56 protein-coding genes and 1 tRNA gene (1 of these 57 running past the window's edge) are annotated in these 57,671 nt (G+C 40.0%); 7 read left to right on the top strand and 50 right to left on the bottom strand.

Annotated elements, in window-relative coordinates; genetic code table 11:
• The 4 genes from sppA to MTBBW1_RS10395 all read right to left on the bottom strand — a co-directional run.
• A protein-coding gene (sppA, locus tag MTBBW1_RS10410; protein ID WP_080803012.1) for a signal peptide peptidase SppA crosses the window boundary here: on the bottom strand, positions 1 to 637 show its 5' portion. 269 nt of this gene lie to the left of the window's left edge; 637 of the gene's 906 nt are visible here — the first part of the coding sequence; it begins with the start codon at positions 635 to 637; its stop codon lies off the left edge, out of view.
• 223 nt (positions 638 to 860) lie between these two features.
• On the bottom strand, positions 861 to 2,693 hold the full coding sequence (locus tag MTBBW1_RS10405) for a 30S ribosomal protein S1 (RefSeq protein WP_080803009.1): 1,833 nt from the start codon (positions 2,691 to 2,693) through the stop codon (positions 861 to 863).
• 138 nt (positions 2,694 to 2,831) lie between these two features.
• Positions 2,832 to 3,782, bottom strand: coding sequence for an OmpA/MotB family protein (locus MTBBW1_RS10400; RefSeq protein ID WP_186441203.1), 951 nt, complete (start codon positions 3,780 to 3,782; stop codon positions 2,832 to 2,834).
• A gap of 16 nt (positions 3,783 to 3,798) precedes the next feature.
• On the bottom strand, positions 3,799 to 4,437 hold the full coding sequence (locus tag MTBBW1_RS10395; protein ID WP_186441202.1) for an LPP20 family lipoprotein: 639 nt from the start codon (positions 4,435 to 4,437) through the stop codon (positions 3,799 to 3,801).
• A 385-nt stretch (positions 4,438 to 4,822) separates the two neighbouring features.
• Here MTBBW1_RS10395 and MTBBW1_RS10390 point away from each other — a divergent pair, with 385 nt between their 5' ends.
• A complete protein-coding gene (locus MTBBW1_RS10390; protein WP_139786732.1) occupies positions 4,823 to 5,359 on the top strand; it encodes a hypothetical protein in 537 nt (178 codons plus the stop codon).
• Positions 5,360 to 5,810: 451 nt separating this feature from the next.
• On the opposite strand, the gene MTBBW1_RS10385 is transcribed toward MTBBW1_RS10390, so the two are convergent.
• The 14 genes from MTBBW1_RS10385 to MTBBW1_RS10315 form a co-directional block, all read right to left on the bottom strand.
• A complete protein-coding gene (locus MTBBW1_RS10385) occupies positions 5,811 to 6,179 on the bottom strand; it encodes a YdbL family probable chaperone protein (RefSeq protein WP_186441201.1) in 369 nt (122 codons plus the stop codon).
• A 96-nt stretch (positions 6,180 to 6,275) separates the two neighbouring features.
• Positions 6,276 to 6,455 (bottom strand): YnbE family lipoprotein, encoded by a 180-nt coding sequence (locus MTBBW1_RS10380; RefSeq protein ID WP_245809338.1) that lies wholly within the window; start codon positions 6,453 to 6,455, stop codon positions 6,276 to 6,278.
• An 84-nt stretch (positions 6,456 to 6,539) separates the two neighbouring features.
• On the bottom strand, positions 6,540 to 9,323 hold the full coding sequence (locus MTBBW1_RS10375) for an intermembrane phospholipid transport protein YdbH family protein (protein WP_080802997.1): 2,784 nt from the start codon (positions 9,321 to 9,323) through the stop codon (positions 6,540 to 6,542).
• Between the two features lie 125 nt (positions 9,324 to 9,448).
• Positions 9,449 to 9,838 (bottom strand): hypothetical protein, encoded by a 390-nt coding sequence (locus MTBBW1_RS10370; protein WP_080802994.1) that lies wholly within the window; start codon positions 9,836 to 9,838, stop codon positions 9,449 to 9,451.
• Positions 9,839 to 9,958: 120 nt separating this feature from the next.
• Entirely contained in the window at positions 9,959 to 10,411 is a 453-nt protein-coding gene (locus MTBBW1_RS10365; protein WP_080802991.1) for a type II toxin-antitoxin system VapC family toxin, read from the bottom strand.
• On the bottom strand, positions 10,401 to 10,700 hold the full coding sequence (locus MTBBW1_RS10360; RefSeq protein WP_080802989.1) for a type II toxin-antitoxin system Phd/YefM family antitoxin: 300 nt from the start codon (positions 10,698 to 10,700) through the stop codon (positions 10,401 to 10,403). The genes MTBBW1_RS10365 and MTBBW1_RS10360 overlap by 11 nt, the downstream gene beginning before the upstream one ends.
• A 323-nt stretch (positions 10,701 to 11,023) precedes the next feature.
• On the bottom strand, positions 11,024 to 11,545 hold the full coding sequence (locus tag MTBBW1_RS10355; RefSeq protein WP_222424034.1) for a GNAT family N-acetyltransferase: 522 nt from the start codon (positions 11,543 to 11,545) through the stop codon (positions 11,024 to 11,026).
• 95 nt (positions 11,546 to 11,640) lie between these two features.
• The gene (locus tag MTBBW1_RS10350) at positions 11,641 to 12,021 is read right to left on the bottom strand and encodes a hypothetical protein (RefSeq protein WP_080802983.1); all 381 of its coding nucleotides are present in this window, start codon (positions 12,019 to 12,021) and stop codon (positions 11,641 to 11,643) included.
• A gap of 242 nt (positions 12,022 to 12,263) precedes the next feature.
• The gene (locus MTBBW1_RS10340; protein ID WP_080802977.1) at positions 12,264 to 13,379 is read right to left on the bottom strand and encodes a hypothetical protein; all 1,116 of its coding nucleotides are present in this window, start codon (positions 13,377 to 13,379) and stop codon (positions 12,264 to 12,266) included.
• Positions 13,380 to 13,419: 40 nt separating this feature from the next.
• Positions 13,420 to 14,412 carry a rhomboid family intramembrane serine protease gene (locus tag MTBBW1_RS10335; RefSeq protein ID WP_080802975.1) on the bottom strand — a complete coding sequence of 331 codons (993 nt, stop codon included), beginning with the start codon at positions 14,410 to 14,412 and terminating at the stop codon, positions 13,420 to 13,422.
• Positions 14,409 to 15,236, bottom strand: a complete 828-nt coding sequence (locus tag MTBBW1_RS10330) for a putative molybdenum carrier protein (protein WP_080802972.1) — start codon at positions 15,234 to 15,236, stop codon at positions 14,409 to 14,411. Before MTBBW1_RS10330 ends, MTBBW1_RS10335 begins: the two co-directional genes overlap by 4 nt.
• A gap of 17 nt (positions 15,237 to 15,253) precedes the next feature.
• Positions 15,254 to 17,584 (bottom strand): dynamin family protein, encoded by a 2,331-nt coding sequence (locus tag MTBBW1_RS10325; RefSeq protein WP_080802969.1) that lies wholly within the window; start codon positions 17,582 to 17,584, stop codon positions 15,254 to 15,256.
• A complete protein-coding gene (locus MTBBW1_RS10320; RefSeq protein WP_080802967.1) occupies positions 17,577 to 18,113 on the bottom strand; it encodes a YqgE/AlgH family protein in 537 nt (178 codons plus the stop codon). Before MTBBW1_RS10320 ends, MTBBW1_RS10325 begins: the two co-directional genes overlap by 8 nt.
• Before the next feature lie 13 nt (positions 18,114 to 18,126).
• The gene (locus MTBBW1_RS10315) at positions 18,127 to 19,563 is read right to left on the bottom strand and encodes a mannose-1-phosphate guanylyltransferase/mannose-6-phosphate isomerase (protein WP_080802964.1); all 1,437 of its coding nucleotides are present in this window, start codon (positions 19,561 to 19,563) and stop codon (positions 18,127 to 18,129) included.
• A gap of 190 nt (positions 19,564 to 19,753) precedes the next feature.
• Between MTBBW1_RS10315 and gspF the strand changes: the two genes are divergently transcribed.
• Together gspF and MTBBW1_RS10305 are read left to right on the top strand one after the other, a co-directional pair.
• Positions 19,754 to 20,983, top strand: coding sequence for a type II secretion system inner membrane protein GspF (gspF, locus tag MTBBW1_RS10310; protein WP_080802961.1), 1,230 nt, complete (start codon positions 19,754 to 19,756; stop codon positions 20,981 to 20,983).
• Positions 20,984 to 21,050: 67 nt separating this feature from the next.
• Positions 21,051 to 22,496, top strand: a complete 1,446-nt coding sequence (locus MTBBW1_RS10305) for a D-alanyl-D-alanine carboxypeptidase/D-alanyl-D-alanine-endopeptidase (RefSeq protein ID WP_080802958.1) — start codon at positions 21,051 to 21,053, stop codon at positions 22,494 to 22,496.
• Positions 22,497 to 22,735: 239 nt separating this feature from the next.
• Here MTBBW1_RS10305 and folE2 read toward each other — a convergent pair whose 3' ends face one another.
• The 8 genes from folE2 to lon form a co-directional block, all read right to left on the bottom strand.
• Positions 22,736 to 23,524, bottom strand: a complete 789-nt coding sequence (gene folE2, locus MTBBW1_RS10300) for a GTP cyclohydrolase FolE2 (RefSeq protein WP_080802955.1) — start codon at positions 23,522 to 23,524, stop codon at positions 22,736 to 22,738.
• Positions 23,521 to 24,258 (bottom strand): PP-loop family protein, encoded by a 738-nt coding sequence (locus MTBBW1_RS10295; protein ID WP_245809337.1) that lies wholly within the window; start codon positions 24,256 to 24,258, stop codon positions 23,521 to 23,523. Before MTBBW1_RS10295 ends, folE2 begins: the two co-directional genes overlap by 4 nt.
• A gap of 32 nt (positions 24,259 to 24,290) precedes the next feature.
• Complete coding sequence (rpoZ, locus tag MTBBW1_RS10290; protein WP_080802952.1) at positions 24,291 to 24,488, bottom strand: DNA-directed RNA polymerase subunit omega; 198 nt, start codon at positions 24,486 to 24,488, stop codon at positions 24,291 to 24,293.
• Positions 24,489 to 24,575: 87 nt separating this feature from the next.
• Positions 24,576 to 25,043, bottom strand: a complete 468-nt coding sequence (gene greA / locus MTBBW1_RS10285) for a transcription elongation factor GreA (RefSeq protein WP_080802948.1) — start codon at positions 25,041 to 25,043, stop codon at positions 24,576 to 24,578.
• A gap of 237 nt (positions 25,044 to 25,280) precedes the next feature.
• Entirely contained in the window at positions 25,281 to 26,078 is a 798-nt protein-coding gene (pssA, locus tag MTBBW1_RS10280) for a CDP-diacylglycerol--serine O-phosphatidyltransferase (protein ID WP_080802945.1), read from the bottom strand.
• Positions 26,079 to 26,185: 107 nt separating this feature from the next.
• Positions 26,186 to 26,719 carry a phosphatidylserine decarboxylase family protein gene (locus MTBBW1_RS10275; RefSeq protein ID WP_245809336.1) on the bottom strand — a complete coding sequence of 178 codons (534 nt, stop codon included), beginning with the start codon at positions 26,717 to 26,719 and terminating at the stop codon, positions 26,186 to 26,188.
• Between the two features lie 207 nt (positions 26,720 to 26,926).
• Positions 26,927 to 27,874, bottom strand: coding sequence for a tRNA (adenosine(37)-N6)-threonylcarbamoyltransferase complex dimerization subunit type 1 TsaB (tsaB, locus tag MTBBW1_RS10270; protein WP_080802942.1), 948 nt, complete (start codon positions 27,872 to 27,874; stop codon positions 26,927 to 26,929).
• A 19-nt stretch (positions 27,875 to 27,893) separates the two neighbouring features.
• Positions 27,894 to 30,452 carry an endopeptidase La gene (gene lon, locus MTBBW1_RS10265; protein WP_080802939.1) on the bottom strand — a complete coding sequence of 853 codons (2,559 nt, stop codon included), beginning with the start codon at positions 30,450 to 30,452 and terminating at the stop codon, positions 27,894 to 27,896.
• A 380-nt stretch (positions 30,453 to 30,832) separates the two neighbouring features.
• On the opposite strand from lon, the gene MTBBW1_RS10260 reads away from it, so the two are divergent.
• Positions 30,833 to 31,636, top strand: coding sequence for a prepilin peptidase (locus MTBBW1_RS10260; RefSeq protein WP_080802936.1), 804 nt, complete (start codon positions 30,833 to 30,835; stop codon positions 31,634 to 31,636).
• A gap of 28 nt (positions 31,637 to 31,664) precedes the next feature.
• Here the strand turns inward: MTBBW1_RS10260 and MTBBW1_RS10255 are convergent, their stop codons facing one another.
• Positions 31,665 to 32,120, bottom strand: a complete 456-nt coding sequence (locus tag MTBBW1_RS10255; RefSeq protein ID WP_080802933.1) for a chemotaxis protein CheX — start codon at positions 32,118 to 32,120, stop codon at positions 31,665 to 31,667.
• 478 nt (positions 32,121 to 32,598) lie between these two features.
• Here MTBBW1_RS10255 and MTBBW1_RS10250 point away from each other — a divergent pair, with 478 nt between their 5' ends.
• Entirely contained in the window at positions 32,599 to 32,868 is a 270-nt protein-coding gene (locus tag MTBBW1_RS10250) for an HU family DNA-binding protein (protein WP_080802930.1), read from the top strand.
• A 340-nt stretch (positions 32,869 to 33,208) separates the two neighbouring features.
• Here the strand turns inward: MTBBW1_RS10250 and MTBBW1_RS10245 are convergent, their stop codons facing one another.
• From MTBBW1_RS10245 to MTBBW1_RS10160, 18 genes are all read right to left on the bottom strand, one after another.
• Complete coding sequence (locus MTBBW1_RS10245; protein ID WP_080802927.1) at positions 33,209 to 34,792, bottom strand: exonuclease domain-containing protein; 1,584 nt, start codon at positions 34,790 to 34,792, stop codon at positions 33,209 to 33,211.
• Positions 34,793 to 35,061: 269 nt separating this feature from the next.
• Entirely contained in the window at positions 35,062 to 35,457 is a 396-nt protein-coding gene (gene rpsI, locus MTBBW1_RS10240; RefSeq protein WP_080802924.1) for a 30S ribosomal protein S9, read from the bottom strand.
• A 30-nt stretch (positions 35,458 to 35,487) separates the two neighbouring features.
• Positions 35,488 to 35,922, bottom strand: coding sequence for a 50S ribosomal protein L13 (gene rplM, locus MTBBW1_RS10235; protein ID WP_080802922.1), 435 nt, complete (start codon positions 35,920 to 35,922; stop codon positions 35,488 to 35,490).
• Positions 35,923 to 36,009: 87 nt separating this feature from the next.
• On the bottom strand, positions 36,010 to 37,452 hold the full coding sequence (locus tag MTBBW1_RS10230) for a L,D-transpeptidase family protein (RefSeq protein WP_186441200.1): 1,443 nt from the start codon (positions 37,450 to 37,452) through the stop codon (positions 36,010 to 36,012).
• Positions 37,453 to 37,456: 4 nt separating this feature from the next.
• The gene (gene ruvB / locus MTBBW1_RS10225; RefSeq protein WP_080802917.1) at positions 37,457 to 38,659 is read right to left on the bottom strand and encodes a Holliday junction branch migration DNA helicase RuvB; all 1,203 of its coding nucleotides are present in this window, start codon (positions 38,657 to 38,659) and stop codon (positions 37,457 to 37,459) included.
• Between the two features lie 61 nt (positions 38,660 to 38,720).
• A complete protein-coding gene (ruvA, locus tag MTBBW1_RS10220; RefSeq protein WP_080802914.1) occupies positions 38,721 to 39,506 on the bottom strand; it encodes a Holliday junction branch migration protein RuvA in 786 nt (261 codons plus the stop codon).
• Positions 39,507 to 39,768: 262 nt separating this feature from the next.
• Complete coding sequence (locus tag MTBBW1_RS10215) at positions 39,769 to 40,293, bottom strand: crossover junction endodeoxyribonuclease RuvC (RefSeq protein ID WP_245809335.1); 525 nt, start codon at positions 40,291 to 40,293, stop codon at positions 39,769 to 39,771.
• Complete coding sequence (gene ybgF / locus MTBBW1_RS10210; protein WP_245809334.1) at positions 40,265 to 41,203, bottom strand: tol-pal system protein YbgF; 939 nt, start codon at positions 41,201 to 41,203, stop codon at positions 40,265 to 40,267. The genes MTBBW1_RS10215 and ybgF overlap by 29 nt, the downstream gene beginning before the upstream one ends.
• Before the next feature lie 195 nt (positions 41,204 to 41,398).
• Positions 41,399 to 41,992: a peptidoglycan-associated lipoprotein Pal gene (gene pal / locus MTBBW1_RS10205; protein ID WP_080802910.1), complete on the bottom strand. Its 594-nt coding sequence runs from the start codon at positions 41,990 to 41,992 to the stop codon at positions 41,399 to 41,401.
• A gap of 302 nt (positions 41,993 to 42,294) precedes the next feature.
• On the bottom strand, positions 42,295 to 43,713 hold the full coding sequence (gene tolB / locus MTBBW1_RS10200; protein ID WP_245809333.1) for a Tol-Pal system beta propeller repeat protein TolB: 1,419 nt from the start codon (positions 43,711 to 43,713) through the stop codon (positions 42,295 to 42,297).
• A 367-nt stretch (positions 43,714 to 44,080) separates the two neighbouring features.
• On the bottom strand, positions 44,081 to 44,533 hold the full coding sequence (gene tolA / locus MTBBW1_RS10195; protein ID WP_080802908.1) for a cell envelope integrity protein TolA: 453 nt from the start codon (positions 44,531 to 44,533) through the stop codon (positions 44,081 to 44,083).
• Positions 44,534 to 44,610: 77 nt separating this feature from the next.
• Positions 44,611 to 45,174 carry a hypothetical protein gene (locus MTBBW1_RS10190; RefSeq protein WP_139786731.1) on the bottom strand — a complete coding sequence of 188 codons (564 nt, stop codon included), beginning with the start codon at positions 45,172 to 45,174 and terminating at the stop codon, positions 44,611 to 44,613.
• Between the two features lie 24 nt (positions 45,175 to 45,198).
• Entirely contained in the window at positions 45,199 to 45,609 is a 411-nt protein-coding gene (tolR, locus tag MTBBW1_RS10185) for a protein TolR (RefSeq protein WP_080802902.1), read from the bottom strand.
• Positions 45,610 to 45,624: 15 nt separating this feature from the next.
• Positions 45,625 to 46,494 (bottom strand): protein TolQ, encoded by an 870-nt coding sequence (gene tolQ, locus MTBBW1_RS10180; protein ID WP_080802899.1) that lies wholly within the window; start codon positions 46,492 to 46,494, stop codon positions 45,625 to 45,627.
• Positions 46,495 to 46,783: 289 nt separating this feature from the next.
• Positions 46,784 to 48,433, bottom strand: a complete 1,650-nt coding sequence (gene groL / locus MTBBW1_RS10175) for a chaperonin GroEL (protein WP_080802896.1) — start codon at positions 48,431 to 48,433, stop codon at positions 46,784 to 46,786.
• A gap of 214 nt (positions 48,434 to 48,647) precedes the next feature.
• Positions 48,648 to 48,935 carry a co-chaperone GroES gene (groES, locus tag MTBBW1_RS10170; protein ID WP_080802892.1) on the bottom strand — a complete coding sequence of 96 codons (288 nt, stop codon included), beginning with the start codon at positions 48,933 to 48,935 and terminating at the stop codon, positions 48,648 to 48,650.
• Positions 48,936 to 49,100: 165 nt separating this feature from the next.
• Positions 49,101 to 49,397, bottom strand: coding sequence for an FmdB family zinc ribbon protein (locus MTBBW1_RS10165; protein ID WP_080802889.1), 297 nt, complete (start codon positions 49,395 to 49,397; stop codon positions 49,101 to 49,103).
• 128 nt (positions 49,398 to 49,525) lie between these two features.
• Positions 49,526 to 50,314: a hypothetical protein gene (locus MTBBW1_RS10160; RefSeq protein WP_245809332.1), complete on the bottom strand. Its 789-nt coding sequence runs from the start codon at positions 50,312 to 50,314 to the stop codon at positions 49,526 to 49,528.
• A 209-nt stretch (positions 50,315 to 50,523) separates the two neighbouring features.
• On the opposite strand from MTBBW1_RS10160, the gene MTBBW1_RS10155 reads away from it, so the two are divergent.
• Positions 50,524 to 50,622, top strand: coding sequence for a 30S ribosomal protein bS22 (locus MTBBW1_RS10155; RefSeq protein WP_080802886.1), 99 nt, complete (start codon positions 50,524 to 50,526; stop codon positions 50,620 to 50,622).
• A 195-nt stretch (positions 50,623 to 50,817) separates the two neighbouring features.
• On the opposite strand, the gene hflC is transcribed toward MTBBW1_RS10155, so the two are convergent.
• The 4 genes from hflC to mfd form a co-directional block, all read right to left on the bottom strand.
• On the bottom strand, positions 50,818 to 51,771 hold the full coding sequence (gene hflC / locus MTBBW1_RS10150; RefSeq protein ID WP_080802883.1) for a protease modulator HflC: 954 nt from the start codon (positions 51,769 to 51,771) through the stop codon (positions 50,818 to 50,820).
• Between the two features lie 181 nt (positions 51,772 to 51,952).
• On the bottom strand, positions 51,953 to 52,843 hold the full coding sequence (gene hflK, locus MTBBW1_RS10145) for an FtsH protease activity modulator HflK (RefSeq protein WP_245809331.1): 891 nt from the start codon (positions 52,841 to 52,843) through the stop codon (positions 51,953 to 51,955).
• 4 nt (positions 52,844 to 52,847) lie between these two features.
• A complete protein-coding gene (locus MTBBW1_RS10140) occupies positions 52,848 to 53,051 on the bottom strand; it encodes a hypothetical protein (protein ID WP_080802880.1) in 204 nt (67 codons plus the stop codon).
• Positions 53,052 to 53,349: 298 nt separating this feature from the next.
• Positions 53,350 to 57,006, bottom strand: a complete 3,657-nt coding sequence (gene mfd / locus MTBBW1_RS10135; protein WP_245809330.1) for a transcription-repair coupling factor — start codon at positions 57,004 to 57,006, stop codon at positions 53,350 to 53,352.
• Positions 57,007 to 57,061: 55 nt separating this feature from the next.
• Here mfd and MTBBW1_RS10130 point away from each other — a divergent pair.
• Positions 57,062 to 57,137: transfer RNA gene (locus MTBBW1_RS10130), tRNA-Thr, on the top strand.
• A 162-nt stretch (positions 57,138 to 57,299) separates the two neighbouring features.
• Here the strand turns inward: MTBBW1_RS10130 and MTBBW1_RS28295 are convergent.
• The coding region (locus tag MTBBW1_RS28295) for a hypothetical protein (protein ID WP_186441199.1) at positions 57,300 to 57,671 on the bottom strand (372 nt) is incomplete at its 5' end.

Below are 57,671 nucleotides of genomic sequence, written 5' to 3'. Positions count from 1 at the left end.
TTCTGCCCAGGGCAGCGTCCCTTACAAACTGCATGTGAATCTCGTCAACAACTCCTTGAAGTATGCTGCGCTCATTTTCACTTATCTCCCTCATGGGAGATCCAATATCTTTGAACTCTCCGCTTTTTATTACAACCGGAGAAAGTCCGATTTTTTCTGCAAGTTCCTGGAAATTTGCATATTCCATAATTACACCGATGCTGCCGGTGATGGTTCCTGGATTGGCCATTATTCCATCACATGATGAAGCAGCATAATATCCGCCTGATGCTGCAACTGATCCAAGAGACGCAATAACTGTCTTAAATTTGCGTGTTTTAATTATCTCCCTGTATATCTCCTGAGAAGGCCCGACGCTACCACCTGGTGAGTTAATTCTCACTACAATTGCCTTGATGGAACTTTTCTCCCTGAAATCTTTTATCTGATCTATGATCTCCTTGGATGAAATAATTGCGCCATTGATTTCAACTATACCAACATTGCCTTCCCCTTTTTTTTCAATTCCTGCAAAACCGGAATTAACAAGTGCCGCACCTCCTCCCACAATTATCCCCATGGCTGATATCATAAAGATGGAGCCGATGGCGCAGCTTACCATAATAAAATAAAGATATGGGTGCCTTCTTGAAAACATAATTATATCTCCTCTTCTGCTTCACAGCAGTCTATCTTTGCCTGGGACATCTGCCTGAAACAAAAACCGGATACAGAAGGTTGCTCTGTATCCGGTCATTTATTACATGTATCTATCAGATATCAAATTCATCTGCTTTTAATCATGGGATTACTCTGAATCCGGTAAACGGCATGATCTCCATGAAAGAGTAAAGCGGGGAATAAAGGATATCCAGTTGCATTTACTCTTTATCTTCAGTTTTTGCAGCCTCTTCAAGGTTATCCCTTAAAAGCTCGCCAAAAGAAGATGTGGCAGGCTTGGCATTTTTAACAAAATCCTGAATGACCTCTTGCTCTGTCTCTTCTTCAAGACGTTTGATGGAGAGTCCTATGCGCCTTTCATCACTGTTGATATTCATGACCCTTGCTGTAATTGCCTCGCCGGTCTTGAACTGATCCGAAGGACTTTTGATCTTCTCTTTGCTGATCTCAGAGACATGAACAAGACCTTCTATACCCTCTTCAAGTTCAACAAAAACACCAAAATCTGTAATATTGGTTATTACACCAGAAATTTCAGTACCTACTTCATACCTTTGCTCAACAGTTTCCCATGGATCGGGCTGGGTCTGCTTGATACCAAGTGAGAATCTCTCACTGGATTTATCAATATCAAGAACAACTGCCTGAATAACATCGTTCTTTTTATAGACTTCCGAAGGATGCTTAATGCGTTTTGTCCAAGATATATCAGAAATATGGACAAGGCCGTCAATATCATCATCAATGCCGATGAAAAGGCCGAAATCTGTAATATTTTTAATCCTGCCCTCAATTACTGTACCTACAGGATATTTTTCACTGATGACTTCCCATGGATTTTCCATGGTCTGTTTGATACCAAGAGATATTCTGCGATTATCCGGTTTAAGATCAAGGACAACGGCAACAACCTCTTCTCCAACTGAAACCATTTTGGATGGATGGCGGATTTTGCGTGTCCAGGACATCTCGGAGACATGAATAAGACCTTCAACACCCTCTTCAAGTTCAACAAAAGCACCATAATCAGTGAGGCTGACAACCTTACCTGAAACCTTTGAGCCAACAGGATATTTTTCCTTTGCAGTTGTCCAGGGATCTGGAGTCAACTGTTTCATGCCCAAAGATACACGCTCCTTCTCAAAATCAAAGGAGAGGATTTTGACATTAATCTTGTCTCCAACAGAGAAAAGTTCGGAAGGATGTTTGACCCTACCCCAGGAAATATCTGTAATATGAAGAAGACCATCAACGCCTCCAAGGTCAACAAAAACACCATATTCGGTGATATTCTTGACAACACCAACCATGACCTTGTCGTTCTCAATGGAATCAAGAGTCTCTGCCCTTGCCTGTTCACGGGCATTTTCGAGAATAATGCGTCTTGACAGAACAATGTTGCTTCTCTTGCGATTGTATTTAAGTACCTTAAAAGTATATGTCTCTCCAACCATTTCATCCATGTTACGGATGGGTCTTAAATCTGCCTGTGAACCTGGCAGGAAGGCTGGAAGACCAATATCAACAGAAAATCCACCCTTGACACGGCTTGTAATCACACCTTCAATAGTACCATCTGACTCATAGATATCTTTTATGGCATCCCATACTTTGACCTTAGCAGCTTTTTCTTTTGAGAGAATAACTGTCTCTTCTTCTTCATCCCAAACTTCGACCATCACCTCAACCCTGTCGTTCAGGTTGACGTTTACATTGCCTTCTTCATCCCTGAATTCATGAATCGCGATCTGCCCTTCAGATTTATATCCAACATCCACAAGGACATGATCCCTGTCCACGGCAATAATAGTACCGGTGACCACTTGTCCTTCTTCAAAACGTTTAAAGCTCTCCTCATAAATTCCCATAAGTTCTTCCATGGTCTCTTCACCTGTAAAAGCAGGCTCTGATTCCATGGCTTCTTCATCTGTAACTACAGGCTGGGATTCCTGTTTGTTGTCCATCTCTTCGGCAGCATCAAATTGTTCAGTATTCATGTTGTTGTTCTCGTTTGTTTCAGCAATGTTATTCATTAAATTATGTTTCCCCCTTGACATTTTTTTTATACCCTTCAGACAAAAGCCTTAAAGGAGTATAATTTATTACGTATATCAGAAGAAAAAAAGGAAAACAATAAAAAATATGTGATTTTTTAAAAAACTAAAAATGGGTTAGCCTGTCTCGGTTCCTGAAATAAAGACAATTTTGAGATCTGCTCTCCGCTCCAGAAGCTTTTTATCAGACATGCCCTTTGCCTGATGGCGGTATTTTCCTGTGGTTCCAATCTGGAATACAGAAGGTTTAACCCCATGTTTCACAAGTTCATGGACAATGTTTGCAGCACGGGTTGCGCCAAGCTCAAAATTTGAAGGATACTTTTTATTATTGATATTGTCAGAATCAGCATAACCATTAATGAGAATCCTGACATCGTAGTTTTTGACAAGAAGAGCGAGACGCTTAAGAAAATCTTTGTACTCCTTTGGAATATCGGCACTTCCGGAAGCAAAAAGAATAGGAAGTACATTTTCAATGGTGCAGCTTCTCTGCTCCGACGAGAAATGAATCCATTCGGCCAGCTCGGAATCCCTTATTTTACCAGCAAGTGTCCTCTTGAAGGCATTTATATCTCCTGAGAAATATCCATTGCCATATAGTGAGCTGCTGCCTGATCCCATTGAGCCAGAACTGTTAAAAAGATCATTGGCACTACTGTCCAGATTCCACTCTTCCAGGGCACGATATTTATCCTGTTGAAGCAGAAAGTGCAATCTTTCATTCTCTTTAAGTGATGTTTCAATTTTCTGTTGTTTCAGACCAACCGATTGATGCATCTCCCAGGGAACTGGCCTTCCAAGGTCTGAAAGGCGCTTTATTCTGTTTTCCAGGGACTCTTTTTCATTGATAAGGGTTTTGATGGTGTTTTCATTTGCCTGAATACGCTGCCTGAACTGGGTTGCAAGGTAGAGAAGCTGCTGCTTCTCGGCAGCTTCAAGAGATTGGGCAGAAAAAGCATTATGATCACCTGCCACTATTCCTGATTTGCAAAAAAACAGAATCAGACACGCCAGCAAACTTGACAACAGTACTCCTGTCTTGTTGAATCGGTATCTACAATTCATGGGAAACATCCTTATTCTATCTTGAAGTGTAATAGTATTCCCCGCACCAGGGATATGATTCACAACGGAACATGTTAAGTATTGAAGGTCTGGCAAAATAGTATTTAACAGGCTTTGTAGGTGCTGGAACTATATGGCTTCCAAGCCCTGTGGGCCACCATATCATATCATTCTGGGTAAAATAGATTCTTAACTGCATATCTGCATTGAAAATTCCGTAACCGCTCTCCTTGATGGCAATAATCTCAACCCCCCGGAGCCATGACTGGGTTTTGGTTCTAATCACGTCATAATCCACAATACCGTTTGTTGTCTGGGAAAAGGCATCAATATATACACCTCTGATTTTCTCCACAAGCTGACGATAACCATCATTTATGGCGGCTCTTTCTGCCATAAGTCGCCCCTGCCCTGTGTTGATGGCTGTTTCCGGCATAAGTCCCTTGCCGGTAACAGTAAAAGTGACAATTCTTTCCTGGGAAAGATTTCCATCCTGGGCTGAATCAAGTGCTCCTCCAGTAGCGGTGGCATTGCTTGCGCCTGCCCCACGAAGTGCAGGATAAATGCAGCCTGATGTAAGGAAAACAAGCAAAATTGGTATCAGTACAAAAGCTGCCCTGACGGTGCCATATCCCATTTCTATCTTTTTTTTCATCTTTTCATCCTCGCTTTTTATTATGTTGGGTGTTATTAAAAACAATACTCTAACTTAAGGAATGAGTTGGAAATAACATTCCCGTTTAAAAAACAATTACCAGTAAACGGGTATGATTGCGTATCAATCACCCCCAAGTATAAAAATGTTAGTCATTTTCATGGTAAACGGGCATGATTGTTACGTATCAATCTCCCCCAAATATAAAAATGATAGTCATTTCCACGGTAAACGGTCATGGCCGGCATCCAGCCACCCCCGAATATGGAAATTTGTATCTATTTCCACGGTAAAAACAGTTGATATACAACCAGTAAAACTTTAAGCGATTATGAATGCAATAAAAATACCATATATGATCAGTTTCTTTGGATATCTCTTTTTTTTGATTATAACTATAATGAATTTGAACAACCCTCCTTACATTTTATGCAGAGAAACAAATCCTCCCAACAATATCTATTATGTAAGATTTGATATAAAATCTGCTAACAACCGCATTGTACGCTCCAATCTTCTTATGGTTCCCGCAGAAGATGAGTTCCGTATGGAAAAATTTACCCTTTTTGTGATTTCTGGGGATGCAGATGAGTCAGCACACGGAAAAACGGGAATGGATATCCAGACAAGGGCAGAACACAATGCCATAAAGAATCTGCTTGAAAGACATGGCCTTGAATCCGTCAAAACACAGTCAGGCAGCGTTAATGGATTGGCGCACAGTGAGACAGTGGTAAGTTTTGAAGGAGCTGTAAAGTTGCCATACAAAAGGACAAAAAGCTATTTTGATAAAGAAAAGAGAGTAAACACGGTAACCATTGAGATTCTGTTTGCCCCGCTGGTTTTTCCGGATAAATGGGAAGATATGAAGGTCAGACACAGAATAAAAACCATATTTAAAAACTTTATGGGATGGTTTTAATTTCGTATAGAGGAACATATTTCAGAGAACATATTTCAGGGAACAGGTTTAAGGGAACAGGTTTAAGGGAACAGGTTTAAGAGAACAGGTTTAAGAGAACAGGTTTCATATTTTGGGAACAGATTTCATAGAACGTATTTCAAAGGATTGATTTCAGGGGACAGATTTAAAATCTGTCCCCCAGCAGAGTAATTTTTCAATATGAAAAATTTTTAGACCAGTAAGTTACTCAAAATCGACACATATGATCTTGTAAGCCTTGTCAAAACTGTCTAAATCTGGATTCCAAAGATTAACAAAGATAAGGCAGGATTATCTATCCTGAGTATCCTATCCATCCTGGTTATCCTGGTTATCCTGGTTATCCTGGTTCAGACAACTGCAATAACTTATGAAAAAGCAATAAGATGTCAATTTTGAGTAGTTATAAGCATCATTTCATTTATCAGCATCATTTCTGATACCAGGTACCATCTGCTTTTTGCAGGAATTCACCCTTTGCAGCCTTTTGGACAATCTGAAGTGCCCTTAACTGTTCAACCTTGTCAATGGTTGCTCCCTGCTGTTTTGCAATAATGGAATAGACCTTTTTTCTGTCACTGTTTTCAGCATCAACAATCTGTGGATTGGGTCTGGCACTGGTTACATATTCAAGATAACCCTTTGAGTTCTCTCCGACAAGCCCCTGCTGTTTCATCTGAACAATAACAGGGAGGCGCTCCTTCATCCTTTGCTTTATATCATCTGCCATGGAAAGTGAAACAACTGCAAAGAGAAAAAGCACAAACACACCCAATGACAACATATTTTTTTTTGACATATCCAAATCTCCTTTTACCGTGAAAATACCCCTCATCATTTTCATAATTGGGGGTGGCGAAGACAAGGCATGCCTTGTCTCTACTGCCATGATGGTTTAATCCTGAATTATCTGCTCTTCAGCCTGATCAATATCATCAAAAAAGTTATCAAGCGCCCTGTCCACCTTGACATTTACATCAATTGTTATATGAATGGGCTTGACTTCAACAGGCTTCATCTCAAGCTCATGCTTTGTGCTGCATCCTGACGGCAACATACAGAAAAGTGCCGCCACAATAATCGTAATCCCTCTTATTTTTTTGCATAAAATCTCCTTTTGGTGTTATTTTTCAAAATGCCTGAAAATGCAGTCTTTGTACTAATCACCGGTTTTAAACAAAGTGTTAAGCCTGTTGCCAAACTTCAGAACTTTGTTAAAAGGTAGTCTCAGATTGACACTTAAATTGATTCCCTGAAAGTTGGAGCCTGGGTTTGATGAGTCAACTCTTACAAAACCACCGACTTCCTTTTTATATACAAAGGGTAGCAGATCCTTTGGTTTGCCGTCAAACTCCATCTTTACAACCAGCTCATCACTCTCTGTATTAAACCCAAGCCTTGCCCAGTCATACTGATAATTTTTAAGGGCTTCCCTGGCAAGATCAATCTGGGCAAACTGTGGCGTATCCATTGGAATACCTGCTGTGAGAATATCTGTTTTGGATATTCTTATGATTCCCCCCTTGCCGGGTGTGGAATATAAAAAACCATTATCAAAGGAAATATTGCCATCAACATATGAAATAGGAATGCGACCATTGAGACTACCCTCTCCCTCTGCCCGAAATGCCCCAAGCTCATGAAGAATTGATGAGAGGCTCAACCTATCGCAAAAAAGATTTAGATGATACTCCTTTTTTTCAGTGGAGATGCGCATTGATTCTGTTGTCACTTTTCCACTGCACCATTGGAACTCAAGATTCTCAAGAAGCAAAGCACTCATGGATTCAAGAGTATATCTTAATTTCAAATCGGAAATCAGGATATCATTCAAGCTGATCCGGTCAATGGTCAGTATTTGCCCGGGCACACTTCTGACAATCGGTAGATCCTCAAATGAAATACTTGAACGAATGCCATTAATTTTTATATTTTTTTCATTAATGGCAAAATTGCCGTCATCAAGCTTAACCTCAAGGCTGTTTACAAGGCGATTATCTTTAAATGTTATTTTGCCAAGGGAGGAAAAGCTGAGGCCAAAATCAAAATCCTCTATGCTGCCTGCCCAGGTTGAAAGGGAGCTTTTTCCAACAATTTCATCTGTGAGATGGAGGTCATCAATGGTGTACAGAGCATCTATTTCAAGGCCTGTTTCATGCATCAGTTCCATTTTTGATTCAAACAGTATGGTATTTCCAGATTTTCCCTTTTTTCCGGAGCTTTTTAACCCTTTGACCCCAAGCCCCCCTTTCAACTCAAATGATCTCTGTCCGGTCTGTTCAACTATTATTCCAAGGCTTCCGAGATCATGATACTTTTTATCAACTCCCTTACTGTTTTCAAGGTTAATACCCTTTACATTTAAAAAACCTTTTCCACCCTTTCCGGTTCCATAGTTAAAAGGCAGATCAAAATCCAAACCTTTTAGTTTAAACCCAAAGGCACGGGAAGCAACTGTTCCATCAGAAGCTTTTACATTAAGTTTTATTGCAGGTACAAATTTTTTATCAAGTGTTATTTTACCAGGTACCCTGACAGCAGGCAATTTGAGCTCAACCTTGTCATCAGCTTCGGCAGAAAGCTTGCCAAGATCAACTTCAAAGCCCAGGGAAGCAACTGTCTCTTTTTGGGATAAATCAAAGCTTCCCTCACCTTTGACTTTTACTTTTTCAATGCTCAAAGCCTGTGAACCATCCTTAAAAAAGGCACCTTTGAGGTCACATGAAAGAGAAGCCCTTCCGGTGGTCTCTTTTCCACTGCAATCCAGACTGAAAACTGGAGATTCCAATGAAGTTAAGTGAAAAGGGGAAGGCAGGCTGAATTTACCTGAAATGTCTGACATTACTTTTAAACCTGCATGCCACATCTTTTTCCTGTCAGCTTTAAAATCAAAGGCTGTTTTAAAAGGTGGCATAGAATCAGGATGAGAGAGAGAATGGTTATAATAAAGATTAAATTCTCCATTAACATCAAGATTTTGAAAATTCGTAAGGGAATCTACCTTGATATGGCTGACAAAGTTATTAAGATCAAGCTTTAGTGGCCTGTCAAGGGAGAGTCTGGAAAGAGTCATATGCCATAACCTGCTGTTATCATTCTCCATATTGACTGCAACATCTGATCTTCCGATAAGTTTAACATCAGGGACAACCAAGGATAAAAGAGTATTAAATTGAGAGATATCAATGTTATGGGCAACCATTGATATATTTCTCAAGCCACGCTCCAAATCTGCTTCAATATCTATTTTTATGGGTTGTGCAAATGGAAAAATGGTGAGGGTCAAAAGGATTGTGCCGGCATGTTTCTGCTGAATTCTGCATACAATATCAAATGGAATTTCAAGTGTTTGCCCAGGGCTTTTCAAGGAAAAAACAGAGTGTTTTATAAAAATGGAGGGAGGTAAAAATTTTAGAATACGTGAAAATCGTTGCAAATCTTCGGGAGTCTTAAAAAGAGTTAAAAGAAGATTATCATAACTATCATCAGAATTTTGTGATGCATCATTGGTGATATCAGGATCTATATTCTTGTATTTTTCATGGTTACTTTTTTTTTCTCTTTCCTGAAACCGACTATCTGCCGGCGGCAATGGAAAATCCTGAAACACAATAGCTGAATTCTGCAAAATCCCACGAATATGAAGCCCTGAAACCGTTATTGAATCAACATGTTTATTTTTAATTGATGCCGGAGAGTAATTGCAGAAAACTGAATCAGCGGAAACCGACCGGCCAGTTGTTATATTGCCAATACCTGCACCGAAAAGAGAAATAGTTTCAACCTTAAGATTAAATTCTTCAAGGCCAGTTAGTTTTCTTGCATTTTCAATTATTTTCTTTTGGGCAAAAGGTGCGAGAAAATGTGGTACAACAGAAAAAAACAGCAATACCGTTATGGTTAAAAAAAAGAGACCCCAAAAAGCCAGCTTTTTGATCTGCATACCATTTATTCCTGTTCTTGAAGCGAGCCAAAAAAAAGGTACTTTACACTTTTTTGTGAGAGATTCCCGCTACCCAGAGTTTTCTCTCCGGAAAGTGTAAACTGGGAAATGAAGCATGCCAATAATCAAACCTGATTTTTCAAAAAATAGGAAATAACATGATCCAAATGGAAAGCAAAAGTTCTTGATTTACAAAAAACCATAAAAAGCCCCTGATCAGCTTTCCATTCACAGTTGATCACCTCTGAAATTGAGATGGTCTCTTCAACACCTTTCCCAACAGATGTTAAACGTACTTCACATGATTGAAATCTTACATCAACACCCTGCTGTACAGGAAGCCCCACCTCAAAGTATCTCAGCCCATCAAACATAAAAACAAAACTGCCATCATCAAGGTGCAAATCAAGCAAACCATTTTCCACATTTACCTTCAGGTCTTTTATATTATCAAACTTATGATTATCACCTGACGAGCCAGTTATTATTATATATGTAAATTTTCTACCACTCATAACCAACGCTCCATTCACATGTTATTTCATATTAAAAAGTGAGATTATTTCCAACGATAAGATGAGAGACGCCACTAACAGCCTTCGCTGTAAGGTACAAACGTTCTCGATGGAGAGTGTTTAGTTTCCATAATCAGATAGTTTTGCAATATGTCCAAAACGCTTTACTTTTGCAATATGTCTTTTGTCATTCGTTACAAATATAGCATCATTTATAATAGCCAAGGCATGATAAAGGCAATCTGTCAGTTCTGGATAACCGCTCTTTTTATTTCCAGTTCTTGCGAGTTCCACAGCTTTCATGCGAATTTTGGTATTTGGAACAATAATATTCAATACTTCTGACTTTGCTATTTTTTCAATATATTGCAAATGCAACGCAACATATTCAATGTTGTCCATATTGCCGCACAGAACTTCCGTAATCTCATCCAAAAGAAGACTTGGAACCATTAATTGGATTTTTTCCAGAATTGCATCTTGAATTATCTGCTTTGCTTTGTCTTGTAATGAGCGATTGAAAATATATTCCAAAAAAACATTTGCATCTAATACGTAACATTTATTTGTCATGTTGATTGGCTGCCTTAATTCGCTTCTGCTCACGCATGGCTCTTAAAATTTCAACAGGATCTTTGTCTATCCCAATGTTTGGAAGACTATTCAGCTCTTTCAGCAGTGCTTTTTGCTGTAAAGAAACTAATTTATTCTCTTCGCGACGCATAGATTTATCGATAGGAACAATCCTCGCCAACGCTTTACCTTTTCTTTCTATAGTAAAAATATCACCTTTGTGAAAGACTTCATCAAGAAGAGTCCCGAATTGCCTACGTGCGGCAGTAACATCAACGATCTTTTCCATAATTCATCTCCGTTGAAAAACACTTTTAGGTCAACTAACCATATCAACTATAATAGTTGAGCAGTGAAAAAGTCAATATTTCTCGGTTAGCTCAAACCTTTCTTGATCGGCAGCAATATTGTCCCAAAGTCCCTCAACTATAAGTATTTTTTCAGCAACGCTGAAACTTTTTATTTTTTATGCACTTTGTTGTAGCAATACTTCGGGCAAATTTAAGGCCATGAAAACCCCATAAGCTTCACATAGCCGACAGCAAAAAAAAGAGCCGAGGAAAGATCGGCGCTTTTTGCTGTCAGAATGCAGTGATTGTTATGTTCTTTTGTTTACCGATAAACGGGGTCATTGAATTCCTTAACGCACACGGGACGTTCAATAATAGTTGGAATTGGCTCTCCCGTTAAAGATTGGCCAAGCCAGCCAAAAGGCATTGAAAGCTTTAGCGGAGCCTGAATTACATTTTCTGAAAGTGCCTCAAATCCCACCTTTGAATAAAAGGATGGATCTCCATATGTGACAGCAACATTAACAGAGCGCTTTTTGAGTTCACTAAGACCGTGATTGATTAGTAACTGTCCGATGCCTTTTCTCTGATGTTCAGGGCTTACTGCAACCGGAGCAAGCATGAAAACCTTAATAGGCCTACTAAACTGAAGGCGAGTGAAGAAAATAGAACCGGTGAGCGTTTCCTTTTCATATACGCCGAAACAGATTATTTCATTATTATCGATTCTTGATGCCAACTGTGAAGAAAGGGTACCAATCAGTTTTCCTTCCTTTTCACCCTCTGATGAGCTGAATACATAAGTGAATAGCTCTTCTACCTCTTTTTGTTTTGATTTGTCCAAAATTCGGTAAATCATGCCTTACCTTTCATGACGGATAAGTCTATAAGTGTTGACCTAAAATTTTAATTTTAAAAACAGCACTTACTGAGTCTTTATTATAAATGTCTATTGTAAATACGATACCATTTCAGGAAGTCACAGTTAATAAATGCCGAATGTGTGCTTCCCTTTATTAAAACAAGATTGCTTGAAGGGTTCAGTTCTACGGCCTTGAAACCTGAAACTGTCATTAATTTTTCCTGCCCTCCTTTAAAGCCCAACATGGCTTCACATTTTGCTTCATGACCCTGCAAAGATGCAGAACCATCACTTAGATGTTGAAAAAGGGCAGCAAAACCATCCCAGTGCCATCCTGCTATCTCATTTTGTGAACGAACAGTAACAAGAAGCTGATCGCGATCAAAATTTATATTTCCAATAGAATCAAAAATAGTTTCCATTCCGTTACAGTCAATAACAATATGTCCGTTATACATTACATTCTCCCCGAATTATCAACTCTATCATTGACTCATCAGCCATAAATTCCCTTAAAAAGTGGGCATCCTTCATATGACACCAAAAGTACTTTACACTTTTTTGTGAAGGATTACCGCCATTCAGTGTTTTTTCTTCGGAAAGTGTAAACTGAAAAATGAAGCATGCCAAAAAGTGCTTTGTTAGCTTCTCATTTTTTGCTGTCTGAATCAGACAATTTACAGAAGTTAACAAAGTAGAATTAAAGAATTGTCTTTTCATTGCGCCATCTTTTATCCACAAACCATGTTCTGTCAGGAAGTTTTCTTTGGGCACGACGCGCAAGGCGCTTCTGTTTATAACTGAATCTCTTTATCTGCCGCATCTTGTCAAAGCAGAGCAGACAGCCCCTCTCTTTGCAATCCATACGGCAATTCTCCAGTGTATCAAAAAAAGAATCATCAAAAATATGAGACGGAATATTCCCGACATCCCTTGCAAGATACATCTGATATCCTGCTCCGATAAAATCCACAATATTGTATGAAGTATTATTATTGAAAGAATCAATGAGTGTAGAGAGTGCAAAGGAGATGGAGCTTCTGCAACGCGGCAGTTTCACAACCTTTATAAAGGGCATCAACTTTTTGAAACGGTTTACCGTGATCCAGTTGGCCTTGAAAAAATACCGTGGATCAGATGCAATCCGTTTTTTTGTACAAAAAGAACTTTCCTGGGTAAGGCTTCTTGCAAGATACCAGCGATGACCGTATGGAGTACTCTCATCAGGACAGTGATTGAGACACCCTTCAAATGCAATAACCTTTGAAGAGTATCCGGCTTCAGCATTGCGCTTCAATTGAGCAGGGTCTCTTATGATGTTTACAGAAGGATTATGGAGGGTTACCCCTTCCTTTCTCTCCTCCTCAAGCTCCTCTACAGTCATACGGTTGGAGAGACATGAACCCTGTATCTCAAGGTCAGGCATTCTATCCTTCAGGCGTTTAACAAGTTCAAGATCAGCAGCAACAACGCTTCTTATCCCCCTTGGATAGAACTCTTTTGCAACATTTTCAACAACAACCTTATAATTATCATGCAGAAGATAATTGAGCAGCAAGGTAAGTTTGAATTTTGTATTTTCCTGATTCCATGAAATCATATGAAATGTAAGATTTCGGGCATCATCAAGTGACATGGCACTGTTAACAGGCCGGCCACTTGCACATATCTGAGGATTGTAATGGGGAAAATGGAGATCATAAACAAAGGGTCTGTAATTTAAAAGCTCGGTCAGGTTTTTCTGAATGGTTTCTGCCTGATTGGTTTTTGATATATTCTGTGGTGAAAAGCCTATTGTAACTTTAAGGTCGTTCATTTACTGTCTCCAGGTACACTGTCTCCAGATACGGATAATTTCAGAAACTTCTGTTTTTAATATCAACGGTAAGATATAAGTCCCCCCTTATGGGGCTTGAACTCATTTGCCCGGTTTGCCCTCTTCCCATACCGGCGAGACGAAGACGCGTGCCATTTTCAACACCAGAAGGGACATTAACCCTGTATAGACGTTTATAAAAACCCCAGGGAATATTGACAAGCTTTCTGGTACCGGAGATTGCTTCAAGTGGAGTTATTTCAATATTTCCTGAAAGATCAAGGGTATCTGCAACCGGCCTGGGGTTGATGATCTGAAGTTTGGGGCTTTTCTTTCTGGCAATTATGGGTCTTAATCTTTCATCAGCCCCTGCACTTGGAATCCTTCTTTCAAGTTTTACCATAACAATGCCGGCTATAAATCCACCCACATGTGCCCACCAGGCAATACCAGAGGCACCACTGTCTCCTGTGGCATTGTAAAACTGCATGATAAACCAGAAGCCCAGAAAAATAAAAGCAGGTATCTCAATAAACCAGGGAATTATGATGATGGGGATCAGTGTAAGAATTCTGGATCTTGGGTAAAGTACAAAATATGCCCCCATAACACCGGCAATGGCACCGCTTGCACCAATGGTGGGAATGGCAGAAACAGGATTTAAAAGAAAATGAAGCATGGCAGATGCCATGCCGCTCAAAATGTAAAACATGGCAAAACGGACAGAACCAAGGTGCTCCTCAACATTATCTCCAAAAATATAAAGAAACCACATGTTCCCGATAAAATGCCAGAAACCACCATGAAGGAACATATAGGAAAAGATTGAGATAATAATATCAGAAAATGAAAAATAGGCTGAAATCTCGGGAACAGTAAATTTTGCAGGTACAAATCCATATACGTAAATAAAAGGCTCAAGCTCACTGCCCATTGTCACTTGTGAAAGATAAACAAGCAGATTTACACCGATTAACATATAGGTAACAACAGGAATTGTTCTTGAGGTAATGGTATCTCTTATTGGTATCATGGAACAATCCTTAATACGTGATCCTGCCTCAGATAATCAGCAAAAGATTTTAAAATTATCATAACAGCATCATCAATATCTATCTTCCCAACCATATTTTCGTACCTTTTCTGACACGCTTCAATAAGGGCACGATTTCCCATACTCAGGCCAAGAGCTGAATCAATTGCATCCCCCATTGAAAAGTAGTAGTAGGCAATGTCATTTTCATGTGAATTGGCAAGCATGGAACGACTCTTCAATGAAAATATGTCAGCAAGAAAAAAAAGAGCCTCCTCAATTGTAGAACACTTTTTTTCAGGTATATTTTTATCAGGAAACATATCATCAAGAGATATAAGTTCAGGAGTTCTTTCCATTACATCCATATACAAAAGGACCTCAAAAAGAGCCTTTACAGAACTGTATATGTATGGATCATGGCTTGCCCTTGACCCTGCTACATTCAAACAATCAATATAGAAATCTTTTATAAATGCATCAAGCACCACTGCTGACTCAAATTCATCCATTAACAAAAGATCAATATGACACCAAGGCTTACCTTGTTTCTCTGCAACTTTACGGGTTAAAAGAGAACCACCTGAAAGCTTTCCATTGGAAACAATAACAGTGCCATCTGAATCCTGGACATTACGGGAAGTTCTATGGGAATAATTGGCTGTATCCATCTCTTTAAGATTATACCACAAAGGAACCTTACCATTTTCAGCCCTTCTTCCCAGCGGAACAGAGCCTCCATGTTCTATATTGAATTTTATGGCAATATCAAGTGCAGCTCTGTCTGCACCTGTCTGCCCCCCTGAAATGATCTTGTTCAACATCCCCGATTATCCATTTGTCAATTTTTCTCATGAGCTCTTATATTTACATCTTCAAGTTCAGGCACAATGTTCTCAATTTCCAATATTATAGTTTCAATAACCTTACCAAGTACCTCAAGACGTTCTAGTTGCTCTTTTCTGCCTGATCTGCTCTCATTAATAATGGTTTCAAGCTGCTCCCCCTCAAACTTGCTCATCTGAAACATCTCCATGAGCTTGTCACGAAAATCCCTTGCAACAGCAAGTATTAAAGGAGCAAAATATTCATTCTCAACTTTATCACCATAAACTTTAAAATAGTTATTTATGGAACCAAGCAGCTCTTTTCTGATCTTTTTTGAGGTCTCTTTCAAAGTACTTGCTCTGGCGGGCCTTGCCAGCATATTCAATATTTTTCCAAATGCCTCCATGAGAGTGTAAAACCCAAACCTTGCAACAGCATCTGCCTTTATTTTGGCGCTGTATCCAGCATTAAAGGATACTTTTGGAAACTGAAGACCTAAAATGCGTCTCGCAGCATTTAAATCAACATAAGGTACGGCTTTTGCTGATTTCGGTTCTGTCACAACTGCTTCTGCCGATGGATTGTCACACCTTGTTGCCACATCATCTGCAATATGGGAGTCATATACGTTTGAAATATCAACATTACAGGAGCTATAGACTTTTCTGAACTCTTCTTTTATAAGGCTCTCCTGTTCATTTATAAAATCAGCAACAGCAGGAGTAAAATGGGTTGCAATAAAAAGATCCAGCGCTACTCTGAAATCATGAAACATGCAGTAAAGTGAATGGTGAAATCCGGATTCTGCAACCATCTGCTCATACTTTTCACTATAAATCATATAATCCATGACAAAACGCATCACCTTACCTGCTTCATGACCCCTCCCTGGATCAAAAAAAGTACGTACAGCAGAAAAAGCATCACGCCTTATTATCTCAAGGGCACTTTCAATGGACTCATCCATAAATGCCTCAAATTGTTTTGAACGGGTCTGAACACCTTTAATGCGGGCAATTGCAGCAGATTCCCGCTCAAGATCATCTGATAACAACTCCATGAACATGGCATTGCGCTTTGCAGCACTTCCGGCAACTGTTCTCAGGCGTTCAAGGTGATTACCCATAAAAATGGTATTATATCTGTTTTTCACAAGCTCATTTAAGGCCTGCCTGAATGCCCTGCTTTGTAAATCAGAGTATTGAACAAGTTCATCATCAAGCTGCCACTGCTTAAGACGCTCCTCATTTTTCAAGGTTAATGAACAATTATCAGCCTTAAAAAGATTGAGCAGGGTTGAAAAAGTATAAATTACCGGATTATCAATAAAATAGCCAAGCCCCTGGCGGATGGTCTTCTCCACATTTTTTAAATCATCAAGGGTATCATGTTCAGATAAATCAACGTTCAATACAAACTGAATATTATTAAGAATCCCCATTGTCTGAATCAGTTTGATGAATTTCAGATCAGCCTCCCGCAAACCGGTTCTGCTGCTTATAATATAAATAAGCAAATTTGCGGAAATCAGGTATTCCTGGATACGAATCATATGAGAAGGATCTGTGGAGTCACTTCCCTGACAATCTGCAATTTCAACCATGGAATCAAGAAATCCCTGATTTTCCCTCCCAGGTATTTCAAGCAGGACATCCCTTACAAAAAAAGCATTGGCTCCGACTCCTGTAAAATCCCTGTGACGACCAAACTGATCTCCCCTGAAAATTACAGTTGAAGGATCAGCCTGGACAAAGGATTTAACAGCGTCATAACCTTCAATTGCATTGGATATCAATGCAGCCTCTGGCCGGATTCCTGTCTCTGTCACCGAAAAATCCGAATATAGTCTAAGCTTTGCAGCCCGAAGAAACTGCCTGTCACTCTTTCGTCGCAGATCAAAACCGCTTTTCTGTTTTCCATTGTCATTTTCATGACAAAAGGCTCCCTGCACCATATCGGGCAGAAACAAAAGGGCATTTTCAATCTGCTGATTTACGTCATCCCACGATTTGAACATCACATGTGCCTGAAGCTCTTTTCCCCTTTTCACACGGGTGACTGTGGAAGTAACAAGTCCTGCACCTCTTTTAAGCAGATCTTCCTGAAGCAGTGAATTTACAAATGTTGTTTTACCGGATTTTATGGCCCCCACCACCCCGATCCTTACAACACCTTCGTCTATCTGCTCAGGAATCTCACGGCAGACCCTGTAATTTTGCTCCATAAATGAATCATACATACCAGGAACGGCTTTCATATTCCCGAATACTGTAGCAAGCTCCTTTGATATTGATCCTATAATCTCAATGGTATTTCTTTTTTTCATAATGGATGAATCAGTCATTCTCTCCTATTAGCATCATGGATTGCTCCCACATCATATCCGGTGGAGTGTGATAAACAATATTTTCCACAACAGGGGATACAAGCCATGCATTATCTTCAATCTCATGCTCAACCTGCAGCGGCCCCCAGCCTGCACACCCCAGAACTATTAAAAACTCCTCAGGGCCATGTCCCTGACCAATGGCTTCAATAATATCCCTGGTATTGCTCAAGCCAAGCTTTGGAGTTACCTGTAAACATCCCTGCCAGTGAAATGGAGCACCATGAAGCACAAAAACTCCACTTGACTGCACAGGTCCTCCAAGGTGAATCCTGATGCTGTCAATATTGCCTGTGTATTCAATCTTGAGATCATCAAACAGCTCACGGCTTGTAAGAAGAGGATGAATTTTATTAATAATAAACCCAAGTGCGCCAAGTTCATTATGCTCACACATGCATATGACAGTCTGGGCAAAATTGGGATCCGGCAGTCCCGGAATGGCTATTAGAAAATGACCTTTTAAAAAAGCAGACAGTTCAGACATAGCGTTCACTCCCTCATTTATCCTGACAAAATTCCTGACGCCCGTACACGTCATCATACCGGACGATATCATCCTCTCCAAGATAACTTCCGGACTGCACCTCAATCAGTTCAAGGGGAATCCTGCCCGGATTTTCAAGTCGATGCACCGTTCCAAGAGGAATATAGGTTGACTCATTTTCACTTAGAAGAATCTCTTCATCTCCTCTTGTCACAATTGCAGTTCCAGACACAACTGTCCAGTGTTCAGCCCTGTGAAAGTGTTTCTGAAGGGAAAGTTTGGCTCCAGGCTTTACGGTTATACGTTTAACCTGAAAACGATTCTCAACATCAATGGTTTCATAGGCGCCCCAGGGTCTCAGTACCCTGCTGTGGGAGATGGCCTCCTCCCTGCCCCTTTTCCTGAGTTGTTCAACAATCTTTTTTACATCCTGAACCCGATCCCTTGATGCCACAAGAAGCGCATCCTTGGTCTCAACTATTACATGATCCTCAATGCCAACGGCTGCAATAAGACGATGCTGTGAGTAGATACATGAATTTTTAACATCTGAAAGAAGAACATCACCTAAGATTACATTATTGCCTTCATCCTTTTGACCTGTCTGCCACAGCGCATCCCATGAACCAAGATCATTCCATCCTGCATCAAAGGGCATAATGGCTCCTTTGTCCGTCTTTTCCATGACAGCGTAGTCTATGGACTCGGAACGCGCCTTTGAAAATCCCCCGCTGTCCAGCCTGAAAAAATCAAGATCAGAACAGCCGTTTTCAATGGCGCTTCTGCAAGCTTTAAGCATTTCCGGCTCATACTGCTCAAGTTCATTTATTATGCCTGAAGCCCTGAACATGAACATGCCGCTGTTCCATAGATATTCACCTGATTCAAGATAGCCTCTTGCTGTATCATAATCAGGTTTTTCAACAAATCTGTCAATGACACAGGCTCCGTATGACCCATTTTTTAACAGATCACCCTTTTTAATATAACCATATCCGGTCTCCGGACTATCTGGAACAATACCAAAAGTGATAAGATATCCAAGGGATGCAAGAGCAACACTTTTCTGTACAAGATCATGAAAACGGGGCACATTGTAAATAACATGATCCGCAGGTAGCACAAGAAGTGTGGGATCCTCTTCAAGGTCAAGGGCTTTTAAAGCTGCCACAGCTATTGCCGGAGCTGTGTTTCTTCCCACAGGTTCGAGCATTATGGAAAGGGGAGTTACATCAATACGCCTCAACTGTTCGGCCACCATGAACCTATGGGTTTCATTACATACAATAATGGGAGCTGACACAGAATCAAGACCATTGAGTCGTAACAGGGTGTTTTCAAGCATGGAATGGTCATCTGTTATGTTCAAAAGCTGCTTGGGGAAAAGCTCCCTGGACAGTGGCCAAAGACGTGTTCCCGAACCACCGGCAAGCACTAAAGGGATAATCATAAATTACTCCTTAACAATTTAAAATCAATATGATATTTTAGCATCCTTCACTGGCTGGCTGACAGGTCTTAATGAGGATTGACAGGGAACATGCTTAGTATATATCAGTTTTTTATGCAAGATAAAACAATGGGAACATCCCTCTTCTGTCACAGTGTTGCCATGAAAAAAATAAAAGGAAACATAACAAATGACTGTATTTGAATACAGCGCATTTAATGAGTCAGGAAAAAAAACATCCGGCATAATTGATGCAGAAAGCGTTTTTTCCGCCCGTTCCAGATTAAGACAAAAACAGATATTTCCTGTCTCAATTAAAGAGATAGGGACAGAGGCCTCCAGACAGAAAAAAAGTGACAAAGCCAAAGCATTCATCCCTTTTTTCAGAATAAGCCCATCTGAAATTGCTGTAACAACAAGACAGCTTGCAACTCTTTTGTCAGCAGGGTTTCCTCTGGTAACAGCCCTGGCCTCACTGATTCCCCAGACAGACTCAAAAGCATTGAAACGGGTATTGTCAAAAGTCAAGGCATACATTGAGGAGGGAAAAAGTCTATCCTTTGCCTTTGCCCAGTACCCTTCAGTATTCTCAAAGGTTTATGTCAATATGATAACCGCAGGTGAATCATCAGGAACCCTTGATCTGGTACTTGAACGACTTGCTGACATTACTGAAAAGCAGGAAGATACGCGAAAAAAAATCAGGGCATCCCTTGCATATCCCTTACTGATGGGTATTACAGGATCTGCTGTGCTTGTATTCCTTATAACCTATATTGTACCAGGAATAGTAGATATTTTCACAGAGATGAATCAGGCACTGCCGACCCCCACTATCCTACTTATCTCACTGAGCAGATTTTTTCAATCCTTCTGGTGGATAGCTATTGTAATGCCGGCAGCCATATTTTTTACAATACATCTTGTGCGTAAAACCGAAACAGGGCTTTATACAACAGATAGATGGATTCTTGGGATCCCCCTGGCAGGCGACTTCATAAAAAAAGGGGGTGCTTCACGGTTTGCAAGAATCCTTGGGGCACTTCTTGGAAACGGTGTTCCCATGCTGACAGCCCTTGAGATTGCCAGAAATACCACAGGAAACTCTGTTATTCAAAAAAAGATTGCCCTTGCTGCCGAGATTGTTAAGGAGGGCGGAGAGCTTGGAGATACACTTGAAGGAAGCAGTGAATTCCCTGCCCTTGCAGTCCAGATGATAAAAATCGGGGAAAAGAGCGGAGAGCTGGAAAAAATGCTTGAAAAAACAGCAGAACTCTTTGAAAAGGAGACCCAGTCCACCCTTACAGCCATTACATCACTTCTTGAACCTGCAATAATACTTATCATGGGTGCAGTGGTGGGGTTTATTGTCCTGTCAATTTGCCTGCCAATATTTGAAATGAATCAACTTGCAAGGTAATAACTGATTTTAAGAAATGAACACGAAACAGTATTACATTTGAAAATCGAAAGAGAAAATAAAAAACATGATCACAAATATCGTTTTAAAAATGAGCCGTATAATAATGCTTCTAATGATATTCGGCACTATTACAATTTACCCGCAATGGTATTACAAATACGCAAACTATCTTGCACATTCAGCATCATCAATTAAAAGTAAGCTCAATACCCACAGCAAAAATCCAAACATAGGCATAATGCTATGCGATCCCAATGGTACAATCCTATTTTCAGGAAATGCGGCAAAAACATACATTCCTGCATCTACCATCAAAGTTTTGACAAGTTTAGCAGCCATCCACTTTCTTGGGGAAAACTACCGCTTTCAGACACGATTTTATCTTGGCAACAACGATATCCTTATAATAAAAGGGTATGGGGATCCTATGCTTGTTTCAGAAAGACTTGTATCTTTATGCCATGAAGTTGCCTTAAAGCTTAAATCAATGAATATTTTACAAATTAATGGAATCCTTTTAGATGATGGCTATTTTGCTTCTGATATTATAATTGACGGAAATGGAAACTCAAACAACCCATATGATGCATTTACAGGCGCATTGTGTGCCAACTTTAACTCTGTGGCATTCAATTTTGACAAATCAACAAATCGCTACGTTACAGCAGAAGCACAGACACCACTACTTCCCTTTGCACTTGAGAGAGTAAAAGCCTCTGGAATGAAAAAGGGACGGGTTATTTTTTCAAGAGAAGAGAGCAGACTCTATGCAGGAAGGCTTATCAGACATTTTCTTTTGAAAGAGGGGATTGAAGTAAAAGATAATATTTCATATAATGAAAATATTTTAAAAACAGTAAACAAGAGTGAAACAGATCAAAAAAACATTAAAAATGATAAGGAGATTAAAAACAAAAAGGAGATCAAAAGCAACATTGAACACAACAGCAAAAACAACAATTTCATACAAAATGAAGTTTATAATTACATATCTGAACTGACCCTTCTGGAAATAATAAAAAATCTTCTTAAATACTCCAACAATTTCATTGCAAACCAGATTTTGCTAACGTCAGGAGCCGCACAATATTCACCACCTGCAACAATTGAAAAAGGGGTGGCAGCCATTACAGCCTATGCATCGGAAGTTGTTGGCCTTAAGAATTTCAAGGCATATGAAGGCTCGGGACTCTCAAGAAAGAACAGTATCTCGCCTGCTGACATGGTTAAAGTACTGGAAAAATTCAAGCCCTATTATACCTTGATGCCTTTTGAAAAAAGGGAACACTCCTATACCGCAAAATCTAACACCAGAAAATTTGAATACAGAGAATATTATAAAACAGGTACACTTTACAAAGTAAGAACCCGTTGCGGATATTTTGAAACACCTAATGGGCTTTACCCTTTTGTCATAATGATAAATCAGAAAGGAACAGGATATGAGGCTATTAAAGAGATGCTCTGGGAAACTATAATGGAATATGAAGATCAAAAATTTTTTGATTAACTAATTGGGTTTAATTAATTTAATAGTATAGGAATTTCTATTTTTATATGCAAAAGCAGATAGTTATGGAAAAGCCCGCCCGAAGGGCGCTAAGTGCTCTAAACTCCCCCTCGCAAGTCTTTAAAATGTGGCTGGGGGCGAGGTGAATGGTCTAAAAAGCAATTCATAAGGATAGTCCTGAGCGTCCCACATGATAGATTTTAGGCATCCCCTGATAGATGGGGATGCATGGAATCGTATCAGCTATCTTGGCTGCTTTCAATATAGGCGTATGCACTATGGTTATGTATTGACTCAAAATTTTCAGCACTAACTGAAAACCATGTGATATTCTCATCCTCTATTAACACCTTTGCAACATCCCGAACAACATCTTCCACAAATTTGGGATTCTGATATGCATGTTCGGTGACATGTTTTTCATCTTCTCTCTTTAAGACAGAAAAAACATCACATGAAGCAGCATTTTCAACAAGATTAATGATATCCTCAATCCATATAAATTTCTTAAAACGGGTACTTACAAGAACTTCACCCCTCTGATTATGGGCACCAAAATCACTTATCTCCCTGGAACAGGGGCAGACAGATGTTATGGGCACTCCCACCTTTACCATAAGATCACTGTTTTGTTCCGATCCCTTAGAACTTGAGGTACCCATAATAGAGCAGGTATAATCCATAAGACCCCTTGAGCCAGTTACAGGAGAACGTTTTTCCACAAAATATGGAAAGGTGATTTCAATGTGGGATGACTGGGCTTCAAGGGTTTTTTTCATATCTTCAAGGATATGTGTAATTGATTCAAGGGAAACCTGGGAACGAAAGGTATGAAGCATCTGAACAAAACGGCTCATGTGGGTACCTTTGGCCTGGTGAGGAAGGTTCACATACATATTGATCATTGCAACTGTTGATTGCATTCCATTCTGTTTGTCCAGAACCTTGATGGGATAACGAAGCTCCTTGATTCCGACTTTGTCTATGGGAATATTTCGATAATCCCTCTGTTTCTGAATATCTATCATAATGTATTCTTTAAAAGATAATCCATTTCAACATTTGCCATGGCTCTGAAAAGATTCCCCTTTATATTCCTGTTCTCTTTATATAAGTTATTTAAAAATATTCTTATATTGCTCCGCTTTGTCACTCCATCACTTGGGCACGGGTTTACAAAATCCGGAAAATCAAATATGGCTGCAAGCTTTAATATTTCTGATTTTTCAAGGTAGGCAAGGGGACGTATAATGGTCAGCTCACCACCAAAAAAATCCTGACAAGGCTTCATGGTTCCGATTCTGCCGGAATAACACATATTTATAAAAAGTGTCTCAATGATATCATCTTTATGATGCCCCAGAGCAATTTTTGCACATCCTTCATCTGATGCAATTTCAAAAAGCCTTTTCCTTCTGAGACGGGAGCAGAGAAAACATGGATTCTCTCTGTTGGAATCTGAATGGGCAAGCAGTCCATAATCGGTATAATCAACCCTTAATCTGCCATGGATATGATTAACTGAAGATTCAAGGTCTTTTGCTATGCTTCCCCTGAATCCCGGGTCAATATAAACTGGAAAAAGATCAAATTTTACTGGTGCCCGTTCCCTGATATCCGACAGCAACCGAAGAAGCGCCAGGCTGTCTTTGCCGCCGGAAACCCCAACCATGATTCTGTCACCATCCTGTATCATGTCATAATCACAGATGGCTTTTCCAACGGCTCTATTAATTTTTTTTAATTTAACAACAGATTTCAAAAGAAAATAAATTATATCCTTTCAGGCCATAGCTATTCAGAATTCATTCTGATAGCGATTTTATTAGCTGCAATTTCCCTTAAAGCAGTTACAACATCTTCGTTTTTGGATGATTTTATCAACAGATCGGATCCTTCCCTTATCTGTCGAACACGTAATGCAGCCATATGCACAAGCGCAAACCTGCTTGGAACATTTTTCAAACAGTCTTCAATGGTTACTCTTGCCAAGTTACTTATCTCCCCAAATATTTTTTAAACATTTTAAGTTTGATGAACCTTTGAAAAAACACAAAACAACCAAACCTTTAAGGCAAACTATAAAATATCAATGATTTCATATGAACGTTTGCCGCCAGGAGCCTGCAAAATCACCTCATCTCCTGGCTTTTTTCCAATAAGCGCCATTCCAAGGGGAGAGGATACAGATATTTTACCCTTTGATATATCAGACTCCTCCTGCCCTACCAGCATGTATCTTACCTCTTCGCCAGAGTCAAGGTTCTCAAGCAGAACCCGTGATGCAAATCGGATACAGTCCTTTGGTACAGAGTCAGGATCAATAATCTTTGCACTTGCAAGTTTATAGCCTAATTCACCAATTCTACCCTCAATAAAAGACTGTTTCTCCTTTGCTGCATCAAATTCAGCGTTCTCTGAAAGATCACCATGGGCCCTTGCAATTTCAATTGCCCTGATATTTTCAGGTCTGTCAACAGTTTTCAACTTTTCAAGCTCTTTTTTAAGAGCATTATACCCTTCTACAGTAATTGGTATCTGATCCAACTCTTTTATTCTCCGTCACAAATATAATGATAGATATCATGCCTCCCATGCTACAACTGGCAGCACAACGAAGAATGACTCCCTTGCGGTAATTTCCAGCCAAAAAAATAAACGGAAATCCCACTGCTGTAAAAAAATAAATTCACCTGATTATTGGAGTTCCTGAACATAACCTAACAGGAGCAAACTCCAACAACCAAGTGAATCTTCTATTCCCAAAAAACAAAATGTACCTTGTTATATCAGCAGATTCTCCTCTGCCTCATCCGGCATATCTGCTTCATCTTCATGCTCATCATCATCAATTACACTTCTTGTGCTATGGGACATCAAGAAGAGTGAATAAACAGGACCAGAGCAAACATATATAAGCATTCCCACAAAAAGAGCAACTCCTGGCTCATAGGCTATCAAAACCAGCATAAGAACAATGGCAACAAGCTTATTGAACTTCATGCTTTTAAAAAGACCGGTCTTCTTAAAACTATAGTATTTTATAGAACTGACCATAAGAAAGGAGAGAAGATAAAGCATAAGAAGGATAAAAACCTTGGACGAAGCAGGGTCAATATTTATCCTTGAAAAGAAAAGTACTACCGAGACATTCATACCCGCAGCCGCTGGAATGGGCAATCCCTGAAAATAACTGCTGCTGCTGCCGGAAGCCGCTGCGGTATTGAATCTTGCAAGCCTCAAAGCACCACATGCCATAAAAAGAAATCCGGCAAGCCACCCAAGGCGTCCAAGGGGTTTGAGTGCCCAAAGATACATAACAAGAGCTGGTGCCAGGCCAAATGTTATTAGATCGGCAAGTGAGTCATACTCAACTCCAAACTGACTGGATGTGTTGGTTGCCCTTGCAATCTTTCCATCAAGAAGATCAAATACAGCTCCAATAATTATGGCAACTGCAGCGTCTGTAAAACGACCATCTACGGCGGACAGAACTGCATAAAATCCACAAAATATATTCATGGATGTAAAAAGATTTGGGAGTACATATATACTCTTTTTAAAATTTTCTCTCTTCTGCATTAGTTGACCTCCTCATCTTTTTACCTCAAATTAGCACCCTTGGGGCATATTATTTCCACAATATGCTGCTTTTGTAGGCAACAGAATTAAAATCCATAAAATGTTATTCAACTCCTGAAATAGCCCAGAACTGTTGAGCCGGCCTTAACTTTTTCACCAACATTTACTTCAACACGAGTTTCCAGTGGAAGGTAAAGATCAAGTCTTGAACCAAAACATATCATACCATAACGTTTACCTTTTAGCATAAGATCACCGGTTTTAACACTGCATACAATCCTCCTTGCAATGAGACCTGCAATCTGCACAACACCATAGCATAGCCCTGAATCTGTCTTGATTACAAGAGCATTTCTTTCATTATCTTCAGATGCCTTATCAAACGAAGCATTTACAAATTTACCTGGAATATATACAACCTTTTGAACCTCTCCTGAAAACGGAATACGATTCACATGAACATTGAAAACATTCATGAAAATACTCAGCTTTATTACAGGCTCATCTATAAACTCACTCGACTCAACCTTTTCAACAATTATGACCCTGCCATCAGCAGGAGATACAATGGCTTCAGGATCATCTGGGATCTCTCTTTCAGGATCCCTGAAAAACCAGCAGACAAAAAGAGTTAATGCCAAAAAAAATGAGCTGGAATGTACCATCCAGCAAAAAATAAAACAACCGTCAAAAAAAAGAGTGCAAAAATATATTTCAATCCCGGTAATGCAAATGGAAAACCTGATCTTTCAGGCCATCCCGTCCTATTCATAATATCCACCAGGCATAAAAAATTCCTCCATGATAAGTGCTATACTTAACTGTAATAAATCAGAAGGTTCAGAATATCAGAGAGATGATTCCTTGTCAACAAAACCACCTTTTGACTGTTCATAATTCATTTCAGCATCGGATCGCCTTAAATAAACTGGCATAATAGCATCATGTTCCAATGAAAGCCTGTAAGGCTTTTGAAGCAAGGCATATGCAAGCGCTGATGCCCGTACATAGTTTTGAAAAGGCGGGGCAAACATAGCATTGTCCCCGCAAATTTTTTTAATGGTCTCTCTGAATACAACAGCACCCGAACCTGCAAAAAGAGTAAGGTTATTGCCCGCCATAGCTGCTGCCTTCTCGGGTGCAAGTGCACGCTCCTGGCTCTTTTCAATCAGTTGACCATTGATAAAGCGGTAGAAAGCACAGTAAACCTCTCCACGCTTTGCATCCATCATAGCACATACGGAAGCATATGAATCTGTTACCCTTGAGGGCGCTTCTGATACTCCTGATAAGAAGTTTTTTCCTGCCATTGAGGGAGCTTCTGCTACTACTGATAAGAAGTTTTTTCCAGCCATTGAGGGAGCTTCTGCTACTTCTGATAAGGAGTTTTTTCCAGACATTGAGGGAGCTTCTGGTACTTCTGATAAGGAGTTTTTTCCTACCATTGATGGGGATACAATGGAAGCTGATGCAGAAAACTGCCATGCTATACCGTCAAGGCTGGATATACCTGCAACAGGTTTTGAAGCAGCACATGCAAGCCCTTTTACAACGCTGATTCCAATCCTAAGACCTGTAAAACTACCAGGACCGCATGCTGCCACCATTCCGTCAACATCTTTTATCCCTTGGCCTTTTCCGGCAATATTGCTGTCAAACATTTTTGCAATCATACTCATGAGTGAACGGGAATGGGTAACTTTATTGCATAAAAAGGTCTCAAACAGAGGAAAACCATCCTCAACAAGGGCAATGGAACAACTCTGCTCTGCTGTATCTACTGCAAGAATTTTCATAAATCAGGACTCTTTTTCATCATAACTCTTTTTCACCGGCAACAACGTCATTATCATTCTTTCTTCCAATATCATCATCACAATGAACTTCATTGTCAGAGGCAATACCATTGTCTGTGTCATCAGGGCAACCAGTTTCACTATCCCCATCCTCACTTATTTCTGAAGCAACACCATCCCCTTGATCTCTCTCCGGCTCATCATCTTGTTTGACAAATGCAATATCAAGAACCTGGTCAAGCTCCTGAACACATATAAATTCTATATTATTTTTTACACTTTGTGGAATCTCATAAAGATCTTTACGGTTTTTTTCAGGAATTACAACAGTTTTAATTCCTGCACGCAATGCACCAAGTGCCTTTTCTTTAAGGCCGCCTATGGGCAAAACCCTGCCCCTTAATGAAATTTCTCCTGTCATGGCAACATTGTTGTTTACAACTCTTCCCGTAAATGCCGAAATCAGTGCAGTTGCCATGGCAATTCCTGCTGACGGACCATCCTTGGGGATTGCCCCGGCTGGCACATGGATGTGAATATCCTTATTTTCAAAATCATCCCTGTCAATATTAAACCTGTCCATATTAGCTTTTGTATAGCTGAACGCCGCCCTTGCCGACTCCTGCATTACATCCCCTATCTGCCCTGTCACTGAAAGTTCACCCTTGCCATGGCACAAGGAGACTTCAATATAAAGAGGTTCTCCCCCAACCTCCGTCCATGCAAGCCCTGTTACAAGCCCTGCCTGACTCTCCTCCTGATCAAGTTCAGGAAGATAGATGGGCGGCCCCAGAAATTTTATCAACTTCTGACGTGTTACGCTGAACTTTCCCTTTTTACCTTCTGCAATCTGTCTTGCAATCTTTCTGAGAACAGTTCCTATCTTTCTTTCAAGCTCGCGCAAACCAGCTTCAAGGGTATATTCAGAAATAATTGTGTCAAGTGCATTATCACTTATATGGATGGAGCGTCTTACAAGGCCGTTCTCTTTTATTTGGCGGGGAAGAAGATACTTTCTTGCAATCGCCTCTTTCTCTTCGTGTGTATATCCCGGAATTCTTATTATCTCCATTCTGTCTAAAAGAGCTGAAGGAATTGTGTCTGTCATATTTGCTGTAAGGACAAAAAGAACCTGTGACAGATCGAAGGGCATATTAAGATAGTGGTCACTGAATTCTGAATTCTGTTCTGAATCAAGGGCCTCAAGAAGTGCTGAAGATGGGTCTCCCCTGAAATCATTACCTAATTTATCAATCTCATCAAGCATGAAAACAGGATTATTACTGCCGCACTGTTTAAGTCCCTGCAGAATTCTTCCGGGCATTGCACCAATATATGTTCTTCTGTGTCCCCTTATCTCAGCCTCATCCCTTATCCCACCTAAGGAAACCCTGACAAATTTACGTTTCATAGCCCTTGCTATGGCTTTTCCAAGGGAAGTTTTGCCTACACCTGGAGGACCTGAAAAGCAGAGAATCTGACCCTTGATTGCAGGATTGAGTTTTCTGACACTTAAATATTCAAGAATCCGATCTTTTACCTTTTCCAGACCATAATGGTTCTGGTCAAGAACTTCTGCTGCTTTCTTTATATCAAGGAAATCCTTCGTTGACTTGCTCCAGGGCAGTTCAAGAATGGCATCAATGTAGGTACGGATAATTGCTGCCTCGGATGAATCAGAGTGCATCTGATCAAGTCGCTTCAACTGGATCAATGCCTCTTTTTCACATTCAGGAGGCATCTTTGCCTTCTTGATCTTTTCATTATAATTTTCAATTTCTGCAAGCTTATCATCCCCGTCACCAAGTTCTCGATGGATAGCCTTTACCTGCTCCCGAAGAAAATAGTCACGCTGGGTTTTTGAAATTTCATCTTTTACATGGGTCTGAATTTTGGCCTGCACCGTTGAAAGTTCAAGCTCTCTGTTTAAAAAGTCATTAACCTTTTCAAGGCGTTTTTTCTGATCAAAGGTTTCGAGAACATCCTGTGCTTCATCAACTTTCAGGCGTAAATTTGATGCAACAAGATCTGCAAGTTTACCAGGTGATGTGATCTGTTCAAGAATAGCTCCCACGTCACCGGAAAGTTCTCCTCTCAGGGCAAGTATCTTTTCACTGCTCTCCCTGACATTCCTCATCAAAGCTTCAATTTCTATTGGTTTTGAATCAATCTCCTCTTCGGTTAGAATGTCAAATTTGACCTTGAACCAGGAACGTTTTCTTTCAAATTTCTCAATTTTTCCCTTGGCAATTCCCTGAACAAGTGCCTTGATACGACCATCCGGCAGTTTCAGCATTTTTTGAACACGGGCTACCGTACCCACTAAAAAGACATCATCAGGGCCGGGATTCTCAAGATCGGAATCCTTTTGAACAGATAGAAAAATATACCTGTGACTTTTTGCCGACTCTTCAATTGCTTTAATGGATTTTTCCCGACCCACAAAAAGAGGTAAAAGCATATCAATGAATACCACTACATCCCTTACAGGCATCATTGGAATACTCATGGGTATATCATCAATATTTCCCTCGTTTTCAATAATCTCTATCAAATCATCCATATCTGTTTCTGCCATATCAGGCTCCTTCGTTTATTACTGAAATTAGAATTTGCCTCTTACAATAACTCATTTTTTTTCTTTTACAACATGTTTAATGACAATAATTTAAAGGGTTGTGGCAGCTCTTTTTACTGAAAGCACTATTGACTAAAAAACCACAAAGCATTATGACTGCTGTAAAACAGTTGAAAAAGCACCATTTCCGACTTTTTATGAGGCCATCAACTTTTTACGAGGCTATCAACTTTTTACCGTGGAAATAGATACAAATTTCCATATTCGGGGGTGGCTGAACGCCGGCCATGACCGTTTACAAGGCCATCAACTTATTACGAGACCATCAACTTTTTACAAGACCATCAAATAAGGGATATACCATAAAGGATCGTTGATCAATGCCAGACTTCTCCCAAACATACAACATATCAGTTAGCTTCATAAATGTTGTGGTTTTTATTTTTGGCGCCTGCATCGGAAGTTTTCTGAATGTATGCATTTACAGAATACCAAAGGATAAATCCATAATTTTCCCAGGCTCATTCTGCCCGGTATGCAGATATAAAATTCCATTCTATTTAAATATTCCGATCATCAGCTACATTATTCTGGGAGGAAAGTGTAAAAACTGCCGCACTCCAATAAGTATCAGATACCCTGCAATAGAACTTTTGACTGCCCTGTTTGCCCTTGCTGTTGTAATGAAATTCAACCTGACTCTGGAAGCTCTCTTCTGGTTCTCGTTTATTGCAGTCCTTATCATTATCACCTTTATTGATATTGATTTCCAGATCATTCCAGATATATTGTCAATACCAGGAATATTTATCTTTGCATTTTCACCTGCAGCGGTTCCATGGATGACTCTTAAAGAGAGTATGCTTGGCATACTTGCAGGCGGAGGGAGTCTCTATTTTGTGGCAATAAGCTACTACCTTGTAAGAAAAGAGGATGGAATGGGAGGCGGCGATATAAAGCTTCTTGCAATGATAGGAGCTGCAACAGGGTGGAAAGGGGTCTTTTTCACAATTATGACGGCATCTGTCACAGGAACTGTTGCAGGATTGTTGATAATGTTGATTACAAGATCTGTCAATACAAGATTAAGGCTTCCATTTGGACCATACCTGTCATTTGGGGCAATCCTTTATATTTTTTTTGGAACTGATATTATCAGATGGTATTTTAATTTTCTATCCTGACTGCATTTGGATTGCATAAATGTCTGATTCAGTAGCAAACTTCTATCCAGATATCGCCCCTGTTTGTATGAAATGGAAAAACAACAATCTTTTTACCAGGAGAGTGGCCAACAGCATGTTTTTCCCCCTCTTTAACTCCGGCAAGTTTAACCTTGACACTTTTTCCCATCTCCGTCATTTTAGTATTCACATGACCGGAAATCATATTACCGATCTCCCCCACTGCATCGGTAATCTCTTCATTTATTTCCGGCATATCCTCTCCAAACATGGTGGAGACAATGCCAAGGATACTTTTTTCAGTGAAGCTTATTGCAGCAGTGCCATTAATATCGCCCTCAATGTCAAGAAGGCCTGTAATTACCCCTTTTGAAACTTCATTTTTTTTGATATATGGCTTTTCAGGCTTAACTTTAACAGATGCGGTTGTGTCAAGAATGTGAAAGGTTCCTTCGATAAAACAGTTGACCACAGCAGCTTCCATAAAATTCTCCTTATTTAATACTCGTGAGTCATAGGTTTTCCGACATGTTTCATTTTCCGCTTCACACTTTCAGTTATCACACTTTCAGTAATGATACCCCTTTGCTGTGGGATTTACCTACGAAAAGTGTAAAGTACTTTCTTGAGTATTTGAAGGATGCCGGTTTTCCCAGTGAATACCACAGATAGTATTTCTCAGAAAACTTAAAATACAGCATATAGTGTCAGGTTTTGAGAACTTACCACTCTCAAGTTACTACAGGAAATACATCAAAGAGAAAGAACAAAAAAATTGTCATAGCAAATAACAATAAAGACTTGACACCCAGACTCCAAGCACGTAACTTAACCTGCACAATAGCAGAGCAGCTACTTTGATCAAGTAATTTTTTTATTTTTCATGCACCACCCCCGGCAATGGTTCAAACCCCATTCACCTGCTTACCGCAAACAATTAAAAAGAAAAAAGGAGTTAATAGATGAACAAAGGTGATTTAACCAACAAAGTTGCAGAAGTTCTCAACAGCAAAAAAGATGCACAAGCGGCTGTTGATTGTGTATTTACAACCATTACAGAGGCTCTTTCCAACAATGACACAGTAACTCTTGTAGGTTTCGGGACATTCAAATCCTCAGAAAGAAAAGCAAGGAAAGGTCGTAATCCCCAGACAGGAAAAGAGATTGACATCCCAGCAAGAAATGTTCCAAAATTCATTCCCGGCAAAGCCCTGAAAGATGCTATAAAATAACTTGCCAGTCACAAATCTTTTAGCTTTTATTTGAAAGTCCCCGCCTTTTAAGGCTATTTTATGCCATCACACCATATAGTTTTGGTACGAGGAAAAATGACCTGAATCAGTGGCACAATTTTTGATTTATCTTGAAGTTTTATTAGAAAGTCTCCATAACATGCTGATATACAACGACTTTCATGTTTCGTTGTGATGCATCAGCAAACATGGGGGGTTATTAGAAAATCTCAGTAAGGGATTGTTTTTATAAAAATTTTAATTTTTTATATTTGGTAGTGATCCACCATGTACGTTATATGAAAGTCTCCGCAAAATGAAGGATGCCGAAGCCACTGATTCAGGTAATAAGAAAACCAGATAAATATTTTTCCATCAAGGATAAAATATTTATCTGTTCATTATCAAGCACCCTTTTCTTTTGCTTCAAAACCTTGTTGTCACCATTTTCATTATCTGCTTTAACATTATTGTCATTATCTTTTTTGTAGCTTCCACATCTTGCGGATGACTCTTCATTTAGATCTCCATTTACGGGGATACTCCCATTTAAAGCACTTATCTCTTCCAAAGCCTTAGACGGTGTTAATCGAAAATCATTTTTAAAACCCAAAATTCCGGGATGATCTTTTTTATCTCCATGTATTACCTTTGCCATATAGGAGTTCCGCTCAGACAGAATAGAGGCAGAGAGCATTGATGGTGAAAAATTTCTAAAGAGAATGCGGCAAGCAAGAGTTCTGACTCTTGGAGAAAGAGTTTCTTCTGCCATTTTCACTTTCTCACCCAAAGGGGCTTTGTGGAAACGGGCAGCCTCTTTTTTTTCTGACAATGAAAAAAATGGATCCTGATAAAGTGACGCATCAATATCAATATCAGGAACAAAAGGGTATTTATAATTCCTATGATAATCCACAATTTGTTGAAACATATCCACATCTGCCCGGCTTCGGTTGACCCGTTCCATATTTTTGGAAATTGATGCCTGCTGCATCTGCTTTTGGGCTGGAGGAAGAGAATCCCAGAATCTATCATATGGTGGCAAAAGAAGACCCTGCTCACCATATTTCTTACGAATTGGGAAATGCTCATCAAGTTTCAACGGAGGAGAATCAGGGAGAATATCCTTATCAAGACGAAGCCATAGAGATTGGTTTCCATAGGAGATGGAGTCTCCAATACCAACCACTGGAGCCATATACATCAAATCTTTGCCAAATTTCAGGGAAACCATCAACCCAACCCTGTAATGCTCTCCTGCCACCCTGAAACTTAGAGGAAGCTTCTCCATACGATTGCGATCCTCTTTTTTATCAAAAAAACCAATACAGTAATTCCACATCTCCTCCTCAGATTTAAGAATACGGGCAAGGGCAAGAGTTGCCTCCACATCGGTCATGGCATCATGTGCACGCCCTGATTGCACCAACTGATTTAAATTGCTGATAAGCTCCAGTTTCAATGTGGGCTTTCCATTAATTTCAGGCCACTTCATGATATCTGGTTTAAAAATTCTGTACAACGTGGTAATGGGCAAAATATCCATTCTGGAGCAACCATTGGCGTATTGGTGGGTGTATGGCTCAAGAAGATTTCTGTAAAAGGCAAATCTTAAAAATTCATCATCAAATCCAAGGGTATTGTACCCCAGTGAAACTGTTCCGGAAGTGTTCATGATCTCATGGATCTGAAGGGCTGCATCATATTCACAAATACCGCTTTCAAGTTCCTCGGGAGTCAGTCTGTGTGTTATGAATGCCCCTGGTGAAGGAACAATGTCCGAACGCATCCTGATTTTTATTGAATAGCGTTCAATCTCTTTTAGCTCCATGTCTGTTCTTATAGCTGCAAATGTCAATATCTGATCAAAATAGGCACTTAATCCAGATGTTTCAACATCATAAAACAAGAATGTTTTCTCCATTCCCAACCCCCTCCGGAAAAACAAAAGGGGCAGGTAACATAATTACCTGCCCCTTACGGCATAATATTCTACTGGTTACAATTTATCATACTAAACTTTAATGATCCCAAATTCAACAGCCGGCTCCCGATTATGAAAACAAAAATAAGTGTTTTCATGATAAAAAAAGCAAATATTTCGGAATACTGCTCAAAAAAAGTGATTATGTGTCTGTTTAGTAATATAAAGTAATCCAGAGTTTATTCATATCAATGCGGTCAAAAAATAAATTACCTCTTTGAGAACTGGTAATTTGCCCTTGCACCTTTCTGACCATATTTCTTTCTTTCCTTGATTCTTGCATCTCTTGTAAGAAATCCGGCTTTTTTAAGCACAGCTCTCAGATCAGGATCAACATTAACCAAAGCCTTTGCTATTCCATGACGTACTGCACCTGCCTGTCCCATGATACCACCACCAAGCACTCTAATATTGATATCAAAGGATTCTTTATTATCTGTCAATACCAAAGGAGCAGACAGAAGCTCTTTTGCTGTCTCCATTGGAAAGTAGTCATCAAGAGATCTTGTATTAACAGTAATCTTGCCGCTGCCAGGTTTCAGCCATGTTTTTGCAATAGAACTCTTACGTTTACCGGTCGCGTAGTAGATATTTCCATTTTCCATAAAAAATTAACGTCCCTTATCTTTTCGATACTATATTTTAACAACTTCCGGCTTCTGGGCAGCATGGGGGTGATCCTCCCCTGCATAAACAAACAACTTTGTATTTAGTTTTCTGCCAAGCCTGTTTTTTGGAAGCATACCCCTTACTGCTTTTTTAACAAGTTCTTCTGGTTTTTTTTCAAGAAGCTCTTTTGCAGTCGTAGCACGAATTCCGCCCATGTAACCTGTATGACGATAATAGGTCTTCTGTGTCCACTTATTACCGGTCAGTTTAACCTTGTCTGCATTCAAAACAATAACCCAGTCGCCTGTATCAACATGCGGGGTAAAAAGAGGATTATGTTTTCCACGAATTCTTGCAGCAACCTCGGAAGCAACTCTCCCCAACACCTTATCCTTAGCATCGATAACACACCAGTTTTCCTTGTTATCGGATCTCTTTGCACTATACGTATATTTTTTCAATTCACCGTCTCCTGTTATAAAAAATAATTTGGTTTTATTACTCTATTAGGTTCAATATGTCAAGATGAAATTTTCTTTTTCAATCAGCTACCTATTACGAAAAAATGAGGCTGCAGCCGTCAGGGGATATTGACCAGGTTTACATTTAACTGAAACAAACTGAAATTCATCTCCAACTATCCTGTATAAAATCTGTTCCCCACTACCTGGAAACTGTTTTTTAACAAATTGCACGTTAAGCTCTCCATCCAAATCCTTATCCATGGCAGGAGTTGTGGAATTGTTAAAATTTGTTTCAAAGGCGATACTTCTGTAAATATCTTTTTTATCCATCCCCTTGTTTGGCTGCAAAAAAAACTTGCGTTTCCCAACGAAAACAAAGTCACGCGGATTTATTGTCGATCTTGCCAGCAGATCAAACAATATCACAAGCTGTTCGTTTTGACGGTATATTCCAACATTGGAAGCATCAACAAAAAAAGAAGATTTATCTCCATGAACATCACCCAATGCAGCAGTGGCTTGCCCAAAAGCATTTTTATTAACAGGGATTTCACTACTTAATGAAACATCACCTTGAAGCAAAGGATTTTTGCGATTACGCTCCCACTCCTCCCACCATCCAATATCAGGCTCTCTGTCCAATCCATAATACAATTTAAAATCATTTAGTGTGCCACTATTTAAAACCTTTAACCATTGCACTAAAAATTTAAAGAGTGAGTCTCGTTCTGTCTCAACTGTGTGGAGATATGCATATTCAATAGTGCCGGTTATAATAACAGGTGTCATATCAGTTTCAATGAATTTGTCCAGATTAACCACATCATCATTATTCATGGCAACACATCCATTTGAATCCATTGCCTTCAGAATTTTATTGGTACCATGAATCCAAATGGCACTCCCTGTTCTTCCAAACATAATATCCATCAGATTTGGATAGTCAGTTGTAAAAGCTCTTTTCCCGTAAATGGGGGAGAGATACCTGTCCTCAAAAACATCTTTTATAAAATAGACCCCTTCTGGAGTTTTTTTATCTCCTTCAATTTTTTTTCTACCATAGGCCTCTCCTGTGGAACATGGGCTTTCAAAAACTTTTCTGTATTTATCATCAGAAGAAAAAAAAGTATATACTCTGAGAGTCTGGGTATCTTTTTCCACAATAATTGCTGAAGAGCCATTGGAAGGCCCTTTTATAAGTGCAGCAGGTACTAATTCCGAAAACGAAGTTGCAGGTGATGATAAAGATGCAGAGGATTTTTCAGACGCAGAGGCTGTTGCAGAAACAGAGGCTGTTTGAAAAAAGGAGGGAATTACTGACACAGAAGCTTCTGAAGACGCAGACACAGTTTCAGAAACAAGGGCTGTTGCAGGTGCGGACACTGCTTCAGAAACAGAGGCTGTTGCCGACGCAGAAGCTGTTCCAGATACTATTACTGTTGCAAAAAAAAGAACTAATCCCCAAAAGATCAAAACAACATCTAAAGAACAATATGCGTTATATCTATTTTTTAACCAATAATACATACTATTAAAACAACTCCCGTTGACAAGGTATCCCAAGATGTTCATATGCCATGACAGATGCTTTTCGCCCTGATGATGTACGTAGCACCAGACCACATTTCAGCAGATAAGGCTCCACAACATCCACAAGTGTATCAGTCTCTTCCTGAAGAGTTGCAGAGACAGCTTCAATTCCCACAGGGCCGCCATGATAAAATTCAATTATTGTTTTAAGATAGTTTCTGTCAAGGGGTGTCAATCCCATGTTATCTATCCCTTCAAGGGCAAGCGATGCTCTTACTGTCTCAGTCGTTATTTTCCCTTTTGAACGTACCTGGGAGTAATCCCTGACTCTTTTAAGCAATCTGTTGGCAATCCTCGGAGTCCCTCTGGATCTTTTAGCAAGCTCCTCTGCTCCATCTTGATTTATTGGTACATCAAGCAGTATAGATGAGCGTTTTATAATAGAAACAAGCTGTTCAACCGTGTAAAAATCAAGGTTTCTGAAGATTCCAAAACGATCCCTCAAAGGAGAAGAGAGCAATCCAACCCTTGTAGTTGCTCCAACCAGTGTAAAATGGTTCAGTCGATAGCGATGACTCCTTGCATGAAGCCCCTTGTCAAACACGAAATCCACAGCATAATCTTCCATGGCAGGATATAGAAACTCCTCCACAGCTTTGGGAATCCTGTGAATTTCATCAATAAAAAGGAAATCTCCGGTTGCAAGGTTTGTGAGCATACCAAGAAGATCTCCGCCTTTTTCAAGGGCAGGGCCCGATGTAATTGTCAAATGTCCGCCCATTTCATTTGCGATAATATGGGAGATTGTTGTTTTACCAAGGCCGGGAGGTCCGTGCAGTAGTACATGATCAAGGGGTTCGTTCCTCATCTTTGCAGCCTCAATGGCAATTTTAAGGGTCTCCACAGTCTCGCACTGCCCTACATAGTCATCAAACTTTTCTGGCCTCAAAGAGCCTGTTTCTGATTCAATATCCATAGGAAGTTTTATTGAAGATATGATCTCTGAAGAGGGAGATGATCTTAAAGAATTTCCATCAATATCTTTTAATATCTCAGATTCACTGAAGGAAGCTTTTCTATCATTCAGTCCATCGGAAAAATCTCCAAAACCGGAATCTTGTACACCTGAATCAAAATCATCGTTGTTTTGAATCCCATTTTTTTCTGAATTGTCTGATGAAAAGGATAGAATGGAGTCACTCATCGTCACTGTTACCTTATATTATCAAGTTATTTAAGGCCCATTCTTTAAAAGAGAGGCTCTGTTATCTTAGCTTCAGCACTGCATCCAGAAGCTGCTCAGGTGTTTCAATGGCTGGATTTTTCTCAATTGCAATTGAGACCATTCTTCTTGCCACAGCCGACGTAAAGCCAAGCTGCTCCACAAGCACATCAACAACCTGCCCTCCAATGATTTTCCTGGTGGCGGGAATGACAGAAGAGGCAGTAGCTCCTTTATAAACAGTCCCTCCAAAAGAGGCATCATCAGAAGAAACCTCATGGTTATCCATGCTGCCTGTCACAAACCTTGAAACCTTACCATGAAGAGATGCAACAATTTTCTGTGCTGTTCTTTTGCCGATCCCTTTAAGGTGAGACAGAAAATCCACATCCTTGGACTCAATTGCTCTGGCTATATGCCCAACAGGTTTTTCCATGGCCTTTACAGCCTTAAGAGGCCCTATTGCATCTACAGAAATAAATAACTGAAAAAACTCTTTTTCATCCTCTGAATTAAAACCAATAAGCACAGGTTTTGGCTGCCTTTCAGTCTGGTAATAATAGATATGAAGAGCGATGAAAAAATTTGTCCCAGCAGAATTGCCTAATATTTGGACATCATCAGCTTTGCTGGATTGAGTGTTCCTGAAGTCAGTGTCAACAGAAACATTTTTGTCAATATTATTCCCTTGAGATACAGCTTCAAGCTCGGAACGAATTTTTTCAAGAACCACTACAGGAAGAAGTATCTCATAACCAAGTTGGCCTGCGAGAAGCAAAATACCGTCCTGGGCAACCTTGAGAACCTCACCTTGAATATATCCTATCATACAAATTTCCAGTAATTTTGACCAAATGCAACGTTAAAGAACCGGTAAACAGACATGATTGCGTATCAATCACCCCCAAGTATAAAAATGATAGTCATTTTGGCATCCTTCATATCATGCAGAAAGTACTTTACACTTTCCGGAACAGACTACCAGGAAAACTGGCATTGTGTTCAGGAAAGTGTATGACAAATGAAAGATGCCATCATTTTCACGGTAAAAATCCGATTTCAAGGATTTTTCAATCCTTAAGTTGTTGAAATTATTTCATAAAATTTTTGGAATATCTGAAAAAACCAGCTATGGCAAGGGCCAGTGCGTCTGAAGCATGAAAAGGACGTATGGGTTCAGGGTGATCAAGAAAACTGCGTACAGACTTTTCCACCTGATGCTTATCAGCACTGCCTGTGCCTGAAATAATTTTCTTAGCTTCTCTGACAGAGATTTCAGTAGTTGTCGCACCAGATTGGCAGGCAGCAAGCAAAAGCACACCTGTAACTTTACCAAGAGTTATACCTGAACCAGGGTATTTACCAAGGGAAAAGATATCTTCCAGAACCACAATATCAGGAGACTGCTCATTGAGAAATTTCAATGTTTCAGAGTAAATATGCTCAAGGCGTAAACATAGAGCATCATTGCTTGAAGTCTTTATGCTGCCAAATGCATATCCTGATATTCTTCTCAAACCATTACTGTGAATAAGCCCTACACCTGTACCTGCAAGTCCGGGATCTATCCCCACAACCTTTATTTTGCTACAAACTTTTGAGTTTTTCCTTTGCAAGTGCTGCTTCCTGGCTCTGGGGATATTTGTTTATAACATCCTCCAATATTAATCTGGCACTTTTTCTCTCACCAAGTGTTGCAAATGAGTAGCCCTGCTTAAGAAGAGCTGCAGGAACCTTATTACCCCTTGGGTACTCCTCTATCACCCTCTGGTATTCAAGAATAGCCTTTTCGTACCACTTATCCCTGTAATAGCTGTCTGCAATCCAGAAGCGTGCATTATCAGCATTTGATGATTTTGGAAACTTTTCAATAAAAAGCTCAAACTGTTTCCTTGCATCTTCGTTGGCACCCTGATCAAGAAGTGATTTTGCAGTCATGTAAAGTTTCTCTTCATCCATCCCTGACCCGTTGGTTGAAGTAGATGAAGCTTCTGTCTCCAACCCTGCAACATCTTCAGGCGGAGAAAGTCCAAGATGTTTCTCAAGCCTGGCAATACGCTTGTAATTATTTGAAACTGCACTGTCAAGACGGTCAAAATCAGAAGCAGGAAGAGCTGCGCCACCTTTTGCAAGTCGATACTCTGACTCTTCAATCTCTCCCTTCAAAAGGCGGATATCATTCTTGATACTCTCAATTGTTGCATTAATATCTGCATATTTCTGCTGCTGATTTTTCTGAACCCCTGCAACGCCCTCTTCAAGATTGACAAAATCAACCTTTAACCTGCTATCATACTCTTCTGTCTTCTCTTTCAACCTTCTATTAACTGCCTCAAGTGTAGCCACCCTGTTTTCAAGAAGGACAAATTCCTGGGTCTCAACACAACCTGTCAGCAAACATTGAAGGCAAAAAGCAGAAAGAAAAGCTGACAACCAAAAACGATACATCCTTCCGGAATTCCTGTTGCAAGAAGTTTTCCGGCTTATTAATCTACCTGCTACAAGCAATCCATTGCCTCCTTTCATGTCACAAGAGTTCCCCCCTCCCCAAACTACAAGGGAGGAGGGTATCTACCCGACACGGATTATAAACCCTACTGTGAAACCTAAAAAAAACACTTAGGAATCAGCACAAAATAAGGTACCCAATTAGAATTATCAAACGTCTGACCTGCAAAGGTCACCTGTTTTGAAATGGGCAAGATATTTAAGACTAATTCTTTAACGGATTATAAAATGTACACGTCTATTTTTTGCCCATGATGCTTCGTCATTGCCTCTCACCTGGGGCTTTTCTTCTCCGTAGCTTATTGTGCTCATGCGATTATCTGCAATGCCGAGATCCTGAAGGTAGTTTTTAGCAGAAATAGCTCTCTTTTCTCCAAGGGCAAGGTTGTACTCTGTTGTACCACGTTCATCACAATGTCCCTCAATCGTAACTGCGGCATAGGGATTTTCTGAAAGCCAGTCTGCTTTTTCCTTCAATGCCATACGGGCAATGGGTGTAAGCTCGGAACTGTCATAGTCAAAATAGATATCCTTATTTTCAAAAAGCTCTCTTGCAGCTTTTTTCTGAGCTGTTTCCCTATTTTTCAGCTCTTCATCCTTGAGACGCTGCTCTTCTATGGCGCTCTGCTGCCTTGCAAGCTCTTCTGCCTTCAATGCTGCGTCCCTGGCATCCTTCTCAGCCTGGGAAATTTCACTTCCATTTGATGATGGGTCACTTTGGATTGTCTTTTTGGCACATGAAAAGGTCAATACCACTGCTGCCATCATAATAAACAGACAAAATGCTTTAAATACTTGCTTTTTCATTTTTCCTCCTTAAAATTATTTTTTATTAGAAAGTCTCCATAACATACTGACATATAAAGACTTTCATACATCTTTATGATACCCTCACAATCATGAAGGTTTATTAGAAAGTCTCCATAACATGCTGATATATAACGGCTTTCATGTTTCGTTGTGATGCGTCAGCAAACATGGAGATTTTATATGAAAGTCTCCTTAACAGACTGTTTTAAAAACGACTTTCATCCCTTCGATTGTGGCGGTCATCAGCCATGTACGTTATTAGAAAGTTTCTCTATATCGTTATCATTCCTTAACGATCTTCATTCCCCTGCAACAGCCATCGACCATGCAGGATCAGTCTGAGCACCTTCAAATTCAAAAAGTATTCTCTGGTCTGTACCGTTTGAGGACATTACATATATTTTCGACACCCCCTGACGGGTGGAACTGAAAGCAATAAGACCACCGTCCGGAGACCATGTGGGACTCTCATTATCACCCCTACCTCTTGTTAACTGAAGAGGCTCCCCACCATCTGCATCAATGACATAAATATCTATCTCATTTTTAACAATACCAACATACGCAATCTTATCTCCTTCTGGAGACCAGGCAGGAGAAGTGTTGTAATTGCCTTTGAATGTTAAACGGGATACACTTCCTGTAGCCATATCACTGATAAAAATCTGGGGAGTACCAGATCTTCTTGAGACAAAAGCAAATTTTTTACCATCTGGCGAAAATGATGGAGAGACATCAATACCCCAGTTACGAGTAAGAGGGGGTTCCTTTATCTCACCGCTGCCAAGAACAAGATATATCTCCTGATCTCCGGAAAAACTCAAAGTTGCAGCCAGTGCAAAAGTATCCGGAACCCACTCGGGGGTTATATTCATACCTTTCCTATTAACTTTAGCAACATTTTTTTTATCTTTTAAAGAACGTATGTGGATATCAGGATTACCATCAGCATAGGAAGTATAGGCAAGGTAGTTTCCATCCGAAGACCATGCAGGGGAAATAGCGATATTTTTATCAAATGTTATTTGTTCAAGATTTTCACCGTCAAAATCACATGTAAAGATCTCCTTGTTTCCATCTACAACTGAAACAAAAGTAAACTTGCTACCAAAGACACCTCTTTTTCCTGTCAATGCAAGTGATATATCTGAACAAAAACGGTAAATCACCTTTCTGATATCATTCCGATACTTGATATTATAGGCCTTTGCAACAGGCATAGTCTCTTTGAATGTATCAAAAAGACGCAATTCCAGACGGATATTTCCATCATGCTCAACAACTCCGCCAGTTATCAGAAGTTCTGCACCAATGGAAGTCCAGTTTTTATATGTAATATCAGCTCCAGTAATTCCCTTTTCCGAAGGTTTATCCAAAAAGGCAAGGGGATCCATTATATTAAGGTAGCCTGTAAAACCAAGTGCCCTGGAAAGAATATCAACACTCTCTTTTCCAATGGATCGCTCCTCTTCATTGCCGGTCATTGGTCTGAACTCAGGAATTGCAATGGGGATTTTTTTTACAAGCGGATCATTTATATTAATATATGAATATTCAGCAGCAACTTGCAGGGGGTAACCAATCTCCCCTAAAATAAAAACAGCTATTAAAAAAACGGATACTTTTAATATTGCAAGTGAGTTCAAAATCATAAAACGGAAATTCTTTTCACGTTTTTGATAAACAGAATCTGAAGATAAATTAAAAATTTTACTCATTAGATATTACCTGCTTTACCGTGGAAATAGATACAAATTTCCGTGTTTAGTAGTTACTGAAGAATTGATTTTTAATAACTTGTCCATTCAGCTCACCCCCCAGTCACCTCTACGGACTTGCGAGGGGGAGTTTAGGTAAGTTCATTAAACCCTATTACAAAATGACATCCATGCCCGTTTATTATGTTCATGAGACAGTCTCCATAGCATACTGATATATAAAAACTTTAATGCATCTATATAAAGACTTTAATGCATCGTTGTTATGCCATCGCTATCATGAGGGTTTTATATGAAAGTCTCAATAAATAGATGTTTTTGAAACGACTTTCATCTCTTCGATTGTGGCTGTCATCAGCCATGTACGTTATTGCAATCCTGAAGGAGTAAAAATCAATCCTACATCATATGAAGAGTATCCAGGCGGAAGAGCTGATAAAGGATTGGATTTTTTTACAGCCTTAAGAGCAGATTCATCAAGATAGCTGTTACCAGAACGCGTTTCAAACCAGATATCCCTGATTTCGCCATTTCTCAGAATCTTAATAACAAGCCTGACCTCAAGGTTATTCTCTTTTCCTGCAAGCTTTTCATTAAAAACCCAGTTTTGACGTATCCTATACATAAGCTCAAGGTTATAAAGATCAATGGCCTGGGAAGATCCCGTTCCTCCCTTTGCACCGGAAACCCCTCCGCCGGATCCAGAAGAAGCCTGTTTTTGATTCTGTTGATCTGCAACCCTTTTTTTGACCCGTTCCAGGGCATCTGCAAGGGAGTCATCAGCTTTATCAGGTTTGTTTTCTGAAGTTTTTGCAGGCAACTTTTCAACAGAGGCTTCCTTTACACTGGCTTTTTTTTCAATCTTCTTTACCTTTTCCGCATCATAGGTCTTTTTCTTTAAAGAGGATTTTTTTTCTCCTGAACAGGAGGCTTATCCTTTTCTTTATCCTGAAGTGTTTCAGGAACTTTTTTTTCAGCTTCTTTTTTTTCTGGCATTACAGGCTCATCTTTTACAACTGGGGGGGCTTTTTCCTGAACAGGAGGCAAGGGAGTATCTTTTTTTTCAATAGTTTCAGGTGGTGGTATCTCTGAGTCTGCCACAGTCTCCACTTCGGAAGCCATAACAGAATCAACCTCGGGAATATTGTTGGACAAGTCATCAGGCAAGTCATTATTTTTCAGAGATGATTGACTCTCTTCAGATTGCAATGATTCCTCATGCTCCTCAGCCAAAGGAACCACATCGGAAATCCCTGGTGAAAACGAGACAAGATCCACCCTTACAGCAGGAGGCAAAGTATTAACAACACTCAGATTCTGGGCAAAAATCATGGTAATAAGAAGAATACCATGCATAAAAATGGAAAAAAAATAGAACACAAAACCCGAAGCCACCGAAGTGTCATCCATTGAAGCTAAGGTATCGCGATGAGAGATGAGTTTGTCTGCCGTATTGTTCATGGATTAGTCCGCAGCTAAAGCTTTTCACATATTTTCTTCAGGAAGTGTAATCATGCCAAGGGATGTGACTCCGGCTGCTTTAACCTTTGCCATTACAGAAACAACAACTCCATAGGGAATATCCTTGTCTGCACGAAGATAGAGATCCCTGCTTTCAATATTTTCAAGGATTTTCTGTAGTTTTTCAGTCAAAAAACCAATATCTATCACCTGATCATTTATATATACCTGACCATCCTTTTTAATTGATATAACAAGGTGATTCTCTTCAGCTTTCAGGGGAGCTGAAGAAGCCTTTGGAAGATTGACATCCACACCCTGTACCATCATTGGTGCAGCCACCATGAAAATAATAAGCAGGACAAGCATTACATCCACAAAGGGCGTAACATTTATCTCTGACATTAAAGGATCACTTCCTCCGCCAATCTGCATTATATGCCCCCTGTTTCATGTACGTACCCTTTGACTAAGGGTCTTATCGTTAATATTACTGTCGCCGGTTAAAGGAGTCTTTCTGATGATTCTTCCGGAGCTGTTTCCTCTAATGCTGCTGGAAGCAGTTCCAGCATCACTTGTAGAAGCAGTAACAGAGCTGCTGTTTATGTTGTTTTTCTGGAGATCACGTTCAATAATATTGAGCAGATCAGCCACAAAACTTTGAAGTTCAGAATCAAGCACCCTTATCCTGTCAGTAAAGTAGTTGTATGCCATTACAGATGGAATAGCAACTGCAAGGCCGGCAGCAGTTGCAACCAGAGCCTCCGAAATACCAGGCGCCACAACAGCAAGACTTGCCGATTTGCTCATACCTATTCCATGAAAAGTATTCATTATCCCCCATACTGTTCCAAAAAGGCCAATAAATGGGGCAGTGTTCCCTGCAGTTGCAAGAAAGGGAACCAGTTGACTCAATCGCCTTATTTCAACATTGATGGATCTTCTGAGCGCCCTTTGGACACTGCTCATGATATTATACGAAGGCATCATCATCCCATCTGTCTTACCCCTTGTATCAGAAGCTCCAGTGGAAGTCTGTTCATATTTTTTTATCTCCATATAACCTGTAATAAATACCCTGGCCACCGGACTTGTCCTTAATATTTTGGCCTTTGCAAAGGCATCTGCAAGATTGCGGCACTGCCAGAAAATATCCGTAAAATCCACAGAATCCCTGTAAGCCCTGCGAATATAACGATACTTGATAAAAACAATTGCCCACGATGTAATGGAAAAAAAGAGAAGCAGCAGCAGCACCGCTTTTACAACAGGACCTGCGTTCATTAACATATGAAATAAATCGGTTGTTTCCGGATTCATTTAAAACAAACTCCAAGAATAATTATAAAAGTTTTCATCAAAGTTGAATTAAAGATCAACAAATTAACAGCAACAATGCTATATGAGCAGAGGTTTCATGTCAAGTACTGCATGATACTCTTCTGAATTTCCAGCATCTTGTAACAACTTTCTGAAAAACAAATTTGCAATGGGTGTGTACTCTTAAAAAAAGAAAAGCCCCTGCACATCACAATAATGTACAGGGGCTTTATACTACAATGCAATCAAATGATCAAACTTTGATTCAGATATCCTGCATTCAGGGTGCTTACATCATACCGCCCATGCCACCCATGCCACCCATGCCACCACCTGGCATTCCACCGGCAGCACCGCCTGAATCCTTCTCAGGTTTTTCAGCAATCATGGCTTCAGTTGTAAGCATTACAGAGGCAACACTTGCTGCATTCTGGAGTGCAAAACGAACCACTTTTTTGGGATCAATAACACCAGCTTCAATAAGATCTTCATAGACATCAGTTCTTGCATTGTAACCAAATGCGCCTTGTCCCTCTTTTACCTTATTGATAACAACTGAGCCTTCAACACCTGCGTTATTGGCAATCTGACGCAGTGGCTCTTCAATGGCGCGTGCCACAACCTTGATACCAAGAAGCTCTTCGGCATCACCCTCAAGTGAAGAAAGAGCAGCAATTGAACGAACCAGAGCAACACCGCCTCCTGGGACAACACCCTCTTCAACAGCAGCTCTTGTGGCATTAAGAGCATCTTCCACACGGGCTTTTTTCTCTTTCATCTCTGTTTCAGTTGCAGCACCTACACTTATAACAGCAACACCACCGATCAGTTTTGCAAGTCTTTCCTGAAGTTTTTCTCTGTCATAATCAGATGAAGTCTCTTCAATCTGAGCACGAATCATCTTTACACGACCCTCAAGAGCTTCCCTGGAACCAGCGCCATCAATAATTGTAGTATTATCTTTGTCAACAACGATGGATTTAGCCTGGCCAAGATCGTTGATGCCTACATTTTCAAGTTTAAGGCCAACATCTTCAGATACAACCTGACCGCCTGTAAGAATGGCGATATCTTCAAGCATTGCCTTTCTTCTGTCACCAAAGCCGGGAGCTTTTACAGCAGCAACATTCAGGGTTCCGCGAATCTTGTTTACAACAAGAGTGGCAAGGGCTTCACCCTCAATGTCTTCTGCGATGATAACAAGAGGTTTACCCATTTTTGCAACAGCTTCAAGAACAGGGAGCATATCTTTCATGCTGCTGATTTTTTTATCACATATAAGAACAAAGGGATTATCAAGTTCTGCAACCATCTTTTCGGCATTGGTTGCAAAATATGGAGAGAGATATCCACGATCAAACTGCATACCCTCAACTACATCAAGGGTGGTCTCCATGGATTTTGCTTCTTCAACAGTGATTACACCCTCTTTACCAACCTTGCCCATGGCTTCAGCAATAATATTACCGATGGTCTCGTCGCTGTTAGCTGAAATTGTACCGATCTGAGCAATTTCCTTCTGATCTTTGGTGGGTTTGCTCATGGCTTCAAGCTCGGAAACTACCTTTGCAACTGCCATGTCAATGCCCCTTTTAATACCCATGGGATTGTTGCCGGCAACAACAAGTTTCTGGCCCTCTTCATAGATGGCACGAGCAAGAACTGTTGCAGTGGTTGTACCGTCTCCGGCCATATCACTTGTCTTGCTTGAAACTTCTTTAACCATCTGGGCGCCCATATTCTCAAATTTATCTTCAAGATCAATCTCTTTGGCAACAGTTACACCATCTTTTGTAACATTTGGCGAACCCCAGGATTTCTCAATTACAACATTTCTTCCTTTGGGTCCAAGGGTTACAACAACAGCATCTGCAAGAGTCCGAACACCTTTTAGCATTGCCTCGCGGGCTTTTGCATCATATTTAATCTCTTTAGCCATTTTTACGGGCCTCCATATCTTCTATTTTAATTCAATACTTTCTTATCATTATATTTGATAAACCTGTAAAAAATCCGATATCATCAACTTTTCATCGGTAAACCGCTGAAGTTATTTAAACCGCTGAAGTTATTAACAGCAAATTTAGTTTTTTGGATTTTTTACAAGAAGACCATATTCAACTGGTTCTGCAATATTGTTCAACAACTTCTAATTATTCAACAACACCAAGAACATCATCCTGACGCATGATCAGATAATCATTTCCATCTATCTTAACATCTGTTCCGCCATATTTGCTGAAAAGAATTCTGTCACCCACTTTAAGTTCCATGGGTACAAGGGAACCGTCATCACCAACACGTCCATTACCAACTGCAACAACCTTACCTTCAGCAGGTTTCTCTTTTGCAGTGTCAGGAATAATGATTCCGCCTTTTGTTTTTGAAGTCTCTTCAACTCTCTCAACCAGAATTCTGTCCTGTAAAGGTCTCAAACTCATGTTTTTACTCTCCTTTAAGTTTTTTCTGTTAAATGCTAATTAAAAATCTATTTCTATTATTTTTAGATATAAATATCCTGAACACTTCATTCAATTGCGGATTAAACACACCACTTGATGAGCGTTTAATGGTTTTCAGCCGTTTTTAAATTGAGAAATTCAGGACTATTTTGCTTGGTCTTTGGAAGATGGGCAGGAATTGCCGCATGTTGACCCAGAACAAGAACTTTCCGTTTTCTTTTCAGTCTTGTTATCAGTTGAGGAGCTTCCACCTTTGGAAACAGATCCTCCATAATCGGTCACATACCATCCGGAACCTTTTAATTGAAATGAACTATGGGAAACAATCTTGTTAAGTTTACCCTGACACTTAGAGCAAATCTCAAGTGGGGCATCTGAAATTTTCTGGAATGCTTCATCTACATTTCCACATACGGTACATTCATACTCATAAATCGGCATTTTTATCTGTTCTCCATTTTTTCGGGAAATTCATCCATTTCAAAATCAAGGATAAAATAGTCAGTCTTTAACCCTTGTCAAGGATTTATCAATTAAAATTTTTTAATTTCCTCTTCAACTCATTTTTTTTAATAACTATCAGATTTTACTATCCATTTATTAAAAAACAACAAAACATTTTCCATACCTGACACTGAAATTTTCTTAAGTATCTCCAGGCATATGGCATGAACTTTACGCTCCTCTTCCATGGCACAATCAGCCTCCGAAGCCATTGCGTAAATCTGTTTAAAGGTGGCAAATCTCACAATATGAACAAGTTCATGAACCGTTATATAAATCAAAAAAGGCAGAAAGGTTAAATGCAAATCACTGACTTGACTTACAGATAAATTACTACCCTTTTCCGGCCAATGAAGCTCCGGAAGTGTCAATATGGCATGATCCTGAAAACAGACCTTGTAATAGTCAATAACCTTTGCAATGCCACCTTTTGACTCTCTTCCTCTGTACCCAAGAACCTGGGCAAACGGGCCATATACTATTTCATGCTCCTGAAGATCCTTTGCTGTTTTGATATCATATCTGCTGCTAAGCCATAATGTCGAAGATATTTTATAATAATCATTCACAAGCTCTTCAGCTATCAGCACTGCTTCATCTAATATTTTAAGTTCATTGATATTAAAATAAAGAGGTGTTCCTGATAAAAAACGATCTTCCCTTTCCACTTTGCTTCTACCCATAATAGGCAAACCTGCTGTTTGTAAAAGGCTTGATTCTCTTTTTTGTAAAACTTCATCTCTTTTTTGCAACACTTCATCTCTTTTTTGTAAAACTTCAGTGTTTTCAATATCAAAGCAGCTTGGGGGGAACGAAGAGACCTCATTACTATTTAAAGTTGCTATTTTCTTCACGTCAAATCAACTCCGCATATATAATGATGCATTTTTCACAATAAACAGGCATGATTGATTACGTATCAATCACCCCCAAATATAAAAATAATAGTCATTTTCACGGTAAATAAAAATGATAGACACATAGTAATGATTTATGATATAGCTATTGGATTAATCCTGTCATTTACAATACATTATTCAAACATAATAAAGGAGGTGATATTTTGGGCAGTGTTATTAAAAAGAGAAGAAAAAAAATGCGTAAGCATAAACATAGAAAACTCCTTGCAAAAACAAGGCATCAGAGACGCAAGGGCAAATAAGGGATAAAGATGTCCATCGTTTTTATCAAATCAGAGGCCATGCATGAAATCAACATGCATGGCCTTTTTTAGTTTATAGAACGCAAACCCTGATGAGCCTTGTAAAAGATGAGCCTGTTAAAAGTCTGATTTTGGGAATTATAGAGATGCTACAGACAAGTGTTGCAAAAAGATACCTCTATTGAGAAGCTATCTCTACTTCTGCTTGATCCCTTTAAAATATTTCATAAAATCCGAATCGGTTGAGAGTACAAGGCTACTACTTTTATCAAGGGTTGACTTGTAAACCTCAAGTGTCTTCAGGAAAGAATAGAACTCTGGATCAGCTCCGTAGGAAGCGGCATAGATGGCAGTTGCCTCTGCATCGGCCTTACCCTTGATCTCCTCGGCAGCTTTGTATGCCTCCGACTTTATCCTTTGGAGATCCTTTTCCTTATCACCACGAATATTGCTTGCTTCACCCTTCCCTTCTGCCCTGAACTTCTCAGCTATCTGACTTCTTTCTGCAATCATTCTGCCATAAACAGCATCCCGAACTTTCTCGACATAATTGATACGCTTGATTTTAACATCCACAAGCTCAATACCAAACGGTTTCAATTTAGGTTGTGCCTGGGCCATTATCCTTTTGGTGATCTCACTTCTTCCCACCTTGATTCGATACTGGGAATATATAGTCCCTTCGGCCTTGTCGCTATCACCTATACCTTCAAATGTATCCATCGGCCTGTCACTGTTTCTGACACTCTCCACAAGTCTGAACGAAGTGAGAAAGTTACGCATTGCAGGATCAATGATATCGTCGAGTCGCCCCAGAGCACTGACCATATTGTTGACTGTCTGAAAATACTTTACAGGATCAACAATTTTCCACCGTGCAAAGGTATCCACCCATATAAAGGTTTTATCCTTGGTGGGAACCTGTCCAGGATCACCATCCCACTCCTGAAGGTTCTTGGGAAAATAGTTAGCTTTCTGTATAAAAGGCACCTTAAATTTCAGCCCTGGTGTCTTCACCGGCTCCCCTACTGCCTTACCAAATTGAGTTATAACAACCTGCTCTGTTTCATCAACTATATAAGCAGATGCAAAAAGAATAAATCCTGTCAGAACAAGCCCAACAAGTATCAACGGTTTATATTTGTTCATATAGTCCCTCCTGAACACATCTTGTTTTTCACAAAAATGGATATCGTATGAGAAAAAGGGCATCCTTCATTGCCCATTTTACACTTTTCTGAAGCATATTCACTTTTTTCAGAGAACTTTGCAGAAAAAGTGCAAAATATTTATGAGATTATATCAAAGATGCCGGAAAAAACATATTGAATCACTTTAAAGCTCCGTTATCCTTGAGATTTCCTCCTGACATCGGCAGAGAAGGGGATGCATCCCCAAGATTCAGAAGAGGCAAAAGATTTTTTTGCTCGGAATCCACAATATACTTTTTACCCATATTCGGTATTATCTGGGACATTGCCTCAAGATACAACCGCTTTTCCGTAACATCACTGGCCTTTGCATATTCAGTATAAACTGATGTAAATCTTGCAGCATCACCCAGGGCACGGTTGACCCTATCAAGTGCATAACCTTCAGCATCCTTGATGACCCTCATTGCCTCACCCTTTGCAGCAGGAATGGCCTTGTTATACTCTTCCCTGGCCTTGTATATCAACTGCTCTTTCTCCTGGACAGCCTCATTTACCTCATTAAAAGAAGGCTGAACAGGCTCGGGCACATTAGTTTTTTGCATTTCTATGGTAACTATGGTAATACCAGTTTCTGCCTGATCAATCTCTGCCTGAAGGCGCTCCCTTGCAGCAACTGCAATCTCTTCACGCTTTGAAATAACCTCGTTAATACTTCTGTCTCCAACTACAGTACGCATGGTGGCCTCTGCCATGTCACGAAGAATGGAATTTACATCCTTGACTTTGAAAAGATAGTTATATGGATCAGAGATGCGATACTGCACAATCCATGGCACAACGGCAACGTTTAAATCACCTGTCAGCATCAAAGCAACTCCCATATCAGCGTTTTCACTTGTAAAGCGGGAGTTATCAAAGGATTTGTTTAGTGTCTGAAAACCAAACTCTTCCTTATAAACACGCTTGATTTTAACTTTAGTAACCTTCTCGATACCAGCCGGAAATTTAAAGTTCAACCCGGGCTGGCATATTCTACTGTATTTTCCAAATCTCTGGATAACCCCCACTTCATCAATATCCACTGTAAAAAAAATTGAGGTTCCAAAAAAAGAAAAAAAGCACCACAAGCATCAGAAGTCCACCAGGGAACTTGAAATCCCTGAACCTTGAAACAACTTCATCAAACTGTGGTGGTCTGGGAATACCGCCTTCATTATTACGTCTTTTTTCGTACTGCTCCTGCTTATCTCTGAGCTTGTCCCAATCCCAGTTCATAAAATACTTTCCTGTTTTCTAATTAGGTTTAATAAAAAAAACAATCCGGTTCCGAAAATCGACATCCTTCATATCTTGCTTTTACAGGAGATAAAAAGGAAATTCCTATACTATGAACTTAGCGCCCTTCGGGCGGGCTTTTCCATAACCACTTGCTTTTGCAGGAGATAAAATGGAAATTCCTATACTATCAAGTTAGCTGATGGCTGCCTTGACGGTTCAGTCCGGATTTATCAACACACTTATCAACTGAGTAAAGTAACATGAATGGGAAGCAAATTCAACAATACCATTATTTTTATCCATTCACCATTGAGGCTATCTCCTTTAATATCTTTTTTCCCTCCACAAGAGCCTTTGAAATCTTTTTATTTCTCGGCCACAAATTAATTTTAATGGCATTTTCAGAAGTATATTCGCACTCCCAACTCTGAAAAAAGCTTTGCACACCCTTTATTGAAGATAAATCCTTTTTATTGGCGTTAAATGTTCCTGCAATCCTCAAAGGGCGCTTCTGGTGAATCTCAGAAAAGACAAAATGAATAGTCACAGGAGTAATATCCATCTTTTTCACCCCTGCTTTTACACCAAGGACACGAAGCATTATCTTTAAAAGCATGTTCATCCCGGCCTCGGGAAGTTTACCAAAACGATCAACAAGCTCATCCTGCATAGCTGCAATTTCAGAAAGCTCTGTCATCTGGGACAAACGCCTGTAAATGGTAAGACGCTGCTCAATTGACTGAACGTAATCTTCCGGAATATGGGCGGACATCGTAACATTGATCTCAGGCTCCAGGGATGGTACAACAGGCTCGCCTTTAAGGTCTGCTATTGCTTCATCAAGAAGCTTTAGGAACATGTCATAACCCACAGCCGCTATGTGACCCGACTGGGAAGCACCAAGTGCAGAACCTGACCCTCTTATCTGTAAGTCCTTCATTGCAATCTGAAACCCAGAGCCAAGATCCCTATGCTCCATGAGAGCTGCAAGCCTCTTTCTGGCATCCCGTGTGAGCCTGTTTTCGTCAGGAACAAAAAGATAAGCATATGCCTTTTCATCCCCTCTTCCGATTCTGCCCCTGAGCTGATATATCTGGGAAAGGCCAAATCTGTCTGCCTTGTTGATGATCATTGTATTGGCAGAAGGAATATCAAGCCCTGACTCAACAATGGTTGTGCATACCAGCATATCAATCTCCCGATTGACAAATTGAAGCATCACCTTTTCAAGCTCTGATTCTGTCAGGCGGCCATGTGCAACACTCACTTTAAGCTTTGGTACAAGCCTTTTAATCCTTTCAGCCATGGATTCTATTGTGGCAATATCATTATGAACAAAAAATATCTGCCCTCCCCTTGCCATCTCCTTTTTAATGGCATCGGCGGCAATGGAGTCATCATACCTTGAAATATACGAAACAATGGCCTGACGATCCTCCGGTGGTGTTGCAATTACACTTATATCCCTCATACCGGTAAGGGACATGTGCAATGTTCTTGGTATGGGTGTGGCAGTGAGTGCAAGAACATCCACATTGCTTCTTTTCTGCTTTAAAGCCTCCTTGTGTTTTACACCAAAACGCTGCTCCTCATCAATTACAAGAAGCCCAAGGGATTTAAAGACAACATCTTTTTGCAGCAGTCTGTGGGTTCCTATTACAATATCCACCCCTCCTTCAGCCATGCCTTTAAGAATGCGGCCCTGCTCCTTGCGGCTTCTGAACCTCGAAAGGGATTCAATGGTCACAGGCCACCCTTTAAAACGCTCCCGAAATGTATGGAGATGCTGCTCTGCAAGAATTGTGGTTGGGACAACCACAGCAACTTGACAACCGTCATTTACAGCCTTGAAAGATGCACGAATGGCAACCTCTGTCTTGCCATATCCCACATCTCCACATACCAGTCGATCCATGGGAGATTCTGATTCCATATCAGACAGGACATCTTCAATGGCCTTAAGCTGATCAGGGGTCTCATCATATGGAAAAGATGCCTTAAACTCTTCATAATATCCGTCACAGGGGGCAAAGGCATGGCCTTTTCTTACACGCCTCTCTGCATAGAGTTTCAATAACTCCCCTGCCATCTTTTCAACCTCTTTTTTGGCTTTTGCTCTGGCATTGCTCCAGGTTTTACCGCCAATTTTATCAAGAAGAGGTGTATAACCTTCAACTCCAACGTACTTTTCAACCATCTCCATGCGGTCAACAGGAAGATAAAGCCTGTCATCATCTCTGAAGGTAATCTGTATGAAATCTCCAGACATGGCATCCAATGTTATTGTTTCAAGACCATCATAACGTCCAAGACCATGTTCAATATGTACAACAATATCACCCTCTTTAAGCTCTTCAGGGGTGATGAATCTGTTTTTTACCCTTGATTCTCCTTTAACTCTTCTTGAAGCAACCTTTTTTCCTGAACCAAAGATCTCCTGATCCGTCACAATGGCAAGAGAACTTTCAAGGCTCTCAAAACCTGATGAAAGGTTACCCACCATGGAGTATATACCAGGGGAAAGATCTTCACACTTATTGCACGGCAAAGGTTCTATTCCGTAGGGCTGCAAAAGTGAGTTCAGCCGCCCTGCCTGGGCAATGGTGCTGCATACTGCCACAGCAGACATACCAAGGGACTCCTTATCCATTAACCACCTTGCAAAAGGCTCAAGAAGGTGTTCATGAACTTCTGACGACTTTTCATGCCTTAAACCATGGCGCAGAGTCGAAGAGAGTTCCATGTTCTCTTTAAAGTCAAAGTTAAGCTGCAAAATGCCACTATTTGAAGAGATATCCCCCTGACTGTGCAGTACAATATCCCTAAAACAGACACTTATGCCCTTTGCTTCTCTTTTAAACAGTAGATCATCCCACGCCATATAGATCGTTTCTGCAGCAACACAGAGTTTCTGTTCACGTCTTGCTGTTTCATAATTATTAACAGCCTGTTCCAAAAAAACTGAAGCAGCATTTTCAATGTCATCGGGGCTGTCCATTAAAAAAAGTGTGTTATCAGGCAGGTAGTCAACCAGGGAGTCAAGTTCCTTATATACTATGGAAAGCATGCTCTCAATACCAGGAAATCTGCCATCTTCCCTTAGCCTTTCTAAGTATTCATTGATTTTGACACCATCAAGGCCAGACTCATTTCCGGCATCAATTAGGCGTGCAAGAACATCGTTAAGTCCCTGTTTTTCCAGAACCATCTCTCCTGGAGGAATTATAACAGCCTCTTCAATCTCATCAATACCCCTCTGGGTTACAGGAGAAAATGTTCGCAAAGACTCCACATAATCCCCAAAAAGCTCTATACGGACGGGATTTTCAAAATTAGGAGAAAAAATATCCAAAGTCCCCCCGCGGACAGCATAATCGCCAGGCTCCTCCACAAGGGATGTTCTCATATACCCACCTGCATTGAGGCGCGCCACAAGAAGATCTCTGTCAATCTCCTCTCCGTTGATGACAATTTCAGCAGATCTGCTTAAAACATCCTTTGGGATGGTCTTCTGAAGAAGTGTATCCACTGTTGTAACAACAAAGCTGTGACCTGAAAGTTCAAGAAGTCTGTAAAGTATCCCCATTCGTGTGGCTGCTGTCTTTGCATGATATGATAGGGATTTATATGCCTGTATATGGTAACCTGGAAAATAAAAAATCTCATCATTCAGCTCAGGCATGAAAAAACGAAGATCATCCATAAACCTCATGGCACCTTTGTGATCAGGAAAAACCGCAAGAATGCTTCCTGAACCATTCATCTGCCTGAAGATATTTGCCGCCACATATGCCCTTGCCGATTTATGGCAGCCGGTCAACTCTATTTGTGTCAACTTTTCACCGGTAAAGCCATATTGCGCCATATCGCCCTTACCATCAAAGTGTTGACCATGATTCTGATCATAATATTTTGTTGTGTTTTTTATGATATTAAAGAAATTTTTCAGCATTTTTTTCTTGATTTTCTATGCAATAAGAATTAATTGTAAGCAACTTTTTCAAAAGGCCGGCGTAACTCAGTTGGTAGAGTAGCTGATTCGTAATCAGCAAGCCAGCGGTTCGACTCCGCTCGTCGGCTCCAGTAAATTCAATAGGTTACAGTCAATAGGCTGTAACCTTTTTTTATTTAAATGCATTCTTTGCCCATTCTTTGCCCACTTTTAAAGTGACAGTGAATGATAAAAAAGGCTGCTTCCATCTCTGGAAAAACAACCTTTTATCATAATTCTATTTTTTTAGGGAATTATTTCTTCTTCATTCTCTCCCTACCCCGCACAATCTGATCTGAAAAATCTTTGGTATTCCATTTCCGGCCATTGTACAAAATTCCATTATCATTCATGAAGGCAATCCGCTTTTTGGAGCCACTTCTCCCAGGGAAGAGATCATTGACCATAAACATGATCTTGTCCCGAGTCTCGATATCAATGTTTTCTTTCTGATTATCTGTCAGTGAATTTATGATCTGTTGCAACTGACTATGTAGATCATTATTACTTTCATCAGGAAACAATGAACCATCAATTTCAGAATGCTTTATTTGCTGTTTTTCGGGGTTATCAACATGAACCTTTGTGTTGATATTCAATTCAGGTTCATTAAATTTTACCGAACT

The sequence above is a fragment of the Desulfamplus magnetovallimortis genome (assembly GCF_900170035.1).
Classification (GTDB): Bacteria; Desulfobacterota; Desulfobacteria; order Desulfobacterales; family Desulfobacteraceae; genus Desulfamplus; species Desulfamplus magnetovallimortis.
The sequence above is the reverse complement of the archived record's forward strand: the minus strand, read 5'-3'. Positions and strand labels throughout refer to the sequence as shown.

Bases quoted from the DNA above. Each gene is read 5' to 3' on its own strand.
- MTBBW1_RS10405 (WP_080803009.1), bottom strand. From the start codon at position 2,693: ATGAATAACATTGCTGAAACAAACGAGAACAACAACATGAATACTGAA.
- MTBBW1_RS10400 (WP_186441203.1), bottom strand. From the start codon at position 3,782: ATGAATTGTAGATACCGATTCAACAAGACAGGAGTACTGTTGTCAAGT.
- MTBBW1_RS10395 (WP_186441202.1), bottom strand. From the start codon at position 4,437: ATGAAAAAAAAGATAGAAATGGGATATGGCACCGTCAGGGCAGCTTTT.
- MTBBW1_RS10385 (WP_186441201.1), bottom strand. From the start codon at position 6,179: ATGTCAAAAAAAAATATGTTGTCATTGGGTGTGTTTGTGCTTTTTCTC.
- MTBBW1_RS10375 (WP_080802997.1), bottom strand. From the start codon at position 9,323: ATGCAGATCAAAAAGCTGGCTTTTTGGGGTCTCTTTTTTTTAACCATA.
- MTBBW1_RS10370 (WP_080802994.1), bottom strand. From the start codon at position 9,838: ATGAGTGGTAGAAAATTTACATATATAATAATAACTGGCTCGTCAGGT.
- MTBBW1_RS10365 (WP_080802991.1), bottom strand. From the start codon at position 10,411: ATGACAAATAAATGTTACGTATTAGATGCAAATGTTTTTTTGGAATAT.
- MTBBW1_RS10360 (WP_080802989.1), bottom strand. From the start codon at position 10,700: ATGGAAAAGATCGTTGATGTTACTGCCGCACGTAGGCAATTCGGGACT.
- MTBBW1_RS10350 (WP_080802983.1), bottom strand. From the start codon at position 12,021: ATGTATAACGGACATATTGTTATTGACTGTAACGGAATGGAAACTATT.
- MTBBW1_RS10340 (WP_080802977.1), bottom strand. From the start codon at position 13,379: ATGAACGACCTTAAAGTTACAATAGGCTTTTCACCACAGAATATATCA.
- MTBBW1_RS10335 (WP_080802975.1), bottom strand. From the start codon at position 14,412: ATGATACCAATAAGAGATACCATTACCTCAAGAACAATTCCTGTTGTT.
- MTBBW1_RS10330 (WP_080802972.1), bottom strand. From the start codon at position 15,236: ATGTTGAACAAGATCATTTCAGGGGGGCAGACAGGTGCAGACAGAGCT.
- MTBBW1_RS10325 (WP_080802969.1), bottom strand. From the start codon at position 17,584: ATGACTGATTCATCCATTATGAAAAAAAGAAATACCATTGAGATTATA.
- MTBBW1_RS10320 (WP_080802967.1), bottom strand. From the start codon at position 18,113: ATGTCTGAACTGTCTGCTTTTTTAAAAGGTCATTTTCTAATAGCCATT.
- MTBBW1_RS10315 (WP_080802964.1), bottom strand. From the start codon at position 19,563: ATGATTATCCCTTTAGTGCTTGCCGGTGGTTCGGGAACACGTCTTTGG.
- gspF (WP_080802961.1), top strand. From the start codon at position 19,754: ATGACTGTATTTGAATACAGCGCATTTAATGAGTCAGGAAAAAAAACA.
- MTBBW1_RS10305 (WP_080802958.1), top strand. From the start codon at position 21,051: ATGATCACAAATATCGTTTTAAAAATGAGCCGTATAATAATGCTTCTA.
- folE2 (WP_080802955.1), bottom strand. From the start codon at position 23,524: ATGATAGATATTCAGAAACAGAGGGATTATCGAAATATTCCCATAGAC.
- pssA (WP_080802945.1), bottom strand. From the start codon at position 26,078: ATGCAGAAGAGAGAAAATTTTAAAAAGAGTATATATGTACTCCCAAAT.
- tsaB (WP_080802942.1), bottom strand. From the start codon at position 27,874: ATGAAAATTCTTGCAGTAGATACAGCAGAGCAGAGTTGTTCCATTGCC.
- lon (WP_080802939.1), bottom strand. From the start codon at position 30,452: ATGGCAGAAACAGATATGGATGATTTGATAGAGATTATTGAAAACGAG.
- MTBBW1_RS10260 (WP_080802936.1), top strand. From the start codon at position 30,833: ATGCCAGACTTCTCCCAAACATACAACATATCAGTTAGCTTCATAAAT.
- MTBBW1_RS10255 (WP_080802933.1), bottom strand. From the start codon at position 32,120: ATGGAAGCTGCTGTGGTCAACTGTTTTATCGAAGGAACCTTTCACATT.
- MTBBW1_RS10250 (WP_080802930.1), top strand. From the start codon at position 32,599: ATGAACAAAGGTGATTTAACCAACAAAGTTGCAGAAGTTCTCAACAGC.
- MTBBW1_RS10245 (WP_080802927.1), bottom strand. From the start codon at position 34,792: ATGGAGAAAACATTCTTGTTTTATGATGTTGAAACATCTGGATTAAGT.
- rpsI (WP_080802924.1), bottom strand. From the start codon at position 35,457: ATGGAAAATGGAAATATCTACTACGCGACCGGTAAACGTAAGAGTTCT.
- MTBBW1_RS10230 (WP_186441200.1), bottom strand. From the start codon at position 37,452: ATGTATTATTGGTTAAAAAATAGATATAACGCATATTGTTCTTTAGAT.
- ruvB (WP_080802917.1), bottom strand. From the start codon at position 38,659: ATGAGTGACTCCATTCTATCCTTTTCATCAGACAATTCAGAAAAAAAT.
- ruvA (WP_080802914.1), bottom strand. From the start codon at position 39,506: ATGATAGGATATATTCAAGGTGAGGTTCTCAAGGTTGCCCAGGACGGT.
- ybgF (WP_245809334.1), bottom strand. From the start codon at position 41,203: ATGAAAGGAGGCAATGGATTGCTTGTAGCAGGTAGATTAATAAGCCGG.
- pal (WP_080802910.1), bottom strand. From the start codon at position 41,992: ATGAAAAAGCAAGTATTTAAAGCATTTTGTCTGTTTATTATGATGGCA.
- tolB (WP_245809333.1), bottom strand. From the start codon at position 43,713: ATGAGTAAAATTTTTAATTTATCTTCAGATTCTGTTTATCAAAAACGT.
- MTBBW1_RS10190 (WP_139786731.1), bottom strand. From the start codon at position 45,174: ATGAACAATACGGCAGACAAACTCATCTCTCATCGCGATACCTTAGCT.
- tolR (WP_080802902.1), bottom strand. From the start codon at position 45,609: ATGCAGATTGGCGGAGGAAGTGATCCTTTAATGTCAGAGATAAATGTT.
- tolQ (WP_080802899.1), bottom strand. From the start codon at position 46,494: ATGAATCCGGAAACAACCGATTTATTTCATATGTTAATGAACGCAGGT.
- groL (WP_080802896.1), bottom strand. From the start codon at position 48,433: ATGGCTAAAGAGATTAAATATGATGCAAAAGCCCGCGAGGCAATGCTA.
- groES (WP_080802892.1), bottom strand. From the start codon at position 48,935: ATGAGTTTGAGACCTTTACAGGACAGAATTCTGGTTGAGAGAGTTGAA.
- MTBBW1_RS10165 (WP_080802889.1), bottom strand. From the start codon at position 49,397: ATGCCGATTTATGAGTATGAATGTACCGTATGTGGAAATGTAGATGAA.
- hflC (WP_080802883.1), bottom strand. From the start codon at position 51,771: ATGAACAAATATAAACCGTTGATACTTGTTGGGCTTGTTCTGACAGGA.
- MTBBW1_RS10140 (WP_080802880.1), bottom strand. From the start codon at position 53,051: ATGAACTGGGATTGGGACAAGCTCAGAGATAAGCAGGAGCAGTACGAA.
- mfd (WP_245809330.1), bottom strand. From the start codon at position 57,006: ATGCTGAAAAATTTCTTTAATATCATAAAAAACACAACAAAATATTAT.